At 34.8% G+C, this 57,671-nt stretch carries 42 protein-coding genes (1 of these 42 running past the window's edge); 10 read left to right on the forward strand and 32 right to left on the reverse strand.

The features are described 5' to 3' along the window. The first annotated feature begins 186 nt into the window (after positions 1-186). From ABI657_RS04745 to ABI657_RS04760, 4 genes are all read left to right on the forward strand, one after another. Positions 187-1,479, forward strand: coding sequence for a DASH family cryptochrome (locus ABI657_RS04745; RefSeq protein WP_348096095.1), 1,293 nt, complete (start codon positions 187-189; stop codon positions 1,477-1,479). Positions 1,480-1,958: 479 nt separating this feature from the next. Next, complete coding sequence (locus ABI657_RS04750; protein WP_348096096.1) at positions 1,959-2,936, forward strand: NAD(P)H-binding protein; 978 nt, start codon at positions 1,959-1,961, stop codon at positions 2,934-2,936. 15 nt (positions 2,937-2,951) lie between these two features. Continuing rightward, positions 2,952-3,719, forward strand: a complete 768-nt coding sequence (locus ABI657_RS04755) for a hypothetical protein (protein WP_348096097.1) — start codon at positions 2,952-2,954, stop codon at positions 3,717-3,719. A gap of 5 nt (positions 3,720-3,724) precedes the next feature. Next, positions 3,725-4,645: a helix-turn-helix transcriptional regulator gene (locus ABI657_RS04760; protein WP_348096098.1), complete on the forward strand. Its 921-nt coding sequence runs from the start codon at positions 3,725-3,727 to the stop codon at positions 4,643-4,645. Between the two features lie 301 nt (positions 4,646-4,946). Here ABI657_RS04760 and ABI657_RS04765 read toward each other — a convergent pair whose 3' ends face one another. Then, on the reverse strand, positions 4,947-5,309 hold the full coding sequence (locus ABI657_RS04765; RefSeq protein ID WP_348096099.1) for a helix-turn-helix domain-containing protein: 363 nt from the start codon (positions 5,307-5,309) through the stop codon (positions 4,947-4,949). 99 nt (positions 5,310-5,408) lie between these two features. Between ABI657_RS04765 and ABI657_RS04770 the strand changes: the two genes are divergently transcribed. Next, positions 5,409-6,038, forward strand: a complete 630-nt coding sequence (locus ABI657_RS04770) for a nitroreductase family protein (protein ID WP_348096100.1) — start codon at positions 5,409-5,411, stop codon at positions 6,036-6,038. Positions 6,039-6,280: 242 nt separating this feature from the next. On the opposite strand, the gene ABI657_RS04775 is transcribed toward ABI657_RS04770, so the two are convergent. The 31 genes from ABI657_RS04775 to ABI657_RS04925 form a co-directional block, all read right to left on the reverse strand. After that, positions 6,281-7,207, reverse strand: a complete 927-nt coding sequence (locus ABI657_RS04775; RefSeq protein WP_348096101.1) for a helix-turn-helix transcriptional regulator — start codon at positions 7,205-7,207, stop codon at positions 6,281-6,283. Between the two features lie 12 nt (positions 7,208-7,219). Next, a complete protein-coding gene (locus ABI657_RS04780) occupies positions 7,220-8,140 on the reverse strand; it encodes an NAD(P)H-binding protein (RefSeq protein WP_348096102.1) in 921 nt (306 codons plus the stop codon). 352 nt (positions 8,141-8,492) lie between these two features. Next, on the reverse strand, positions 8,493-9,563 hold the full coding sequence (locus tag ABI657_RS04785) for a DUF2652 domain-containing protein (protein ID WP_348096103.1): 1,071 nt from the start codon (positions 9,561-9,563) through the stop codon (positions 8,493-8,495). A 240-nt stretch (positions 9,564-9,803) separates the two neighbouring features. Beyond that, the gene (gene msrA, locus ABI657_RS04790) at positions 9,804-10,295 is read right to left on the reverse strand and encodes a peptide-methionine (S)-S-oxide reductase MsrA (protein ID WP_348096104.1); all 492 of its coding nucleotides are present in this window, start codon (positions 10,293-10,295) and stop codon (positions 9,804-9,806) included. A gap of 110 nt (positions 10,296-10,405) precedes the next feature. Beyond that, positions 10,406-10,903, reverse strand: a complete 498-nt coding sequence (locus tag ABI657_RS04795) for a peptide-methionine (S)-S-oxide reductase (protein ID WP_348096105.1) — start codon at positions 10,901-10,903, stop codon at positions 10,406-10,408. A gap of 523 nt (positions 10,904-11,426) precedes the next feature. Continuing rightward, on the reverse strand, positions 11,427-12,083 hold the full coding sequence (locus ABI657_RS04800) for a cytochrome P460 family protein (protein WP_348096106.1): 657 nt from the start codon (positions 12,081-12,083) through the stop codon (positions 11,427-11,429). A 201-nt stretch (positions 12,084-12,284) separates the two neighbouring features. Further along, complete coding sequence (locus tag ABI657_RS04805; RefSeq protein ID WP_348096107.1) at positions 12,285-12,821, reverse strand: DUF417 family protein; 537 nt, start codon at positions 12,819-12,821, stop codon at positions 12,285-12,287. Positions 12,822-12,974: 153 nt separating this feature from the next. Next, positions 12,975-13,424 (reverse strand): Rrf2 family transcriptional regulator, encoded by a 450-nt coding sequence (locus tag ABI657_RS04810; protein WP_348096108.1) that lies wholly within the window; start codon positions 13,422-13,424, stop codon positions 12,975-12,977. 70 nt (positions 13,425-13,494) lie between these two features. Beyond that, positions 13,495-13,632, reverse strand: a complete 138-nt coding sequence (locus ABI657_RS04815; RefSeq protein ID WP_348096109.1) for a hypothetical protein — start codon at positions 13,630-13,632, stop codon at positions 13,495-13,497. Between the two features lie 24 nt (positions 13,633-13,656). Continuing rightward, positions 13,657-13,812, reverse strand: coding sequence for a hypothetical protein (locus ABI657_RS04820; RefSeq protein WP_348096110.1), 156 nt, complete (start codon positions 13,810-13,812; stop codon positions 13,657-13,659). Between the two features lie 367 nt (positions 13,813-14,179). Next, positions 14,180-14,635: an IS200/IS605 family transposase gene (tnpA, locus tag ABI657_RS04825; protein ID WP_348096111.1), complete on the reverse strand. Its 456-nt coding sequence runs from the start codon at positions 14,633-14,635 to the stop codon at positions 14,180-14,182. 121 nt (positions 14,636-14,756) lie between these two features. Further along, entirely contained in the window at positions 14,757-16,550 is a 1,794-nt protein-coding gene (locus ABI657_RS04830; protein ID WP_348096112.1) for an NPCBM/NEW2 domain-containing protein, read from the reverse strand. Between the two features lie 103 nt (positions 16,551-16,653). Beyond that, positions 16,654-17,835, reverse strand: coding sequence for an endo-1,4-beta-xylanase (locus ABI657_RS04835; RefSeq protein WP_348096113.1), 1,182 nt, complete (start codon positions 17,833-17,835; stop codon positions 16,654-16,656). A 202-nt stretch (positions 17,836-18,037) separates the two neighbouring features. Then, complete coding sequence (locus ABI657_RS04840; RefSeq protein WP_348096114.1) at positions 18,038-18,406, reverse strand: hypothetical protein; 369 nt, start codon at positions 18,404-18,406, stop codon at positions 18,038-18,040. 106 nt (positions 18,407-18,512) lie between these two features. Next, positions 18,513-18,827 (reverse strand): hypothetical protein, encoded by a 315-nt coding sequence (locus ABI657_RS04845; RefSeq protein ID WP_348096115.1) that lies wholly within the window; start codon positions 18,825-18,827, stop codon positions 18,513-18,515. Between the two features lie 59 nt (positions 18,828-18,886). Next, positions 18,887-21,484, reverse strand: a complete 2,598-nt coding sequence (xyl3A, locus tag ABI657_RS04850; protein ID WP_348096116.1) for a xylan 1,4-beta-xylosidase — start codon at positions 21,482-21,484, stop codon at positions 18,887-18,889. A gap of 38 nt (positions 21,485-21,522) precedes the next feature. Then, positions 21,523-23,448 carry an alpha/beta hydrolase-fold protein gene (locus ABI657_RS04855; protein WP_348096117.1) on the reverse strand — a complete coding sequence of 642 codons (1,926 nt, stop codon included), beginning with the start codon at positions 23,446-23,448 and terminating at the stop codon, positions 21,523-21,525. Positions 23,449-23,486: 38 nt separating this feature from the next. Continuing rightward, positions 23,487-24,656 carry an alpha/beta hydrolase-fold protein gene (locus tag ABI657_RS04860; protein WP_348096118.1) on the reverse strand — a complete coding sequence of 390 codons (1,170 nt, stop codon included), beginning with the start codon at positions 24,654-24,656 and terminating at the stop codon, positions 23,487-23,489. Between the two features lie 116 nt (positions 24,657-24,772). After that, positions 24,773-25,897, reverse strand: coding sequence for an alpha/beta hydrolase-fold protein (locus ABI657_RS04865; RefSeq protein WP_348096119.1), 1,125 nt, complete (start codon positions 25,895-25,897; stop codon positions 24,773-24,775). Positions 25,898-25,914: 17 nt separating this feature from the next. Then, entirely contained in the window at positions 25,915-27,084 is a 1,170-nt protein-coding gene (locus tag ABI657_RS04870; RefSeq protein ID WP_348096120.1) for an alpha/beta hydrolase-fold protein, read from the reverse strand. Between the two features lie 22 nt (positions 27,085-27,106). Further along, entirely contained in the window at positions 27,107-28,402 is a 1,296-nt protein-coding gene (locus ABI657_RS04875; protein ID WP_348096121.1) for a glycosyl hydrolase family 8, read from the reverse strand. A gap of 10 nt (positions 28,403-28,412) precedes the next feature. Next, complete coding sequence (locus tag ABI657_RS04880; protein WP_348096122.1) at positions 28,413-29,978, reverse strand: glycoside hydrolase 43 family protein; 1,566 nt, start codon at positions 29,976-29,978, stop codon at positions 28,413-28,415. A 26-nt stretch (positions 29,979-30,004) separates the two neighbouring features. Then, on the reverse strand, positions 30,005-30,961 hold the full coding sequence (locus ABI657_RS04885) for a glycoside hydrolase family 43 protein (protein WP_348096123.1): 957 nt from the start codon (positions 30,959-30,961) through the stop codon (positions 30,005-30,007). Positions 30,962-31,010: 49 nt separating this feature from the next. After that, entirely contained in the window at positions 31,011-33,605 is a 2,595-nt protein-coding gene (locus ABI657_RS04890; RefSeq protein WP_348096124.1) for a TIM-barrel domain-containing protein, read from the reverse strand. 22 nt (positions 33,606-33,627) lie between these two features. Then, positions 33,628-35,565, reverse strand: a complete 1,938-nt coding sequence (locus ABI657_RS04895; RefSeq protein WP_348096125.1) for a glycoside hydrolase family 97 catalytic domain-containing protein — start codon at positions 35,563-35,565, stop codon at positions 33,628-33,630. A gap of 137 nt (positions 35,566-35,702) precedes the next feature. After that, positions 35,703-36,032, reverse strand: a complete 330-nt coding sequence (locus ABI657_RS04900) for a sialate O-acetylesterase (protein ID WP_348096126.1) — start codon at positions 36,030-36,032, stop codon at positions 35,703-35,705. Continuing rightward, positions 35,975-36,541, reverse strand: coding sequence for a sialate O-acetylesterase (locus ABI657_RS04905; protein ID WP_348096127.1), 567 nt, complete (start codon positions 36,539-36,541; stop codon positions 35,975-35,977). The genes ABI657_RS04900 and ABI657_RS04905 overlap by 58 nt, the downstream gene beginning before the upstream one ends. A gap of 31 nt (positions 36,542-36,572) precedes the next feature. Further along, positions 36,573-39,029: a glycoside hydrolase family 95 protein gene (locus ABI657_RS04910; RefSeq protein WP_348096128.1), complete on the reverse strand. Its 2,457-nt coding sequence runs from the start codon at positions 39,027-39,029 to the stop codon at positions 36,573-36,575. 22 nt (positions 39,030-39,051) lie between these two features. Next, positions 39,052-41,106: a transketolase gene (locus ABI657_RS04915; RefSeq protein ID WP_348096129.1), complete on the reverse strand. Its 2,055-nt coding sequence runs from the start codon at positions 41,104-41,106 to the stop codon at positions 39,052-39,054. Between the two features lie 82 nt (positions 41,107-41,188). Beyond that, complete coding sequence (locus ABI657_RS04920; RefSeq protein ID WP_348096130.1) at positions 41,189-43,108, reverse strand: sialate O-acetylesterase; 1,920 nt, start codon at positions 43,106-43,108, stop codon at positions 41,189-41,191. A gap of 610 nt (positions 43,109-43,718) precedes the next feature. Continuing rightward, on the reverse strand, positions 43,719-45,830 hold the full coding sequence (locus ABI657_RS04925; protein WP_348096131.1) for a thioredoxin domain-containing protein: 2,112 nt from the start codon (positions 45,828-45,830) through the stop codon (positions 43,719-43,721). 279 nt (positions 45,831-46,109) lie between these two features. Between ABI657_RS04925 and ABI657_RS04930 the strand changes: the two genes are divergently transcribed. The 5 genes from ABI657_RS04930 to ABI657_RS04950 form a co-directional block, all read left to right on the forward strand. Further along, positions 46,110-47,600: an MFS transporter gene (locus ABI657_RS04930; protein ID WP_348096132.1), complete on the forward strand. Its 1,491-nt coding sequence runs from the start codon at positions 46,110-46,112 to the stop codon at positions 47,598-47,600. Between the two features lie 408 nt (positions 47,601-48,008). Then, on the forward strand, positions 48,009-52,088 hold the full coding sequence (locus tag ABI657_RS04935) for a two-component regulator propeller domain-containing protein (protein WP_348096133.1): 4,080 nt from the start codon (positions 48,009-48,011) through the stop codon (positions 52,086-52,088). A gap of 561 nt (positions 52,089-52,649) precedes the next feature. Then, a complete protein-coding gene (locus ABI657_RS04940; protein ID WP_348096134.1) occupies positions 52,650-55,709 on the forward strand; it encodes a TonB-dependent receptor in 3,060 nt (1,019 codons plus the stop codon). A gap of 42 nt (positions 55,710-55,751) precedes the next feature. Then, positions 55,752-57,203, forward strand: a complete 1,452-nt coding sequence (locus tag ABI657_RS04945; protein WP_348096135.1) for a RagB/SusD family nutrient uptake outer membrane protein — start codon at positions 55,752-55,754, stop codon at positions 57,201-57,203. Positions 57,204-57,591: 388 nt separating this feature from the next. Further along, positions 57,592-57,671 carry the 5' portion of a hypothetical protein gene (locus tag ABI657_RS04950; RefSeq protein ID WP_348096136.1) on the forward strand. The gene runs 463 nt beyond the window's last position, so only the first 80 of its 543 coding nucleotides appear in the window; its start codon is at positions 57,592-57,594; its stop codon lies off the right edge, out of view.

Genomic DNA, 57,671 nt, shown 5'->3' on the forward strand with positions numbered 1-57,671 from the left:
AAAAAAACAGGAGATAGAGCATGTCCTTTTAACAGCCTGTATTGGAATTTTATGAGAAGCGGGAAGAAAAGCTGGTACAAAATCCAAGAATTGGAATGATGTATAAAGTATGGCATAAAATGAAGCCCGAAGACAAGCTGCAATATTGAAACAGGCTGATTATTATTTAAAAAATATAAATAACTTATGAAAACAGTGGTAGTTTGGTTTAAAACAGATTTACGAATAACAGATAATGAAGCATTATTAAAAGCAGTTTCACAAAATGAAAGTGTTATTCCTGTTTATTGTTTCGACGATTCAGATTTTGCAGTAACAGCCTATGGATTTAAAAAAACAGGCGATTTCAGGGCCCAATTTCTTATGGAATCCTTAATTGATTTGGATACTAATTTAAGAGCATTAGGATCAGGATTGCTTATTTTAAAAGGAAAGCCTGAAATTGAAATTCCAAAAGTAGTGAAACACTACAAAGCTGCTAAAGTGTATGCAAAACGGGAAGTTGCTTTCGAAGAAAAGTGTACTGAAAATTTAGTTCAGTCTGAGCTTTGGAAGCTTCAATGTGAATTTTTAACCTTTAGCACCAGTACTTTGTACCATGCAGAGGACCTGCCTTTTTCAATAAAAAATATACCGGATGTATTTACTGATTTCAGAAAAAAAACCGAAAGAGATTCTACAGTACGCATTGCATATGAAAAACCGGAAAATATAAAGTCGCCTGAAATTCCTGAACTTGATCTGCCAAATCTCCGGCAGCTTGGCTTAAACGAAATAAGCTTGGACTCAAGAGCAGCTTTTGGGTTTATTGGAGGAGAATCGCAGGCCTTAAAGAGGCTAAATTATTATTTTTTTGAATCACAGTCAGTTTTAACCTACAAAGACACCCGCAACGGAATGACAGGTCCTGATTATTCTTCGAAGTTTTCTTCCTGGCTTGCCTTGGGATGTATTTCTCCAAGGTTTATTTATCAGGAACTTAAAAGATATGAATCCCTTTATACTGCCAATGAATCGACCTATTGGCTAGTATTTGAATTGCTTTGGCGCGATTACTTTAGATTTATGATGAAAAAATATCGCAACAGTTTTTTTCAGAAAAACGGACTTAAAAATACCGATTCAGCAGTTGCAAAAATAGATTTTCAGAAGCTCCAAAACTGGATTGAAGGAAAAACAGGTGTAGATTTTATTGACGCCAATATGATCGAACTCAGATTAACTGGCTTTATGAGCAATCGCGGACGCCAGAATGCAGCAAGCTATCTGTGTAACGATCTGGCACTAGACTGGCGCTATGGTGCTGCTTACTTCGAGCAGCAGCTCATAGATTATGATGTGTGCAGCAACTGGGGCAATTGGGCTTATTTGGCCGGAGTAGGGAATGATCCCAGAGGCAGTCGTTATTTCAATATTGAAAGACAGGCAAAAGATTATGATAAAAACAAAGTCTTTAGAAATTTATGGTTAAAAGATTAATAGTAACGCAAACTTTGCATTTGATTACTAAACATTTCATAAAGATGTATTTCCATTCCTAATTTTTAATCAAAAATGTCCTGTAGTGATGTAAAAGTTTTCTATTGTACCAGACTTCTATATACCAGAGAAACTTATAAACCCAGAGTTGGATCGTATCACAATCAACATGAACTCCACGCATTTTCATGATCTCATCAATATCCCTATAGCTTAATGTAAACCTAAGCTTAAAATACACCACTGCAGTGTAATAGTCTTTGGATAGCAATGCACTTTCGCATTCATAAGTTTAAGAATTTAAAAAAGGCAAAGATAAAAGGTATTCCCAAATACGACAGAACCTTAATCTGTAATCATAGAAAAAAATTTGACAATTAAAAAACAACACCTTACATTTTCATAAAACAATAGTAGATTTCGTTAAACCTGTTCCTTGTATGTTGCACATCTTTGTATTACAAATAAATATAGAAAAAATGAAAATTATTATTACAGGTTCACTTGGACATATCAGCAAGCCTCTTGCTATTGCGTTAGTGCAAAAAGGTCATTTAGTTACAGTTATCAGCAGCAACCCTGCAAAACAAAAGGACATCGAGGATTTGGGAGCAATTTCTGCTATTGGCTCAATTGAAGATGTAGATTTTTTAACCCATACTTTTCAAGGTGCTGATGTGGTTTATTGTATGTTGCCTCCCTTCAAATTCAAAGAAGATCCTGATCTAGACGCAAGAGCTGAAGCGTTTAGGCTTGCCAAAAATTACAGTAAAGCTATTGAACAGGCAGGAATAAAACGTGTGATTCATTTAAGCAGTATTGGTGCTCATTTAGAATTTGGAAACGGACTTCTTGCTTTTCATTTTATAGCAGAAAAAGTTTTTAAAGAACTTCCTGATGATGTCATTGTTACTACTATGCGACCTGTGGGATTCTACTACAATTTATACGATTTTTTAGAATCCATACAAGGCAAAGGCTTTTTGGATAGTTTTATCGGAAAAATATTGACTATTAAACATTACGGTTTAAAGGGCTTTTTTCAAGGAAAAAAAGGACTGATTATGTCAAATTATGGTGCTAAAGACAAAATGCCCTGGGTTTCTCCTACTGATATTGCTTCGTCTATTGAAGAAGAAATAACCGCTTCAGGCTCTGTCAGAAAAGTGCGTTATGTGGCAAGTGAGGTTTTAACATGTCAGGAAATAGCATCTATATTGGGAAAAGCAATTGGAAAACCATATTTAAAATGGGAAACAATAAGCGATAAACAAATGCTGAGTGCTTTAAAACAGTTTGGAATACCTTCAACTTTAGCTCAGGACATTACTGAAATGAATGCAAGCATGCACAGCGGATTACTTTTTGAGGATTATTACAAAAATATACCAAATCTGGGCAGGGTAAAGTTTGAAGAATTTGCAAAAGAATTTGCCATCAAATACAATCAACAATAAATTAAAAATAGTAAAATGCTGAATAACTTTTTTGAATATTTTAAAACCAAAAACGAGCTATTGTTTAGCTACTCCATACTTTGTCTTGCTGCAGGCTGTATTTGCTTGATCCTTAGCAAATATAGCAGCCTCCAAGTTACAGGACTAAATGCCTGGACTAAGCCTTTCAAATTTTTTATTTCATTCGGCGTTTTTGCATTTACGATGGCTTTGTATGTTGTGTATTTAGACAATCAAAGACAAGTAACAAATTATTGTTGGAGCTTTATTATATTTTCTTCTATTGAATTGCTGCTCATTACTGTGCAGGCATCTCGTGGCAAAAAATCACATTATAATATAGATACACCATTCGATAGAGTTATTTTTGCGTTAATGGGATTGTCATTGATTGTAGTCTTAATTCATACTATTTTTATTATCACATTATTTTTTACTCAAAGCCAATTTGATGCAAGTGATGAAATGATTTTGGCTTTTAAATTAAGCTTAATAATGATGGTCCTATTTATGTTGCAGGGATTTGTAATGATAAAGCTTTTTAAACATACCGTTGGTGCAGAAGATAATACACCAGGTATACCGGTTTTAAATTGGAGTAAAAATTATGGTGATTTGAGAGTGGCACATTTTTTTGGAATGCATGCCTTACAAATCATTCCATTGCTTACTTTTATTTTAGCAAACACTAAAAGAGATGTTTATTTAATCAGCTTGCTCTATTTTGTTTTTGTTACCTTCACTTTATTTCAGGCCTTTCAGGGAAAACCGTTTATTAGATAAATATTATGGAAAAAACTACACCTTATAGAATTAAAACAATCATTGAATACCATAGTATTTTAGGCATACCGAAACCACAACACCCATTAATTAGCCTAATTAGCCTGGATAATTTTAAGCCGGTTACAAGTGATAAAAAAATTAGCGTTGTATTTGATTTTTATATGGTTTCCTTAAAAAGAAATTTCACAGGAAATATCAATTATTTATATGGTCAGGAACCCTATGATTTTAATGAAGGTATTTTATTTTTTATTGCTCCAAATCAAGTTTTTTCATTTGATGCCGATGATGATTTTACAAGTACAGGGTGGATGCTGCTTATACACCCGGACTTTTTATGGAATACAGCCTTAGCAAAAAATATTGTACAGTACGATTACTTTAGGTATTGGGTAAATGAAGCGTTGCATCTTTCAGAAAAAGAAGAAACCATTGTTGAAAACCTGATTCAAAATATAGAGCTAGAATACCATGCCAACCTTGATAAATTTAGCGAAACCATAATAATTACGCAAATTGAAACGCTCTTAACTTACGCTGACCGTTTTTACAACCGTCAGTTCCTTACACGAAAAAAAATAAACCATCAAATTTTAAATCGTTTGGAAGATATTCTTATTGACTATTTCAACAACGATGATTTGCTTACAAAGGGAATACCGACTGTACAATTTATTGCAGAAAAATTAGCTGTTTCGCCAAATTATTTAAGTGGCCTGCTCAAAGTATTAACAGGTAAAAGTACGCAGGAACATATTCAGGATAAATTAATAGACAAAGCAAAAGAAAAACTATCGACTACAAACTTGTCAATGAGTGAAATTGCCTATCAATTAGGCTTTGAATATCCGCAGACATTCGGTAATTTATTTAAAAAGAAAACTAATCTTTCACCTTTGGAGTTTAGACAATCTTTTAACTAAAAATACTCGTAACAATATCAGCTGCACCCTTAACGGCGACTTATCTACAATGGTATGCCCAAAATTGACTTTTACATCAAAATTCCTTTTTTCAATTTGACATTCTTTTAACCACCCTGAAGGGGATATCGAACCTCAAATTATTGTTTATTATTATCTATTTGGGATTTAAAAAAAATCGCCCTTTATGAATCATAAATATCAACCAGTAAGCTTAGCAAACATCCATTTAACTAATTAAAATTCAATAATTTGAAGCAAACACAAAAGAAAAAAATCTTAAGATTGATAAAATTCTGACTCATTCCTTTTTCATTCCTGAGATAATACGCTGCCTGTGAATAAATCCCCATTCAGCGATTGTATTGGTAAGTTCTTTAAGCGATTCACCGTATTGTGTAATCCTGTATTCTACCGCAACAGGCGCGGTACTTAAAACTATACGCTCAATCAATTCATTTATTTCCAGATCTTTCAATTCGCGGCTAAGCACTTTTCCGGAAATGCCCTTAACCTCTTTCAGTAGTTCGGAATAACGCATCGGCTTATAGCACAAACAAGCAATGATAGACATTTTCCATTTTCCATTTAAAATGTCCATCGTATCACTAATGGCCAATATTTTATGGCTGCAATCTTTTATTGGGTCGAAGTTCTGTTCCATATCATTTACGTGGTTACCTATTTGTCACTATAACTTTTTGTCACTTAGTGACAAATGTACATATATCAATTGTAGCTTTGCAATTAAAATATATAAAAAATGGAATTAATCAAAAATTTACAATGGCGCTACGCTGTTAAGAAATACTCTGAAGAATTGGTCAGTGAAGATAAGATTGACCAGATTATCGAAGCCATCAACCTCACCGCTTCTTCCTGCGGGATACAGCCTTATCGCCTGATTGTGGTGAAAAATCCTGAAATACGACAAAAATTAGCGGAGGGGTCATTCAATATACAGATCCAGGCTTCTTCTCATTTGCTGGTTTTTGCTGCATTTAACAAAATAACCAACGAATACATAGCAGATTATGTGGCCATGATGGAAGAACAACGGAATTTGGGAAACGGAGCTCTCAATGACTATAGAGATCTTCTGACTTCTTTTTTTTCCACCCAAAGTCCCGAGCAAAACGCAGTCTGGTCTAGTAAACAAGCCTATATTGGGTTAGGAACTGCCTTAATCGCAGCTGCTGAACTTAAAGTAGATGCTACTCCTATGGAAGGATTTGATCCGAACGTATTTGATGATGTTTTAGCCTTGTCAGAAAAAGGTCTTCATGCTTCTGTGATTATTTCTTTAGGATATCGAGATGCTTCTAATGATTATCTCGCTTCTGCACTAAAAGTCCGTTTGCCAATTAATGAATTTTCGAGCAGGATAGATTAATACCAAAATATTCATCATTTTTATAGTTTTCAAAAAATTCCAAAACAGATATCAATTGTTCTATTGAACTCTTACACTCAAAAAACTTCCAAAAACTCCAAAGCTACTTGCTTTGGAGTTTTTTATAAATTGAAATTCAGAATCTTGCAATTCTATTTCAGAGACCAGAACATGCTGATAGCTTATTATAAATTGAACCTTAAGAGTAATAGTTATTTAAAATAATTATCCCGTAAATAACCTTAATTAAAAGAGTGTCGGAATGCTAAAGGGGATTGATTGGTCTTGCTTTTAAATAATTTACTAAAAGATTGAGAGTGCTCAAAACCTAATTGAAATGCTATTTCACTAACCGAGTAGTTTGTAATCGACAGCATTTCCTTTGCTTTTTCAATTAGTTTTTCATGTATGTGCTGTTGTGTGGTTAATCCCGTCATAGATTTTAGCATTCCGCCCAAGTAATCGGAAGAGACATGAAGCTGCTCGGCAAGATAACTAACTGAAGGAAGGCCTTTTTGCGTATTATCCAATCCGTCAAAATAGTCTGTAAGCAATTCATTAAGACGGTCTGCTATTTGGTGGTTAGTGATTCTCCGTGTCATAAATTGACGCTGATAAAACCTTTCGGAATAACTAAGAAGGGATTCAATCTGCGTTATTATAATATCATGACTGAACTTATCCATATTATTATAATATTCTCGCTGAATATTTTGAATAATTTGAGTCAGTATCAATTCTTCTTTATCTGAAAGAAACAATGCTTCGTTCACGGAATAACCAAAAAAATCAAATTTTCTTATTTTTTGGGTCAGCGAAGTATTCCAAAGCAAATCAGGATGAATAAGGAGCATCCAGCCCGACTGTTCAGCACTGCTGTATTTTTCAGGATTTAAACTGGATATCTGGCCGGGTGCCATAAAACTTAAGACACCATTGTCAAAATCATATTCCTGCTGGCCATATTTAAATTTTACAGACCCCTTAAAATTCTTCTTTAGTGCTATACTGTAAAATCCGTAAACAATTGATTCCGGCAGATTTACCGGAATCTGTTTAAAAGGCTTTATCTCAATTACACTGATCAATGGATGCTCAGGGTTATCTAGGTTTAGCAGCTTGTGAAACTCATTGATTGATTTAATCTGATAAGGATTTCTTCTTTCCATCGGATAATTAACTTAGTTTTTAAAATATATTTTGAGCGCGCGTTCAACACTTTGTTTATAAGAAAGTGTAGGACGGCTTAATAATTGGCGTATGTCTGAAGGGTTTCCTACCATATCGGAGCCTAATCCATCAAGTACTCCTTTAATTGCTCCCTTTGGCGACTTGGAAATTACCTGTATAAGTGGTGCAAAAAAACGCAGCAATGCAAATGGAATATGAATTTTTGAGGGGTGCGTGCGACCGAGTACATCTGCAGCCATATCAATTAGCTGGTCCGAGGTAAGTACATCATCACTGCCCACCTCATAACATTTTCCATACGCCTGTGGTTTATCTTGTACTCCAGCAAGATAGTAGGTAAGATCATCAATAGCAATACATCGAAATTTATTTCGTCCATTTCCAAGAACAAAAGATACGCTTTTTTGGGCGTTTGCCAATACCATATTAAATCCTTGTCCGCCGATGCCGACAATCATGCCTGGCTGTATGACTGTTACATCAAGTCCGCTATTCAATAAAAACTGTTGCGTTTTCCATCTTCCTGATGTCCATGCGTCCTTGTTAGCTTCTGAAATACCTAATGATGTCAAATAGATAATCCGATTTACTCCATGCGCTTTACAAGCTTGGACTATATTTTGCAAGCCATTTAACTCTATGTCCATAAATTCCTTTCCTGAAGTATCGCCATGCTGGGGGGCAAGGGTGTGAATGCAGATATAAACGGTATCAATTGACACCAGAGCCTGATTAATAGATTTAAAATCTGAGATATCCCCTTTAATGATCTCGCAACCCTCATCAGCAAGATATTTAATTTTATCAGGACTTCGCGCCAGGCACCGCACTTTAAAGCTGTCAGCTAATAATTGTCTCGTTAAATAACTCCCTACAAATCCTGATGCACCGATAACTAAAACATTTTTCATAATATAGTGGTTTAAGATTGTAAAGGTCATCTTATATGTAAAAGCAACTGTAGCCAAAAACGGTCTTGTTGTAGCCAAAATCTAGTAGCGATATAAAATCAATGAATGAAAATGCCAATAGTACTTTAAATATGGTTTGTTTTTCTATTTATCTAGGAATTTATCGCAAACCAATATCCTTTCCTCATTGCCGCCACCGTAGGCATGAACCACTAATTGTACTGAAATCTAAAGCATTCTTTAACAGCAATAATTTCAACAACCCAGGTATACTTCCATGTCTTACCGGTTCCATGGGCTGTTAATCCATTTCCATAATGTAATTTTTTACGTGATTAGTTTAATGATGCAATTAAAAGTTATACGCCTTAAGCGAGCGAAGCATATTTTCAGCATGCAGGCCTGCTTTTTTACGTACCCAATTATTAATCCACCCACCAATAAGTGGAAAGTGTGAATAATGTACTTCTACACGAATATGGGTATCATTACCTCTAGATTCCAGAATAATGTAATAGAGCATTTTGCGGACAACCTTCGCGTTGCGTATTTGCTGGGCATAGACTATCTTATCCGGCCAGGGGTTAGATACAGTTTCAATTTTAAGATTGTGGGAATCAAGAACGCAGACATGCCTTGTGCCAACCCGGTTGAGTTGCTCTGTTATGGAAAGCACCTTCTTTACTTCTTGATCCCAATCGGGAAGCAGTGAAATATTGATAAGAAGTTTATGAAGCTTTTCTGCAGTATGGTTCAGCAATTTCTCGCGCACAACAGGATCAGCCATGACTAATGGTTTATTTAGATGTTTAGGAGGCTGTAATTTTGAGCGTAGCGGGGACAGCGGATGAAACGTATAGGCCAGGTTTCCCAGATCTTCATAGTACGAGTGATCATGGAAGGTATCCAGCCAGGTGGGATCGCAAGTCGATTTGAATTCATTGTAGGCATTGAACTCTGATGTCAGCATCAGGTACTCCTGGTGCGGAATAGAATTTTTTAACAGCCTGTGCAGGCGGATGAGCTCAATGCCGAATGGCTTGCGGAATCTGCGTACTTTTAGCAGTTCTATTGGACCGGCATGAGCAATCACTTTAATGGTAAGATTTTCAGCGGTGGCACATGCCCCGCAACGACATACCCTTGACTCCCGATATCGAGACAGGTGGTTATGAAAAGCCAGAAAAAAACTCTCGGCAAGCTGCAGCAGCGCAGCGCGGGATGCCATACGTCCATATCGGTAGAATAGTACGGCATCCCCTTCTATCTCAGCCACTGTCAAATGTAAAGAATCAGCAGCAATCACAGACTCCAGTAATTCTGCAACGATATGCCGGCTATGGCTGATCTCAGTCTCGTTGACAAAACGGGTAAATCCGCTGATATCTGCAATGACAAGCAGGGAGGGTTTAACTTCTGGCATATTTAATTTTTTGTTTACATATCCTATCTGAAATAGGCGATTACGAGTGTCCCGCCCATAATAACAGCTGCGCTTGTCTTTTGGCACAAAGAAAGCCGCTGCCTAAGCAGCATCATAGAGAGTAGTATCTTAGCCTCCGGTCCCAAATGTGGCTAGAACATTTACTATGCCTAAAACTCCACTTCTTAATGTATTATTGTGCTATGAAAACTCTATTAGAGAGATGAAATATGTGTCAACTTACAGGTAAGTTCCGAAGCGCTCAAAATGGCAACTATAACCTCCTGGATTCTTAATCAGGTAATCCTGATGGTACTCTTCCGCTGGCCAGAACTTTGTAAATGGCTCGAGGGTAGTAACGACCTTCGAAGGCCAACGCTCCGAATCATTGACAATACCTATAACCTCCAAGGCAACTTCTGTCTCTTGTTCATTTTGTATAAATAATGCCGAGCGGTAACTTGCACCTCTGTCATTGCCCTGCCTGTCAACAGTTGTCGGGTCATGTAACGTGAAAAAATAATCCAGCAGTTCCTTATAAGAGGTAATATCTGCGTCATAAGTAATCTCGATACCTTCGGCATGACCGGGATGATTCTTGTAGGTTGGGTTATCATTTTGCCCTCCCAAATAGCCGACTTCCGTATCCGTAACTCCCGGGCGTAATCTGAAGAGGTCTTCCATGCCCCAGAAACAGCCACCTGCCACATATGCTTTTCGTATATTTTCCATGATATTAAATTTTAATGTGTTTTTAAAAATAATGAATCATTCGTTGATTTTCATTGTTTTGCTTTTGTTTTAATTTGCAATGATGCAAAGATTAAAATCCTTCGCTGCAATTAAAAATCTTCTCTGACCCTAACTGCAAACCTGCTCCTCAGTAAATTGAGTTTTGGAGTGATATAAAGCTGACAGAAAGGTCCGCCTTTGTTTTTACTGTAATAGTTCAGCTGATTTTCTGCATTTAGCCTAAATTCCTGCAAAGACAATATTTTAGTGATATAATGGGTTTTGTTTTCAATTGAAAGGCGTAACAAGCTATCCTGAAGGCCTGCGATGTCCTTATCTTCAAAATAATATAGGGCCGAGCGGTACTTGGTCCTCATACTGTGCTCATTGCCGCTGCTGTGGGTCAGCAGGTGTACCTCGATAAGTACTTCATAGGAAATAATATTATTGTCGAAATATACGATAACACCTTCAGAGAAATCATTATAGGGAGCACTGGAGGAAATCCATCCTTGTTCCACTTTGATTACACCATGGAGTGACTGAAAGATAGCTTCGGTACACCAGTGGCAGCCACCTCCAAAACCCAATTTACATATATTTTCCATAGACCTTCCTTTGTGCTTGACAGATGCTATCCTAATTGGACTGGCTCAGCTCAGCTATTAGCTAGTAATAATACAAACTTACAATAATAGCTATTATTGAGGCTATAAGTGCTATCCCAGCCAGGACGACAGAATAAAGCGTCAACGTATTATTAAACGATGAATTGTTATAAGAGACAAGTTTTAGGCAGGCGTCGCCCTTCATTACGAAATTGCATTCCAGGTGGCTGTCCAGCTCATCGTATTCTATAGGTCCATGATCGTTCAGGGCATGATGGAAGGTATCGTAAAACCACGTCTTGACAGCTACCTCAATGTAATAATTGCCAAAATCGTACCCCTTTTGCTCCAGTTTCTCCCGAAGCCTTACAAAAGACAGGCCACTTTCAACATTAGCACTGCCTATTTTTAAAATATCCAAATAGAGTGAGTCGTAAGCTCTCATAATAAGTTGTACAATATTATTTGTGATTGGTTTTACTGCTTAAAAGGTGTATCACCTTTTGCAAGCGACTGAAAGAAGTTATTTAATGACTGGTTTTGGACTTACCACCGGGCTTTTATATTTATAGTACGGTACCAGGCCTTCACGCGTATTCTCATTCTCAGGATTTCCATCACCATAGCCTTTTGCGGCAAGGATAACAGGATAATATTGATAGAATACGTCTCCGTCAATGGCATGCTGAACATGGCATGACGCACACTGGTTGCCTAATGGAGGTGAATTTTCATTTAACTTATTTTTTTTGAAATCCGCATAGCCGAAATAGTTCCATCCCTCGTGCATATCTGGAAAACGTTTGCTATCTTTTACAGCAGCTGCGAGTTCAAAATGCGCGCCCTGGAAAAAACCATTTCCTACAGATGAAATCGTATCGCCAGAACGCAATAGTTCTTTTACGAGAATTGTACCTTCTTTCCATGTTCCGTGTTTTTTCCAATATGCATAGCCAACAGGATCTATATAAACGTTTTGGAAATCAGGAAATACAGCTTTAGGGTCATGTGATTTTGGGGTAGTAGCTGTTCCTGCAAAAACCCATGACCTATAGTTTATGGGGCGGATCAGATTGTTGTCGGCATCAAATTCGGCGTAAACTGTCTCATTTTTAACTTGTTCACTTTGCCCGCTCTTAGTTTTTGTATCCTGACAGGAATAGAGTGTGACCGTTAGCATGCTAAACATTAAAAGCAGCACAACGGATTGGTTTGGATTGATTTTCATAAGTATATTTTTGTATTAATAATGGTAATCATAATGGTCACTGCTGGTCGGAAAATCATATTATAAAACATTGGAACAGATTCAACACTGGAATGACGCTAGTACATGATTAAAGGATTCGTTAAAAAACCTTAAGAGTACGGATAGGGCTTTTTAGCGCTGTTCTTTTTTCTTATTGTAAGCAATAAGCGCGTCAGCTGCCGTCCAGATTGCACTGCCAAGAAGCACGATATCCTTTAAGATGAAACCTCCGTCAGTCGGTACAGGAAGACCTTCCTCGATTGTCCACATTCCCGGTGTTGAAATCAGAAAAGAAAGACTGGTGATAAACATAAGAACTGCACCAAGACTGCCATATGCAGAGAGTTTTGGCTGCCATGGCTTTATGGCTATCAGAACAGCAATCACAATTTCAACAGCACCAATTACTGCAGACACCTGTCCAACACTTAATAAATTGTACAGCCATGACATAAACGGACTGTTTGCGACAAGGGGCTGTATTGCCTGTGCTTCAAAGGCATAAAATTTAAAAATCCCAAAGCTTAATAGCAGTACAACCAGCGAATATCGGGTAGCTATTGTACCAACTATGGCAAGCTGATCTGTAGTCATACTGGAAAAAATAGTTTTGAAAATGTTGTCAGTTTTAAAGGATGCCCCTTGGTAAACGAATGATAAATTTTTCATGATACTTAAATTTAATAATTAATAAAACTTTATTTGTTACATTTAAAGATTTGCTTTTTTAATTGTGAGGCTAATTAAATATACAATATAAAACTTTTAAAGTTTCATTTAAATAGCTGATTTATGTTTGTTTTTTCTTTAATCTGTTTTTATTTACAGGATAATATCTCCGAATTGATTTTCTGAATCAAGGATATGTTTAAGTTTCGTATAAAGATCTCCTATAGTTTGCTTCTCAAGAACAGGGCGCATTGCAAGTTCAGCCGCGTTGAAATGTACATCTACCAATTTAGATAAGTTCCTACTTACAGGGCACTCGGGGTTTACCTTAGGCTTATTGAAAAGCTCACGGTCGCTCACAGCAAGATAAATTTCCCATAGTGAGATCTTTTCCACACTTTTGATAAGATGAAAACCGCCCTGTTTTCCAGCCACGCTCTCCATTATACCGGCAGTACGCAATGCTGTGGCTATGCGTCGTATTACAACGGGATTGGTATCAACACTCTCCCCAATTTCTTTGGAAGAAAGGATTGCCTCTCCCCTAAAATGTAGGTAAAGACAGATATGAATGGCAGTGGTATATTTAGCATCAGCTTTCATCGTTCTTATTTTTTTACAAATGTAACTAATAAAGTTTCATTTAACCAAATATTTTGCAATATTTTTTTAATTATTTCATTATTATATAGTCGAAAAATTTCCCTGAACGCTCAATCAGACCTTTATAATCCCCAAATCCACCACAAACAGCTAGTTTAATGGTTGGATCAACTTTACGCATGGCAGTCGTAAATTCTCTTACGCACACTTCGTAGTTTTCAACTCCAAAATCCTAAATTTCGTTATCAATTTCCCAATACTTAACGTTGTAAGACACATAGGTTTCTCCTTTTTTGATAGAAAATGTTCCTTGCTGCACTCCAGATAGTTCTGAACAAGCAGTTATTTTCTGAGAATATTTCATGTTTACAGCATTTCCTTTTACCATTTGGAAGCTGCCATTTCCAAACGATTTCCATTGTGGTGCTACTGATGGATTTTAAACCACTTCGGGCATACCAGTTATATAAACCTGAAATCTGTCAATAGAAGAAACTTGAATGTTTTGGGCTGATCAATCTGTCCTGGTTTTACAGCAGCACTTGCCTGATAATCAATTTAATTAGAATGTGTATTAAATATTTTTTTTAAACAAAATTTCAAAAATTGAATTAGAATTATAATCCTTTTTCAAAAACAAAACACTAAAAACAATCAGATAAAAATATTAAGATGACGAAAATTATATTTATAAAGAATAATGGTTTTGTTATCATAAAATGAATTACCCCGAGGCAGAGCCTCGAGGTATCGTGTTACTCAAAAGACAACCGTAGCTGATTTTTGTTAAACGATTTGTATACAATCTTCTCTTCTCCTTGATTTTGAATGTATTTTTGAATCACATCCTCATTACCATACTGACCAACCGTATTTACATAATATCCACTCGTCCAAAAATTACCACCCCATAACTTACTTTTAACTTCTGGATGCAATCGAAAAATCTCTTTGGTAGTAATACTCTTTACAGTCCTAACAATAATTTCAGCGGAAATCTTTGGTACACTTTGTATCAAAAAATGTACGTGATTTTCATCTGCTCCTATTTCAACAAAATGAATTTCATACCGTTCTGAAATATTTCTGCAAACTTCAACCAAACTCATTTCGACTGCCTCTGATAAAACATTTCTTCGATATTTTATCGGACAAACCAAATGATAAAGCAACAAGCTTTTATTATGCCGTTTGAAAATATGTTCACTCATCAAACAAATATACTAATCTTTGCGTATGACCCCGAGGCAGAGCCTCGAGGAATTCTTTTGATTAAAAAAAAACAACCTATTTGTAAATATATAAATACTAGTCCTTACATATTATCCTATTTTATTTAGTTGGTGTCAAACTATATAGCCCTGCACCGTGCTGCATTATTTTGCAGCTGAAATTGTTTTCAAAAGTTCCTAAGTCTTTATGATTCCATAAATCTTTGACCTTCACTTTACCTTTTATGCCAATTGCTTCAAAATCAACTTTTACATCATTATTTTCAGGAAAATCAACTCCTCCTTTATCTACTAAAACACCAAAGACAACAGAACCTTTTTCCTGGGTAACAAAACCTGTAGCAGAAAAAGTATCATAGCCTTCTGGCAATTCATATATAATAATGGATTCAGCATGGGCTCCAATTCCCTCCACAGTTTTATCATTAACAATAAGAGGCTGATTATCACAAGCTCTATTTACATGAACTTCACCCCAGCCAGAAGTAGCGTTTATCCATTTTAAACTGGTCAGCTTTAAATCGCCTTTTGGTCCATGAAGTATAGGATCTACCCAAGCCACATGATCCCAATCGGAACCATTGCCACCATCTTTTACAAATAGAACAAGTCTCTTTCCATCTTTTACAGAAACCTCAACTTTTTGGGAACTTCCTTTACCAGCAATTACCGGACTGGCATAATCCGCATTATTGAAATCGATATTTTCTCCTTTACTTTGTGCATTAAAAAGTGCTACATACTTATCTTTACTATTGGGTACATCGGCAGTCCAGACAATTAGGTTTGTATCCCGCGACACTTGACGATTATTGGTACTTTGCTGGTTTACTTTTAACATCTCAGGATTTGTAAGCATCTCTTTGGTAAAGTCATCCAGCTTTGTCATGTCACCTCCAAAAATAAGTGGCGAACGCCCAATTGCCCAAAGGCTCATAAGTGTATATTGCTCGTTTTTGGTGAAATTGGTAGGACGTTTGAAGTCAACAATACCTATAGGCAGCATATCAGCGTCTGGGAAATGCCCGGGACCTCTGAATGGTGTCCAAACGTCCAATCTCTCAAACATTGCTTTTAGTAATCCCCATCTGTCCCAAAAATCATCAGTGATGCGCCACATGTTGGCATTATTCATAACATGTTCTCCTTTGGCTACTGGTGTAGCTCCTGGTGACAAACTCAACAGAATAGGGCGACCTGTTTTATCAATAGCATTACGGATCGCTTCAATCTCCGCTTTTTGAATATCATTATAGGGACGAGAAATATCATCTACCTTAATATAATCAACGCCCCAATCAGCATACATATTTATTATGGAGTTGTAATACGCCTGACCCTCTGGTTTAACAGCATCAACACCATACATATCTGGATTCCATGGACAAGTTGAATTGGTTAATGCAATATCCTTAGCTTTAACAGTTGTACCAAAAACAGGAGTATTCTTTTCTACCGCCTGACGGGGAATTCCCCTCATAATATGGATTCCAAATTTTAGTCCTTTCGAATGCACATAATCAGCAAGCGGTTTAAAACCTTTACCATCAGATGCTGACGGAAACTTTTTGAGTCCAGGTGTCAGACGACCATATTCATCCATAGTAAGAATTGCTTTAGGATCATAAGCATGTCCTTTAGCTTCGGGTTCGTACCACTGAATATCTACGGTAAGGTATTTATATCCACTTGGCAGAAGATTTTTTGCCATTGCATCAGCTTGTTCCTTTATTTGTTGTTCGGTTACAGTTGTGCCAAAGCAATCCCAGCTGTTCCATCCAAGAGGAGGAGTAGTTGCCCAAGTATGGTATTTTTTGTTTGTCTGTGAATGAATAGCTGAAGTTCCAATTATCATAAACACAACAAACAAGGAGAATTGTTTTTTTAAATTCATTTTTTATTTTTTTCAATATGATTGTTAAAGCAGTATTTTTATTAACCTTCTGTATTTAAGGTAATTTTAAACCTTAGTTGAACCTGCTCTTATAAAACTGCATTTATTTAATATTGCTTGCATCAATGACTGCATTGTAGGCTGCCTTAAGATTCAACTCTCCATCAAACAAAAGTGCATCCTGCCCCCTACGCCATGACCTAGTATCGCTCAAGCCCCAGAAAGTTACACGGTCAATCACATCTGAGTGACGCATGAAAATTTCGAACAGCTTTTTATATATGTCAGCCTGTTTCTGATAGTTCTCTGCCGGTATTTTTTTATCTCCTTGGTTTACACCCATGGCACCACTATTATCACCTGTTGCAGTAACATCTAGTTCGGTAATAGAAACCCTTAGACCCAAAGATGCATAGTTCTCAATTGCTTTTTCAACGTCAGCAAGATTAGTGTCCAAGTGCCAATGTCCCTGAATTCCCACACCGGTAATTGGAGCACCTTCTGCGATGAGTCGCTTGAGCAGTAACATAGAACTTGCGTGTTTCCCTTTGTTTTCTACAGCGCCCTGTTCGATATTATAATCGTTGTAATATAACTGCGCTTTAGGATCTGCTTCATGTGCCCATTTAAAAGCCATTGTAATAACTTCGGGGCCAACGTATTTATACCAACTAAAAGTTCGAAGATTTTCTGTTTTGCCGTCACCGCCGTCGGCAATCGATTCATTAAATACATCCCAGCCAACAACACGTCCTTTGTATCTTCCAGCCACAGTCATAATATGTTTCTTCAGACGTTCCAAAACGACTTCTTTGCTCGCCAGCGGGCCTGTAATTTCACCTCTATTGCGGCGTGGATTATTAGTACCACTTACTGGCGCAACAGGAGCTACAGTAGGAGTTACAGTTGGAATTGCTGGGGTAACTGTTTCTCCGGCCACTGGATTTTTTTCCTGAAAGAACCATTGTGGCGTCTGGCCATGCCATGCTAAAGTATGTCCCCAAACCTTTAAACCATTCTTCTCACACCAATCAACCATTGCATCCGTGGTTAAGAAGTTGTATGTATCCTCAGTAGGATGAATTGGCTGTGGTTTCATACAATTTTCTGGAGTAACAATGTCGTATTGCGTTCTAATACTTGTCTGATAAGCCTCGGAATTCGATCTCAAATCATCAGCACATCCTATCAGGAATTTCCCTGAAAATGCTTGTTTTAAGGTTTTTTGAGGTGAAGAATTGCTATTTTCCTGAGCAAAAACACTAACAGTCAGTACTCCACTCAAGATAAAGCTTGCAATCCATTTTTTATTAATCATAATTTTATTTTTAGGTTTATAAAATAAGTCTGTTTATGCTTTGGTTGATTTAAATTTTTCCTGCCGCATTTGAATTTTTAAAAGACACAAATCAAATAAATTCAGGTTTGTTTTGTGTTTATTCAGCAACAGAACCTATATAACTAACTCCATTGCAATCAGATGAAAATTATTTAACCGGAGATAAAACAAGAGTCATATCACTTCCATTGACTACGAAAAAAAGTTCAATCGATTTAGCCTTTGTTTTATCGGCATCGTTTCCTTTTATTTTGCCTGTAATTTTGGTTGGATTGCCCATAATGTCAAGAGAAAAAGAAATGTCTTCTCCTTTAATTACCCCGTTGGATATTGGAGAATCACTACCGTCTGGACCTTTTGACGAACCTGTTAATTTTTCACCTTCAACTTTAAAGGTATAATTGATTTCAAATTGGTCCATAACCGTTCCTTTCCAGTTTCCGGTAATATCCTGAGCATAACCGAATGAAACAAATACCATTACCATAAATAAAGTTGTTACTGTTTTCTTGATCATAATAGTTAAATTTTAATGTTAATAACTGGATTAATTGAAGTGATAAAATTTATTCATATTGTATGTTTTTTTTATTGTTTACCATTGACAATTAATGCATCTATTGCTACTGGTCCATTTCCTTATTAATAATTTCAATACTATGTTTGCCTGCTGCAAGTCCGTTTACTTTATAGACTAGCTGTTGCGATTTGCGTGAACCTTTAATGGATAAATCCGTCATGCCATGAATCTTCCCATCAATCTTAACCTCGATTTTTCCAGCATTTACTTCCTTTGGAGCCATAACCGAAATGCTTTTGCCATTAAATGAACTTTTCCATATGTCACCAGATTTATTACTAATGGTAAGATCATTATTAATCTCCACTACCCAAATTGGAAATGCGAGACCATCCAACGGCAACAGCTCCTGGATCATGATCATTTATCCAGCCTTTGTCATGTGTAATGCGCAACACACGAAAGTTTTAAGTATATTTATTGAATTGTGACATTAGTTCTTTTTAAATCTTTTGCATCTGAACTATTTCCATAATAAAGCTCATATTCACCAGAGGTTACAGCCATTGCCATAGTTTTAGCATCATAAAACTCAAATGAAGCCGCTGGCAGATCAATCGTTACATTTTGCTTTTCGCCAGCTTTTAAATTAATTCTTTTAAAAGCTTTCAATGTTTTTAAAGGTGCATCAGCAGTGTCATCTAATTTTCGAACATACACCTGTACAATCTCTGTTCCGTCACGTTTGCTAGTATTCTTTATCGGAAAGGTTAGTTGCGTATTTTCATTAGATTTTATCTTTGTCTTGCTTAAATTAGCTACACCAATGTTGAATTTAGAATAACTCAGACCAAAACCAAACGGAAATAAAACATCTGTTGTATAGCGGTAGGTACGTCCTTTTAGTGAATAATCTTCAAAGTCACCTAACTTATCGGAGTTTTTATAAAATGAAATGGGAAGTTTACCTGCCGGATTATAATCTCCAAAAAGAACATCAGCAACTGCCTGACCTCCTGATTCCCCAGGATACCATGCCTGTAGAATGGCATCACAGCTTGCCGTTTCTGGTGTTAAGGCAATTGCTGACCCGGAACAATTTATGAAAATTACTTTTTTACCTGCCGCTTTAAGTTCTTTTAAACATTTTCTCTGAACAGCTGGAAGCTCAATATTAGTTCGGTCGCCACCTTTAAAACCAGGATAAGAAACAGGCATTTCTTCTCCTTCAAGCAGTGTCGAAAGTCCACCGGCAAAAATTACGGTATCTATTCCTTTTAATTTTTCAATTAAAGCTCCGAAATTTATATCAAATTCTTTTCCAAAATCAAATTCAAGATTTGCCTGCCAGTTGTTTGATTGGGCGAAAAGAATTTCGATTTTATATTTTTTACCTGCTTCAACAACAAAAGGAAAATTACTCGGAATAGTACGCCAATTGGTATATTTAGCAATAGATTTTCCATCAACTTTTAATTCAAAAGCTCCTGTAGCACCTGTCTTAAATACAAGCGTATCATTTGTTTTGGCAGTAAATTCAGTTTCATATTTTCCTGAAAATCCTTCAAGTTTAACTCCGGAAGCAAATTCGTGCTGACCAGCAGTTGTCATTTTTATAGGGTTCACAATTTGCTGAGATATAACACTAGCGCCTTCTCTATTTGGATTATTCCAATAGGTAACTTTCATTCCTTTTTTGCCTTCAAATGAAATTTGGTCAAAATAACTTTGATTTACTTTATCCTCGACTAAATCACAGGCTTTATCATAAAATATTTTGTCGGCTGTAATTTTGGATTCAATTCCAGCCTTAATAGTAATTGTTTTATTTGGAGTTCCGTTATAATTTCCCCAAAGCATTGGTTCGTTGCTGGCATTTGGACCGATTAAAGCAATTTTACCTGCAGCTTTATTCAATGGAAGTATATTGTTTTTATTTTGCAAAAGCGTCATTGACTTTTGAGCCATTTCAAGTGCTAGTTGCTGGTGTTCTTTACTGTTAAGAACTGATGGTGGAATTTGAGCCCAAGGCACGATAGCATCATCATCCATTTCGCCTAAATCAAAACGGCCTACTAAAACACGAAGCAGACTTTTATCAATATCCGATTCTTTGATTAAGTCTTTTGCAACAGCATTTGGCAATTCTTTAAAAGGATATTTTTCCCAAACACATTCTACATCTGTTCCTGCGAGTACTGCTTTTGAAGCAGCGTGAACCGCATCTGACGAAACTTTATGAGTGGTATAGAAATCAGTAACCGCACCACAATCTGAAACAACCAAATATTTATAACCCCACTCATCACGAAGAATACGCTGCAAAAGTTTAGTATTACTACAACAAGGTTCATCGTCTAAACGCTGATATGCACACATTACCTGACGTACATCTGCCTCCTGCACCAATGATTTAAATGCAGGCAAATAGGTTTCATACAATTCTCTTGGATTTACATTATTTAAATTCAGCTCATGTCTGCTCCATTCAGGTCCTGAATGGACAGCATAATGTTTGGCACAGGCTAAAAGCTTACGGTATTTTGCATCTGCCGGACCCTGTAATCCCTTGACAACAGAAACACCCATTCTGGAAGTAAGATATGGATCTTCTCCATAAGTTTCCTGACCACGGCCCCAGCGGGGATCCCTAAAAATATTGACATTTGGCGTCCAAACCGAAAGACTCAAAAAACGTTTGTTCTCATTTCCATCTTTAATCCATTGGTTGTATTTTGCTCTGGCTTCATCAGAAACAGCATCAAAAACATGATACAGTAATTCGTCATCAAATGAAGCTGCCATCCCAATAGGTTCTGGGAAAACGGTAACATTATCATTATTGGCATACCCATGTAACGCTTCACTCCACCAATTGAATTTTTTAATTCCAAGTCTTGGTATCGCATCCGATTGATCGCACATTAGAACTGCTTTTTCTTCGAGTGTTAATCGTGAAATTAAATCCTTGGCACGTTTTTCTGAACTAAGAGACGGATCCTTGTAAGGATATTGTTGTGCGTTTATACTAAAAAAAGTAAATAAACTGATAACAAATAGACAATTGATTTTCATAATTTTCTTTTGAAATTATTTGAAATAAAATGAGCTTTCTACTTAAATAATAATGGTGTATACATAAACAAATCATGTCTCCAAACTGGCCAGCTGTGTCCTCCGGGATATTCACTGTACTTGTATTTAATTCCAATTTGGTCAAATTTACCCATCATTATTTTACAATTTTCAAAAGCAATATCTTCCTTACCGCCCATTGAAATCCAAAATAGTTTAATATTTGAATTAATAGCGGCCGTATTATTTTTCATAAATTCATATTGAGGATCTGATAAAGTGGTGTTGTTTGCCCACCAGCCTGAACTAAATACACCAATGCTGGAAAACATATCCGAGTTTTTAATTCCGGCATAAAGGGTTTGTAATCCGCCCATAGACAAACCAGCCAAAGCCCGGTTTTTAGCATCAGTTGCTACTTTAAAATTACTTTCTACAAAAGGTATTGCGCCTTTTTTTAATTCATTTTCAAAAGCTTTTAATGCATTTTCGTTAAAACCTCCTACTCCACCAGTATTTCCCATATTACCATCAAGCATAGCAATTACCATTGGTTTTGATTTATTTTCTGCTATCAGATTGTCTAAAATTAAGTTAGCCTTGCCTTGGGTAGCCCATCCTCTCTGGTCTTCGCCTCCTCCATGCAACAAGTATAAAACTGGATATTTTTCATTGGAATTATCATATCCCGGCGGCGTATAAACATACATTTCACGCCATGAATTAGTTGCTTTTGAAAAATATTTTTTTATCGTAATGTCACCATGCTGCACATTATTTAAAACATAAAAATCTCCTTCTTTATTTGGAATTTCTATTCCACTTGCCATACGTCCCATACCATAGAAACTTTCGCTTGAAGGATCTGCAACAGCTACACCATCAATAAGCAACGAATAATAATTAAATCCTTTATTTACAGCATCAGTAGTTACGTTCCAAATTCCCTCCGTGTCTTTTGACATGTCATACTTCTTACCTAGATCGATTTGCACTTTTGCAGCTTCTGGTGCCTTAACTTTAAAAACTACTCTATTGTCAGGTAATATTTGAGGATATTTAGCATTTCTAATATTCGTTTCTGCAGGAGATCCTAAAATAGTATATTTTGAAAAAGTTGTAGGATCTACTGCCTTAAACAAGAACTGGGAGAACATATATAAACCGTTTTTCCACACTTTAAAATCATGAACACCCGGCTCAATGTAATAGATATGAGGCACATCGTTTTTATACAAATAATCATGAGTACGTTTGCTATTATAAATAAGCCCGTCATCATCTCCGCATGAAATCCAAAGCAGTTTTAATTTCTTTTTTGCTTCTTCAGGATTAGGAACCAAGTCTTGAGGTGCCTTCGTATTTGGAGCTGATGAAAATCCGCCTACCCATGCAAATTTATCTAAATTTCCTAATCCAAAATTTAAAGACTGACCACCGCCCATAGATAAACCTGCAATAGCACGGTGTTCTCTATCCTTAAGAGTTGGGTATTTCTTTTCGATGAACGGAATCAAATCATTTAATAAATCTTTTTCGAAAGCAGCAAATGCCTGCACCTTATCCGGTGCCATTATATTTCCTGAAGCGCTGTCATCCTTCATGGCCCTGCCGTTTGGCATTACAATAATCATAGGCTCGACTTTACCTTCTGAATAAAGATTGTCTAATATCACTTGTGGACTGCCTCCATTTAACCATTCTTTTTCATCACCCCCTATCCCGTGCAGCAAATACAAAACCGGATACTTTTTATTTTTGCTAAATCCCGGAGGAGTATAGACAGTTACTTTTCTGGTAGAACCAACAGTTTTAGAATTATATTCCAAACTCTCTACTTTGCCATTTGGGATTCCTGCACGTATCTGATCAAACCCTTTTGGACCTTCTTTTTCTATTTTTTGAGCCAATAAACTGCTGGTCATAATAACCATGGCAAAAATTGACAAGAGATTTTTTTTCATCTTAAATATTATTTTATTTAATTATTGAATGATATGGATTATTTAAACAACAAGCTTGCATATTGGTTTAAGGATCTTCTCCAGGTTAACCACTCGTGTGCAGTTGCCTGAGATTCATAAAACGTATACTTAATTCCTTGCTTATCTAACATTTTCCTGAAAGCACCTACAGAACCAGGAAAAGGATTTGGTTCCTTTGTACCTAATCCGAGCCATAAAACTTTAAGCTGTTTATTAATTGTTTTTGCATCATTAAACTTACCTCCTAAAAATTTTGCCGGATCAATTTCATCTGAACTTGGATAATTGGAAGTACCGCTAAATCCTCCGTAATAAGCAAACTTATCCAGATGGTTCATTACAATTCTCATTGTTTGATTTGCTCCCATAGAAAGTCCGGAAATTGCTCTTTGTTCTCGATTGGCCATAGTACGAAACTTAGTGTCAATCATAGGAATAACTTCCGTAATTAGTACCTCTTCAAAAACAGATTCCTGAGGTTCTTTTTTATCTGAAGCTGTATTGATTTGTGGTTTATACGCATATCCATTATCCATTACAATAATCATTGGAACCGCTTGTTTTGAAGCAATCAAATTATCTAAAATTAAATTTGCTTTACCCTGAACGGCCCAGCCGGTTTCATCTTCAAAACTTCCATGCTGAAGATAAAGAACCGGATATCGTGTTTTTATATTCTCATTATATCCCGGAGGTGTATATATAAAACAGCGTCTGAATGAATTTGTTATTTTAGAAAAGTATATATTTTCACTAACAAGACCGTGAGGCACTTCTTTCAATGCGAAAAAATCCTGATCAACTGACGGAATCTCTATTCCACTGCCTAAACGACCAGCGCCATAGAAATATAAACTTCCCGGATCAGGAACGGAAGCTCCGTCAATATTGAGCTGATAATAATGAAATCCCTCATCCTGAGGATTGGATACTCCTGTCCAAATACCTTTTTCGTCTTTTACCATATCGTATTTAGTGCCGCCAAGATCAAGCTGTACTTTATTGGCCTGAGGGGCTGAAATTCTTGCCCGAACCCTCGCCTGTGAATTTACCTGCGGATATTGCTGCCCTGGCTGATTAACAGATGATGGCTTAAAATCTTCGACTATTTGCTGTTTTTCCTGACCTTTTACTGACTGAAAAAACATACCGGAAATTATAATACTTATGCTAAGAAATCTTTTCATATTTAGTTTTTTAAAGTTGCTTTTTTGCCAATTCATTTGCTAAAAAACATATCAGGTAAATTTTATAACAGACTTATTTTCTCCTCAGAAAAGTGCTAATTATCTATCTAAAATTATTAGTTTTTAAATAAAAGTGGCGCAAATTCTCTAAAGCTACGACGCCAGGTTTGAAATTCATGGGCAGTTCCTTCTGAAATGTAGGAAACAGCATTAAAACCGGCATTTTTAAGTTTTGAAGTTGCTTCTTTGATAGCTTCAGGACGCTCTTTGCTTCCACAGCTTAAAAAGATAAGTTTTGCTTTTGATTTATCCTTTATATCCTCAGGGCTGTATGTTCCGCCGCTAAGAAGCGCATAATGAGAGAAAACGTCAGGTTTGTTAAGTGTGATTGTTTTTGTTTCCATACCGCCCATAGACAAACCTGCCATAGCACGATTGGCGGGATTAGCTGCAGTACGGAAATTGGAATCAACATACGGAATTAATTCATCAACCAGAACAGTCTGAAAAGGTTCAATTTTGAAACTTGACATGCCTCCAAATTTAATTTCATTTGTCATACCGTAAGTCATTACAATAATGAAAGGTTTTATTTTGCCTTCTGCGATCATATTATCCATAATTAAATTGACACGTCCCTGATTGCTCCACGCAGTTTCATCCTCTCCCCATCCATGCTGCAAATACAAAACAGGATATTTCGCTGACTTATCTTTATGATAACCAGGCGGTGTGTACACAAAAGCTCTTCTTGATGTATTGGTACTTTTTGAAGGAAAAAGGATTTGCTGTACATTGCCATGCGGAACCTCTTTTAACGCATAAAAATCTTTATCATGAGCTGGTACTTCTATACCGCTTTCCCAGCGGGTAGAACCATAAAAATTCAATGCACCGGGATCGTTAAATACACCTCCGTCAACTGTCACATGATAATAATGAAACCCTTCATCCATTGGTCCTGCAGTTGTACCTCTCCAAAAACCGTCCTGCTCCTTTACCAATTCAGTTCCTCCTTTTGCTCCTCCTAATCCTAAACTGACTACAACAGATTTAGCATCTGGAGCCTTTATTTGAAATCTTCCATAACCTTGAGAATTCACCTGAGGATATTCCTGTCCAGGCTGATTAACAGAAGATGGCTTAAAATCTTCAGCAATCGCAGTTGGACTTGTTTGTGCAAAACCCGCAGTGCCAGATAAAATTACTATCAATAACACTATAATTGAATATTGTTTCATGGTTTATATTTTTTTAATTATTTGAATATAAGAGGAGCAAATTCATTTAAACTTCTCCTCCAGCTTTGCCATTCGTGTGCTGTTGAAGGAGAAATATAAAAATGAGTCTTTAAACCTTCTTTTTGTAAACTTTCTGTATTTGCCTTTGGATCTCCACCGAAACCTTCTCTTCGGTTGTCAAGTTCATGACTGCCATAACTCACAAATAAAAGTTTTGTTTTTTCCTTAAATTGAGGAGCATTCTTAATATCATCCGCATTAATACTTCCTCCACTGAACATTCCAACATAAGCAAAAATATCAGGATTGGCCAGGGTTATAACACGAGTTTGCATACCCCCCATAGATAATCCTGCCATAGCACGGTGTGATTGTTTGGCAACGGTGCGATATGTGGCATCAATCATTGGAATAATTTCACCAATTAAAGTTTTAGAAAATTGATCTGCCCATCCTTTTGGAGGCCACTCTCCTTTTTCACGCTGTTCCTGGGTTACTGCAGCAGATTGAACTGGTCGGGTCCAGGTTCCGTTATCCATTACGATAATAAAAGGTGTTGCTTTTCCTTCTGCAATTAAATTGTCCATGATAAGATTAGCGTGACCCTGGCTTGACCAACCCGTTTCATTTTCGCCACCGCCATGTTGTAAGTACAAAACTGGATAGCGTTTATTGCTTCCGTCATATCCTGGCGGAGTATAAACAAAACAACGACGCATCGTATTGTTGATTTTAGAAAAATAAATATGTTCTCTAACCTGACCATGAGCTACATTTTTAAGTGCATAAAAATCCTGGTCTTTGGCAGGAACTTCAATTCCGCTACCCCAACGGCTCGCTCCATAATAATACATGCTGCCGGGATCCGGAACATCAGCGCCATCAATATTTAACTGATAATAATGAAATCCTTCATCCTGAGGTGCTGATTCTCCTGTCCATACTCCTTTGGAATCTTTTACAAGATCATATTTTTTGCCTCCAATATCCAGCTTAACACTTTTTGCCTCAGGAGCAGTAATTTGTACTCTTAACATTCCTTGTGAATTTACCTGCGGATATTGCTTTCCTTCCTGTGTGGTAGCCGAAATTTTAAAATCATCCACTACAGTAGCATTCACTTGTGCTATAGAAACTTCTATTGTTGCTATAGACAATACAATAATAACTAAAGATTTATAGTTCATTTTTTTAAAGTTTAGGTTCAAATTAATTTACTTGCGGAGTTATAATTTTATAGTTTCCACTAAGATGCATCATACTGAATAAATACATTAGACCATCGTAGTATGGGTCGAAATAACCATCTTCATAAGGTTCAAGTTTAGCATTCCAAACAGCATGAACAAAGTCCATATTTCCTTTCTCGTGATTCACTAAAGATGCAGTAGCAGCCGTTGCTACCAAACCAATAGAATGTCTCAGTTTTTTTATCGGACCTGCCTGAAGTATCCACTCAGGAGTAGAACCATCCAGATTAAATTGATCTTCATAAGTATCTAATCCCTTGGATCTAAGAAAATTTTGAAATCTTTTGGCATAATCTTCCTGCCATTTTTTATCTTTTCCATACCAGGTATAATCCATAGCAATATTCATAGGAACACGCCATGAATCATAACGAAATGCCGCCGGCATCCATGGTGTAGAATGCGGTTCACCACTAAACTCAGTATAATCTGCATTTAAACCTGTTACAGGGTGGCAGGCTTTATGTAAAAAATTACGGGAAACCTCAGCACATTCTTTATAAAACTGCTCGTGTCCATCTTTCGCATAAACAGCCCATATTTCATAAAATGCCGGAAGATGATAAGAAGGATCTGTCCATTTATATCCTCCGCCTTCAGGCACGAAAGATATTTGCTTATGTTCCGTATTTATAAGATTATAGATATTACCAGTGCCATCTTTTTTCCACATGGCATCTAATATTCTTTTTGCTTCGCTGTAATAATTTATTCCTGTATCATTACCCCATTTATTAGAGGCAAAAAGCAAACTGGTGATATAATACAATTCCCCATCTGAAGCAGAACCAGGCGAATTTTGTTTTTTGGTTTCGGGATTTACACTCCAGGCAAAATAACCTTCTCTTGGTCCGTCCTGATGCTGCATGTATTTGGCAGACCATCTCCAGATACGATCAAAAACTTCTTTTTTATTAAGTTGAACGGCAATCATCATCCCATAGGACATACCTTCGGTGCGTGCATCTTTATTTTTTACATCAGAAACGTATCCTAAACCATCACCGTCTTCAAAATACACCCGGTTTGGTCCCTCGAAAACATCATAATAAGCCTTGGCTAATTTCTTGTCTATATCAGTTTGACTATAACCTGCTTCCTTAAAAAGGTTACGATATTGAGGTGCTTTTAATTCAGATTTTTCTGTTTTCTTTTTATTTTGACTACTAGCCAAAAGAGGAATAGCAAACATGAAAATCAGTGTGAAAAATCGCAATCTGATCAGGCATTTACTTTTAAAATTTTTATTTATCATGTTTGTTTTTTTAATATTTTATTCTAAACCAATCAAAATCAGCATATCCGCCTACATTTTTTGTAGCATAATTAAACAAGCCAAAACGATATCCCATAAAATGTGGAAGTGTATATTTCATTTTTAAGGTTTCACCAATTGGAGTCCAGATTTTTCCATCCAGACTATAATAGAAGTTCGCTTCATCTTTTTTATTGGTGAAATCACAATCAATCCTGAAATAAACCTGGTTTTGATTTAAAGCAATTCGCTGTACTTCATTAGCTTTATCTTTGTTAGAATTTACCATCACTATTGATTTTTGGCCATTTTCGACTTTCACGCCTACTAATCCATAGTCTTTTTGTAAAGCACTTAATCCGGCAAAATCGCCTTCTTTCATGTTTGAAACATCCAGTAAAACAGAGCCTGAGCTTGTAGGTCCAATAGTGCGTTGTGTAAGTGTATTTCTTGCTGAAACAAAATCAGTATCGAGTCTTCCGGTTTTAAGGCGTAAAAATCCTTTTCTTTCTTTTAATGACCAAAGTGTATTATCCGGATTGTGATTCCATTGCCAGGCTAAAGGAAGTGTCTCTTTCCCTTTCTTGCGATTAAATTCATCAGAATCAACCAAATTTGGAATTAGACTTTTATTGGCAGGCAGGTCTATTTGTTCCGGAACTTTACCATTTTCACCTAATATTGGCCAGCCATTTTCCCATTTTACAGGAACGAGGTAGGGAATTCGGCCTACAGCACCAAAATCACGAAAAAGGTAGGAGAACCAGCGTCCGTCAGGTGTGTCAATAAGTCCACCCTGAGCAACGCCTAAATCCTGCAGACCTACTTTTCCTTCCCATGGTCCATTGATATTGTCCGCTCTGTGAATAACTACAGTCCGCATTCCTCCTTGTGGCCAACAAATATTAAATAAATAATATTTCCCATTTACTTTAAATAACTGTGACCCTTCTGCCCCTAACATAATGTTGTCTCCAGCTGGTTTACTGGCATTTTCTATAATAACTTTTTCAGCAGAACCTTCCCTTATTCCCGTGAGATCGTCATTTAATTCTACTAATTTAATTTTGCCGGCCCCATAAATTAAATACGCTTTTCCATTGTCATCAAAAAATAAGGAATGGTCATGATAGGATGGTTTAAAAGAAACTCTTTGCCAATTTCCTTTTTCTATATCTTCTGTTTTGAAAATATATGTTTCTCCTGTTGTTCCGGAAAAAGTTGTCACATAATACATACCGTTATGGAAACGTAAACAGCTTGCCCAGGAACCTCTTCCATAGGTGCTTTTTCCTTCAGTCAAATTTAACTCCGGGGTATCAGCCAATCTATCATAGGCATAATTAATCAGTTTCCAGTTAACCAGATCGGTCGATTTCATAATAGGCAGTCCGGGACTCATGTGCATTGTTGTGCTGCTCATATAATAATTTTTACCCACCCTTATAATTGAAGGATCCGGAACATCAGCAAAAATAATTGGATTTTTAGCTTGTTTATCCTGTTGTGCAACTACATTATTGAGGCTAATGCCAAAAAGTACAATCGCTAATACTAAAATGATTTTATTTTTCATTGAAATAGTTAATTATGAAAATTGAATTACTTAATTTTTGCTACCCCTTCAGTGGTTTGTACTATCTTTTTGATAGTTCCATCAGGGTTATAATACATATAATCTACACAAACAGCACGTCTGTAACTTCCTCCCGTAGGTAAAGTTCCATTATGGTAAAAGAAGTAAGATTTGCCTTTATAATCAACAATACCAGGATGTGTTGTAAAACTGTTTGTTACACTCCCTTGTAGTTGACCCTGATGTTTCCAAGGACCAGTTGGACTGTCTGAAGTACAGTATTCTATAGTTTCTGCCTTCTCTCCTCTACTGGCATATACTAAATAATATATTCCTTTTCGTTTGTATACCCAGGGTCCTTCAATATAATTTTCAGGTTTAAAAGTATTGATAGCGCCATCGATTTCCGTCATGCTCGATTTAAGTTTGACCCATTTACAACTTCCATTGCCCCAGTACATATAAGCTTGTCCATCATCATCAACAAAAACTGTAGGATCTATATCATCCCACGAATGCTTATTATCTGTAGTCATTTCATTAATAACTAACGCTTTCCCGATTGCATCTTTAAACGGACCTACAGGTGAGTCAGAAACAGCTACACCAATTGCGGCACCACCTTTGCTTACGCCATCATCCTTGTGAAAAGTAGAAACAAACCAGTAAAATTTTCCATTTCTTTCAATACACTGAGCTGCATATGCGTCTCCTGTAGCCCAAGGAAAAGTACCTGGAGAAAGCAATGCTCCGTGGTCTTTCCACGTCGCCATGTTAGTTGTAGAAAACACATGCCAGTCGGCCATCTTGTAATTAGTGTCTTCTGTAGTTGCTACGTCGTGTCCTGTATATAAATAGAGAGTGCCCTTATGTACAATTGGGGAAGGATCTGCAGTAAAAATATGGGTGATGATAGGATTTTGTGCTGTTATTTTAATCGATACACAACAAAATATCAGTAGAATCTTAATATTAGATTTCATGTTATAGTTTTTTTGGTTATAATGGTTATTTGTTTTTTCTCAATTTATCTTACTTCTTTACCTGAACTTGCTTACCCGTATATTTTATTATTTTGGCAGCATTATTATTCTGTTGTCCTGATATCCATATAATATTCATCGTATATTCTGCTGTCTGACCATTATAGTTGCCACTTTGTTTTCTTATAGTCAGAGTTTGGTTCTTTTCATTCCATGTTATCGGAATTTCTATATATTTTCCTTTTTCGTAATTGTAATTATCTCCTTCATCATTATAGTAAATAAAACTTCCATCTTTTCCCGTATACACACGAATTTCAAGTTCATCCTGCTTAACCTGCGTATTCTGAATTACATTTCCCATAGCCACAATCGAACCTTCTTTTACAAAAACCGGTATTTTGTCCAATGGTGCTGGTGATGCGATAGTTTGTCCTCCTTCAAATCTTTTGCCGGTCCAGAAATCGTACCACGCATTTTGCTTTGGCAAGTAAACATTCCACTGCGTTACATCAGGAGCAGTAACAGGGGCTATCAAAAATGCTTTACCAAACATATATTGATAAGCCTGACTTACAGCAGTTTTATCATCATTAAAATCCATGATTAATGGACGCATCAAAGTGGAATTGTTCTTAGATATCTGCCAGGCTTCTGAATAGATATAAGGCAATAATTGATATCGAAGGTTCATCATAGAACGCATATTATTCTCTACCTTTTCTCCATATTTCCAGGGTTCCGTTTCTGTTTGATAGCCATGGATACGGAATATCGGATTAAAAACTGCCCATTGAAACCAACGAGTCAGTATTTGATGATATTTTTCATCTTTATACTGTCCTGATCCCGGACGGAAAAACCCACCAATATCGGTAGTCCAATAAGGCATTCCTGTAACATTATAATTTAAACCTGCAACGATTTGACGTTTATAAGTATCCCAGTCCCAGCCTATATCACCCGACCAATTGATTGTACCATAACGCTGCTGCCCTAAAAATGCAGAACGGGTAAGAATCGTTACCCTTTTTTCAGGATTGGTATTTCTTTGACCTTCATAAACTGCTTTACTAACAAATAGTGGATATGTTAATCTATAAAAATCGCCTAATCCAAAATAAGTTTGTTTGCCTCTTAACGCATCATTTTCTGGCTCAGTTGCATCCATCCACCAAGAGTCTACTCCAAGTGAAAATAAATTTTTATCAAGTGCGTTCCAATGTGTTTTTTGTGCTTCCGGGTTATAAATATCTACCCACGGACTATTAGGAATAAATAAGTTTTTCGATACATATTCTTTACCAATTTCTGATTCCTTATTCAAATTTTCCCAAACCGAAACAGAAAAGTGGGCATTTAAATCATGAATTTCTTTTATAAACTTTTCAGGTTCAGGATAATGAGTTTCATCAAATTTAGGCACGCCCCAACCATATTTTCCCCAATATTGCCAGTCTTGTACAATGACATCTACAGGCAGGTTACGTTTTCTGAATTCTTTAATTGTTGAAACCAAATGTTCTCCTGAAGTATATCGTTCACGACACTGCCAGAATCCAAAGGCCCATTTCGGCAACATAGGTACATTCCCGGTAAGGTTACGGTAATTCGCTATAATTTCATCTGTATCTTTTCCTGCAAAAACAACATAATCAAGCGATTTGGCATTAGGAGAATTAAAAACAGTTTCGTCATTAGAAAGTTTCAAACTAAGAGAGGGTGTATTACTTGCTTTGCAAACCACTTTTACAGTGTGATCACCTGCTTTTAACTCAACCAATTTACTCACCGCCGGAGGCAGCCATAAATTAGATTGATTGATTACATCTGTACCGTCAATTAAAACTAAATGCCGGCTATCCATGTCTCCAAGATCCAGCATTAATGAATATTCTCCGTCTTTAGCTATTGAGAAATTGCCGGAATATACAGATTGTTGTTGCGAAACTTTTTGTGTCCCTGAGGTCGTGCTTACTTCAACTTCGCGTTTTTCACCTTCATTTATAGTATTTTTAACTAAAGTAATATTTTGATTGGTCGGGTTGAAATAAGTGAGACCATACTGATGCCATAACAAACCATACCCTTTATTAGATACCAAAAATGGAATAGCGATCTGTGTATTGACCTGGATTAATTTTCGGGTTGTATTTTTTAGATTATAAAAACCATCCTGAAACTGTCCTAATCCAAACAAATATTCATCTTTAGGAGATTCAAAGCCTTGTTCTGCAACAAAACAAGATTCGCCCATAATACTAGCAGGTTTTAATATTCTTGAATTTGCTTTTTCTTTTAGAAAAACTTTATCGGATTTATCACTATATTCAATAACCCCTGTCTTTTTATTTAAGGTAACTGTTATTCCTTTTGTGCTAAGTTTTAAATTATCTAAAGATTCTTTTAATTTAAACTTTGGAACTTTGTATTTGTTTATAAAAACAAACTCCTGTGCTTCTTTTACATTTCCTATTTGATACTGTATTCGTATTGATTTTTCAGTAAGAGGGATTATGTTTAGCACACCATTAGATAATTCAACAGATAATTTATCTTTACTTAAAGTATGCTTTTTATACTCTTGTGCACTAATTGAAGTGAACAAAAAGCTTAAAAGTAAAATGTATACAGTCTTTTGCATTTTTATATATTTAAATTATCAGTTATTCTATTGGAATTAATGAAATCGCAAAGCCTCCACGGCGAAGTAATTTTATATCAATTGTTGAATTTTTATTTACAGCCATTACTTTTGAATCAAAGGTCTTATCGTGTTTGCCATCAGCAATTAAAACGGCGCGATAAATTATTCCTTCCTTTAAAAATTCCAGTCTAATTTTTTTCGTTATTTCTTTACGCTCAGAAGCAGAAATTCCTCCAATATACCAGCTAGTTCCTTTTTGGCGTGCTATCGTTACATCCTGACCTGGATATCCATCAATAAGTTTTGTATTATCCCAGGTTGTTGGTACTTCTTTCAAAAAAGTTTTTGCTTCATCGGGTAATTCGTAATATCCTTCCGGTCTGTCTGCCAAATGTTGCAATGGAGATTCAAAAATTACCGCAAGAGCCAGCTCGTGTCCATAAGAAGTAAGATGTGGATATTGAGAATTAGTAAAAGTAACAGGAGTATAATCCATTGCTCCTACTACATTTCTTGTAAAAGGCAAAATTGTATTATGTTCTGGTGCTGTAGTCGAAAATTCAGGACCGTTGTTATACCATTCTGCACCGCGAACTGCTTCATAAGTCATTAAGTTAGGATAGGTGCGTGACCAGCCACGTGGTACGATACAACCATGAAAATACACCATCATTTCAAATTCTGCTGCATCTTCTAAAATATCAAGATAGTATTGAATCATATCTTGTTTTTCACTTTCAAAAAAATCTACTTTAACTCCTGCTACACCTAATTTTTTGAGTTTTGTAAATTCTTCTACTCTGTTTTTATGAGTAAGCATCCTGTCTTTTGGCGTAGAAGATACCCAAGTATGATTTCCTCCTGAATTGTACCACATTAATGGTTTTATTCCTTTTGAATGTATGTATTTTAAAGCATCTTCCAGATTTCCACCATTAGACATAGAATCCCATTCCCAGTCTAAAAGCGTGTAAGGCCAATTCATTTTTACAGCTAAATCGGCAAATTCACATACAGTTTTATAATCTTTAGTTCCATGATTACTTGACCAGTAATTCCAGGATACTTTGCCTGGCTTTATCCATTGTGTATTTTTAAAAAGAGTTGGAGTTGATACATCTTCAACCAGAGTACTTTCTACAATATCAGATAAACTGCCAATCGTAATTACTCTCCATGGTGATTGCCATGGAAGTGAAATACGAGGTTTTGATTCACCTGTTCCTCTGGCGTCTTTTGGATCTGGAAAAGTAAGTTTATAACTATTGATATCAGTTGTATTGCTTAATTTTGTACCACAGTAAGTACGATCTAAATCAGCTTCATGTAACAGAAACCAAGAGGATTGATCAGACGAATTAAACAATGCCGGATAACACCACTCTTGCTGAATTATCTTATCATTATTCGAAACATCATACAAACCCTCATTCGCAGCATTCCATTTTTCCAGCCATCTTTTACTTTCTTTTGGAATCTGGTAAGCTGTAAATTCATCATTAATACTATAAGAGCCTTGCTTTTCTGGAAATTCATATCGAAATGTAATTCCATCATTATACGCTCTGACAATAAGATTCAATTTTGCTTTACTCGGATTTTCAAAAGAAACAATAACTTCATTGGCTGCATTTTCACGTACTGATTTTTTACCGAAAGGAAGTTCATAATGCTCCTTTATCAGTTTGGGTTTCGTGGCTTTTAAAAAAAGAAGTTCTTTAAAAAAATCCTGATCACTTCTTGAAAGTCCTAAATCTACTTTTGGGAGTATTTCAGATGTACTTTTATCCGTTTGGTAAGATACTTTCAAATACCATTGTCCTTTTTTATTTGCATCAATACTATGAAGAGATCCCACAATTTTTTTATTGGGCGACTTTACAACTATTTGTTGCGCAGATGCATAGCAAAAGCTCAAAATAACAGAAGCAACTAATACTATTTTTAATTTAATCATTTTTAAGTTCAATTAATTTTGATATATCCTGCCTGCCCCGCATTTGAGTCGTTACTTGATCTAAAATACCATACTCATAAGGCACTCGCCTTGCTTTCGTGATAAATTCTGCAGTACAATTAATATGGATTTGTAAACTACTTTTTCTTATTTAAGATTTCGAGCATCTTTGTCGCATATCGCTTTCCTAATAATCTGTATCCTTCCGCTGAAAAATGCAGATTATCATCGCCATCAGGACAACCGCTGGATGATATGACATAGGAATTTGCAATTGTTTGGGGTAAAGTGGCAATTATAGTATTCATGCTGGCGCAGACACCACCCTGATCGGCGTGTACAACTTCTCCTGCCAGTAATGGCGTCGTTGAGGCATTAAGCTTGAGATCTTTTAACAAGTTATCATAAACTACTTTAACCTTTTTTGTCCATAGCGTATCATTTGTATTTGATTCTCCCTGATGCAATAATATTCCTTTAATAACGCCGTCTTTTGAGCAATTTTCGCCATTTCTATCAACGTCCCATACGGGTTTCCTTCGTAAGGAGCAGCAAATGATTTTAACCAATCAGGAGCTGTACTAAGATAAGTTTGATAATTATCCTTATCAAAAAGTTCTATCTTACAACCTCCAACTGCTACATTTATTACGCCAATTGTTACATCTTTAGGCAAATTTGCAATCATTTCTTTACCGAAATAATCGGCAGGACTTAAACCGGAATTACATCTGTTTAATGGCGGTACAGCAGTATACCATTGCCCTTTTTTTCTTTTAAGATTATCGCAATCAATTGCCTGCAAAACTTTAAAACGTTCATTCGAAACTGTATCCTGAGCTTCAAACTTAGCAAACCCTTCCATATTGGACTGGCCTATACACAGATAAATATGAAACTTAGGATTTTGGGCATATGTATTTATTCCAAAAAGCAGTACTGCAAAAGCAAACAACAGATTCAATTTTTTTATCATTTTTATCATTTTTAAAATTTTAAAAAATTATTTATTTACTTATAAATGTGTAAACATTCCCTTTTTTTGTTGGAATATCAACCAATACGGTAGGTTTAAGTTCCAGTGGTTTTATAGTAGATTTCTCCGAGATAATGGCAGCTGCCGTTTCTTCAACAAAATAAAAAGGATTCGGATTTTCTCCTTTTGCAACTTCCAGCTTGCCCGATTTTAGTATCAGATTATTTGGCAAGCGCAGTCTTAAATTCCCACCCAATGCCGATTTAACAACTAACTTGATAAGTTGAGCGTTTTTCCATTTCATTTCTACAATTTCGAATCCGCCTCTGGCTCGAATTCCTTCAACACTGCCTTCTGGCCAAACATCTGGTAATGCGGGAAGAAGATGAATAGCTCCATCAGAACTTTGCACAAGCATTTCGGTTATGCCTGAAGTACATCCAAAATTTCCATCAATTTGAAAAGGAGGATGTGCATCAAAAAGATTATTATAAGTTCCGCCCCCTTCACGATTGACTCCCAAAGGCGTGAGTTGATTTTTTATAAGAGAGTAAGCATGATTTCCATCTTGAAGTTTTGCCCACCAGTTTATTTTCCAGCCCATACTCCATCCCGTTGAAACATCGCCACGCTGAAGCAAAGTATTCTTGGAAGCAGCAAATAATTCAGGAGTTTTATAAGCTGATATCTGATTGGAAGGAAATAACCCGTATAAATGAGAAACATGGCGATGGTTATCTTTAGGATCATCAATATCGTCAAGCCATTCCTGAAGCTGATTGTGTTTACCAACATGCATTGGAGCAAGCCTGCTTCGAAATTGTTTTAAAGTGTCTATTAGAGCAGCATCTTCTTTTAAAATTTCTGCTGCCTTGATTGTAGTAGTAAAAACATCATAAACAATTTGATTGTCCATAGTTGTTCCTGCATCGAGCGATGAACCATTATGAGCTTGAGGAGCATTTTCAGGTGAATTGCCCGGATTTACAACCAGCCACTTATATTTAGGATGTTCTACAAGAAAGTCTACGTAAAATAATGCTGCACCTTTTAATATCGGATAAGAAGCTGTTAAAAATTCTTTGTCACCAGTATAGAGATAGTGTTCCCATAAATGCTGGCTTGTCCATCCGCCACCGGCTGTCCATAATCCCCAGGCAGCAGCATCTATTGATCCAGTTACACGCCAAATATCGGTATTATGATGTGCCATCCATCCTCTTGTACCATACATGATTTTCGCCGTTTCTTGTCCGGTAACTGATAACTCTTTTACCATCTTTAAAAAAGGTTCGTGCAATTCTGACAAATTGGTTTTCTCTGCCGGCCAATAATTCATTTCAGCATTTATGTTGATTGTATATTTGCTGTCCCACGCCGGTTTAAGACTATTATTCCAAATACCCTGAAGATTAGCAGGCTGTCCTCCTGGCTGCGAAGATGATATCAGCAAATACCTGCCATACTGATAATATAATGCTACAAATTGAGGATCATTTGTATTCCTGAAATTTTTCAATCGCACATCCGTTGGTAAATTAGCCTCCGGAGTAACTCCTAAATCTAACTTAACCCGATTAAAATATTTCTGATAAGCTGCAATATGTGATTTTTTGATAGACTTATAGGATTTGCCATACGATTTGTTCATATAATCAGCCGCACGTTTCACTTCATCACCACTTACATCCTTATAATTATTAAAATTAGTCGCTATGGATATAAAAATAGTAACTGCATTTGCGTCTTTTACAATAAGTGAATCGTTTGTCTGTTCTAATCTTCCGCCATCCAATTTAATTCGGGTAATCCCTTTAAAGTTAATTAAACTTTTTACTCCTTCATGATCGCTTGTACGACCAGTAATTTCAAGATCTTTTGATGCATTTACTGTAAAATTCTTTTCCTTGTGAGGAGAAGTGTAACTAGCAGTAAAAGAAATTTTGTCTTTTTTATTGGCTGATATATGAATTATAATAACCCTTTCAGAAAATGAAACAAAAGCCTCCCGGGTATAAGTCACACCGTCAACATCATAGCTGGTTTTTGCAATTGCGTTTTGTATATCAAGTTCCCGTCTGTAATTAGCATATTTTTCATGACCTGCAAAATTCAAATTAAGATTTCCTACAGGCTGAAACATTTGACCATGTGATTTTTTTGTTGTAAAAGTCTGATTGGCTAATTTTTCCGCATCCTTATGTTTTCCTTCAAAAATCATTTTCCTGATTTCAGGCAAAGATGCTAAAGCATCCGGATTATTATTTTCATTAGGTCCGCCGCTCCAAACGGTATTCTCATTCAACTGTATAATTTCATTTTCAACATTTCCATACACCATTGCACCTAAAAAGCCATTGCCAATTGGCAGGGCATTTTCCCAAGTCTTCCCTGAGGGTTCTGTATACCAAAGCTTAAGATTCTTATTATCCTGAGAGAAACTAATAAGGAATAAAAAGAATGAGAATATTGAAAATATTTTTTTCATATTTATTTGAATTTCGATTTTATTAAAGCTGACTCTTAAAATTATTCTCTTTTAAATATTTGATAATTTCTTCCGAAGCATTTTTACTGGTAAATCCAAATTTTTCGTCCAGAACCGAAGCCGGAGCTGAATACCCAAAATGATCAAGACCAAATACTCTTCCATTGTTTCCAGCCAGACTTTCCAAATTAACAGGCAGACCAGCTGTGAGCCCGAAAACCAGTCCGTCTTTTGGAATTACGCTTTGCTGGTATTCTTTTGATTGAGATCTGAAAAGTCCTTCAGAAATTATTGATGCTACATTTATTTTAATTTGCATGGTTTTTTCGATTTCAGATGCAGCTTCAATAAGAGTGGCTACTTCTGATCCATTTGCGATTAATGTAATATCAGGATTTTGAACGGATTTGACCAGATACCCTCCTTTTTTAGACTGAAGAGCATCCTCAAACCTAGAACCTCCACTGGTTGGAAGATCTTTAATATCCTGTCTGGAAAAAATCAAACCTGTTGGTGTTTTTTTGTTTTCCAATGCCATTTGCCAAGCTACAGAAGTTTCAACAGCATCAGCAGGTCGTAAAGCCAATAAGCTTTTATCACCTGAATGATTTTTTATTTTCTCCAGCAATCTGATTTGTGCTTCCTGTTCTATAGGCTGGTGTGTAGGGCCATCTTCTCCAACCCGGAAAGAATCATGTGTCCAGACATATTTTACAGGCAATTCCTGAATAGCTGCCAGACGTATTGCTGGTTTCATATAGTCCGAAAACACAAAAAATGTAGCTACTACAGGAATGACACCCCCATGAAGCGCAATACCGTTGGCAATTGCTGCCATTGTTAATTCGGCAACACCAGCTTGTAAAAAACCACCGCTAAAATCATCCTTTTTCAGTACAGATGATTTTTTTAGGAAACCATCCGTTTTGTCGCTATTGGATAAATCCGCAGAAGAAACAATCATGTTTTCAACATTTTCTGCCAGATATCCCAAAACAGCTGCAGAAGCATCACGCGTTGCTGCATTTGCTTTTTGAATTATACTGCTAAAATCCAAATCTGGCAAATCACCTGCAAAAAACTGATTAATCTTTTGCGCTAATGCTGTATTTTTTGCTTCCCAATTTGAAAAATTTGCTTTTCTGTTTGCTGCCTCTTCTGCTTTTTTAGTTAAGACGGTAGCATAATGTGCTGCAACATCATCATAAATTGAAAATGAATCTTCCGGATTTGCCCCCAGATTAAGCAGTGTTGATTTAAAACACGCTTTTGTTCCTCCAATAGGTTTTCCGTGCAATTCACATTGCCCTTCATACATTGCTCCATCAGCCGTAACACAACCTTTGCCCATTATAGTCCTTCCGATAATCAGTGTTGGCCTTTCCAATTCGGCATTGGCGGCATTCAGTGCTGAGCGAATATGAGTATGACTATGTCCATCAATGGTAATAACTTTCCAACCCCATGATTCATATTTCATTGCAGTATTCTCCGTTGTTACTTCATCTGTCATTGAGGAAAGCTGCACATCATTTGAATCATAGAACATAATAAAATTGTTAAGTCCCAAATGTCCTGCAATTCTACCTGCTCCTTGTGAAATCTCTTCCTGAACACCACCATCTGTTATGAAACCATAAATTTTATGATCAAATAAATTATCAAATCTGGCAGATAAAAATTTAGCAGCGATTGCAGCTCCAACACCCATTGCATGCCCCTGCCCTAATGGTCCTGAGGTGTTTTCAATTCCTCTTTTTACATCAATTTCGGGATGGCCAGGTGTTACTGAACCCCATTGTCTGAAATTTTGAAGATCTGTTTTTTCATAGTTTCCCAATAAATAATATTGTGCATACATTAACGCTGAAAGGTGACCGGCATCCATAAAGAAACGATCCCTAAAGATCCAATTCATATCAGTTGGATCATACTTTAAATATTCTGTATATAAAATATGCATAAAATCAGCGCCTCCCATGGAACCTCCCGGATGCCCTGAATTTGCTTTTTCTACCATAGAAATGGCTAATGCACGTATATTATCTGCTGCTAATTGGTCAATTTTATTATTCATTTTAATGATTTGTTTTGTATTATATGATTGATGATAAGCATATCAATTATGATGTGTTATTTTAAACCATGATATTGATTATTTATAATTTAAGATTCGATTCAAAAGGTGAAGCGGGTAAATTTTCTTTATTGTAGAAATTGGCTCCTTCCGGATTATCTGCCCATGCATACCGAACTTTGGCTGGACTTGGTACAGCATCATTCCATACTATAATTTTATCGCCTTCTATAGTTGCATTTGCCCATACAAAATTTCCATCACTACCAGCAATTGCAAATCCTTTTAGTGTACCACTATCCTTCGCTATCAAACCTGTTCCAACATCGGTAAAACTTAAAATTAATTTGTTCTCTTTTTTTTCCATTGACTTAAACAAAGGCCCGGAAGCAACTAAATTTTTCTCACCATAAGCTATTTTTCTTGCTTGTAAGGCGAGTCTTTTTCCAACGTCATATTTATTTAAAGGATGAATGTCATTCCATTCTCCTAAATCTACTGTTACAGCCAAACCAGTTTTGGGAACTGTAAGTAGATTTTTTTGTTGTTGTCTCAATTGAGCCCAATTGCTTTCTCCCGGATTAGGTTTCACTTCCATAAAATTGGCTAGCTGAACAAGTAAAAAAGGTAATTTATCCTGTTTCCATTGTGTCCTCCAATTTGCTATTAAAGTTTCCATCAACGCTGAATATTCTAATGGTTTCCCGGTACTCGATTCACCCTGATACCAAAGAACACCTTTAATTGAATAGTTCTTTAAAGGTGCAATCATGGCATTATAAAGCCCTACCGGTTTCCATCTCACAAAAGTTTGGGATGGCAATGGCGACATTTTGGCTCCCAGTTCATATTTCCATATTCCTTTTAGATCAAGAGTATCGTTTGCTATTATTAATTCGTAAGGCTTATCTGTAACAAAGCCGCCTTTACCTGAATTATTTATGATACGAACAGTAATTTGATTTTTGCCTTCTTTTAAAATATTCGTATTAAAAGAATAAATTCGTGGAGGATATTGGTAAGAAGTAGTACCAATAAAATGACCATTTACGTACACAGAATCGGCATCTACAATTCTTCCTAATATTAATTTGGCATTTTCTGCCTTAATTGCTGATAATGAAAATTCTTTTTTGAACCAGACAGCACCATTTGTATAGCCTAACTCATTATCTGCCCAATAACCGGGAACATTCATATTTTTCCATGAAGTATCATCTAATGTTGCTTTTGACCAATTGTTTTTTAATCCAATATCCGTATTATTAAGTAAATGATACCAATCTTTATTGACTTTTCTATCATTATTATCAATTTCACTTTCCAGTTTTCCATCTTTGAATTTCAAATATTCCTGATAATATTCCGGAAATTTTCTAACGCTTTCCTCACTTATCCAAGCCTCTGCAGGAGAACCGCCTAGTGCACTATTAATTAATCCAATCGGAATTTTATACTTATCATATATTTCTAATGCAAAGAAATAAGCAACACCCGAAAATTGCAAAACATTGACAGGATTTGCAGCAATCCATTCACCTGATGAAAAGTCTTCTTTTTCATTTGCAAAGTAATATTGATCCGGAACTAAAAATTGCCTGATGTTTGCATTATCTGCCTTCGAAATGTCATCTTTGTATTTATCTTTCAATCTATTCATAGGAAGCTCCATATTAGATTGTCCTGAACAGACCCAAACATCTCCAAAAAGAATATTCTTTACTACAATAGTATTCGATGCCTTAAAAATCATTTCATACGGACCGCCTGCTTTTTGAGATGGAAGTACGATCATCCACTTCCCATCCTGATTGGTAAGTGTTTTATATTTCTTATGATTGAACTCAAGTTCAATTTTTTCATTTGAGGAAGCCCAACCCCAAATCCTAACCTTAGTATCTCTTTGAAGGATCATACCATCACTAATTAAACGAGGCAGTTTTATTTGCGAGTTTACGCATACTCCAATCAATAGCGTAATTATTATTATTATTTTCTTCATGTAATCCGATTAATAAGATATGATTCTAAAATAATTAAAAAAAGCCGAAAGGGATTAAGCTTACGGCCTTAATTTAAAAACTAACACTAACATAGTCACAAACTAATTATTAACACACTTAAAACCAATATTAACGTAAAAAACCAACTCAATATAAATAAAAGCGTTTACATAAATTACATCTCAATAGACAAGCTGCTTTCTCAGTAGTAACTATTCCTATCGGAATTCTATTGTAAATTATTCACCCATTTATTCTGACGTTAAGTCAGCATAATGTTTGATATTAAATTTTATAAAAACTTTGTTTATTGAAATCGAATTAATTATTGTTTTAACAATAAGTGTATTTATTACAAATATAATAAAAACAATTAAAAACACAACCGGTTGTTTGTGTTTTTTTTGCGAGATAGTAAAATAAAATAGAGTAAAAAAACATTATATTTATTTTAAATATTAAAAAAATAAAATAAAAATGATTCTTTAGTTCTTTAATTTTAAAGATTAAGAGAATAATTAAGTAAAAAATATTCAACAAATAAATTTGAATATAAACTTGTTACTGTTTAATAAAGTTTGATTGAAATAATTATCTGAGATTCTAAAATCAATTATTTTTTATTTTAGAAACAGCAATAAAAACATCTGTTTCAGGCATCTTACAAGCTTTATCAATGCAAACATAAATATATGTTTCATTTTCTGTAAAGCGATTTTCTAAAATAGGAAGCTTACTTTCTTGAGTTGCACCTGCAATTAGGATATTAGGAAGATAATAACTCTGCAACTGACTCGCTTTTACAGCAGCATCTTTTCCGGAAACAGCAACTTCAAAATAATTATCAGTATAATTTAGCATCAAATTCAGCCAATTGTAATATTCTGTTGGTGATTCCAATGCGTCATTTTTTACATTATTTAGCATTTTTTGGGCATTTTTCGAATAAGTATTATTAGAATAATAATGACCTAGTAAAAATAAATTATGAGCAAGAATTGAATTGGAAGCTGGAATTACATTGTCAGCGATTTCCATTTTTCTTGCAATTAAATTCGTTGAAGTATTTGAAGTAAAGAAAAACATATTTGATTTCTTATCCCAAAAATGAGTAATGGTATAATCTGTTAACTTCTTAGCCGTATTGAGCCACTTTTCATCTAGTGTAATTTGATAAAGCGCAATAAAAGCATCTATAACTGTAGCATAATCCTCTGAAAAACCAAAAATACTGCTTTTACCTTCTTTGTAGCTGTGATTTAAACTTCCGTCTTTTTGTAGTTGATTATTTAGAATAAAGTTGGCATTTCTTAAAGCAATTTCCTTGTAATGCGGATTTTTGAATGCTCGATAAGCATTAACATAACCCTTTAGCATCAAAGCATTCCAGGAAGTTAATGTTTTATTGTCTAAATGAGGTCCGGATCTCTTGCTTCTTACAGTTAAAAGTATTTGTTTCCAGTTTTTAATTTTGGAATCTAGTTCTTTCAGTGTCAATTTATTTTTGAGAGCAAAATCTTTATTGGATTGGTTTTTAAATAAAATATAGTTTTTATTTTCCCATAGACCATTTTCATTAATATTAAAATACTCTTGAAAAAGAGAGTAATCAGATTTTAACACCGCTTGTAATTCTTCCTTCTTCCATGCATAATAAACACCTTCTTCCAGTTTTTTTTCTTTGTTTTTGCTATCGGCGTCCAAAGAAGAATAAAAAGCTCCATTTGAGGCCATTAATTCTTTTTCTATAAAACTCAGGGTTTCATATACAGTTTTTTTATACAACTCATTTCTGGTAACCAAATAAGCATCAGAATACAAACTTACTAATTGTGCATTATCGTAAAGCATCTTTTCAAAATGTGGGATATGCCATTCAGGATCTACCGAATATCTCGAAAAACCTCCACCAATGTGGTCATAAATTCCACCATCAGCCATTTTTGTCAGTGTCGTCTGTACATATTTTTGAATTAATTTGTCGTTATTCTGAATACAATAACGAAGCAGAAAGCTCAAGGAGCCAGGCATTGGAAATTTGTTTTCTCCCAGTAAGCCCCCCTCTTTATAATCTAATTGGCCCTGCCACAATTTTACTGCATCTGAAACATCTGATTTCTTAAAATTTATTTCATTTGTATTGACTGTAATCAACTGTGATTTTTGAATTCCATCAACTAATTTATCCGCATATTCACTCGCCTTTTTAGGATTTTCTTTATATAAATCAGAGAGATCTGTTAAAGCTTTTATCCATTCCTCCTTAGTAAAATAAGTCCCGCCAAAAATAGGACGCCCGTCTGGCATTGCAATACAGTTTAATGGCCATCCGCCTTTTCCTGTCATCAATTGCACTGCATTCATATATATATGATCAATATCCGGACGCTCTTCTCTATCTACTTTTATACTTATGAAATTATCATTCATTAATTTTGCAACTTCTTCATTTTCAAAACTTTCCTGCTCCATAACATGACACCAATGGCAAGCAGAATATCCTACAGAAATAATAATAAGTTTATTTTCTGCTTTTGCTTTATCTAAAGTTTCTTTGTTCCATGCTTTCCAATCTACTGGATTATGTGCATGCTGCAAAAGATACGGACTAGTTTCATTGATTAAATCATTCGTGAATTTATGATTTTCTTGATCATTATGTTTAGTGTTACAGCTTGTAAAAAAAAAAGTGATAATTAATAAAAGATATAGAATACGCATATAAAAGATAGAATAACTATGGTGGTTTTTTGATTTTTTTAAATTGCAACGCTAAAATAGCAATTTATATTTAATAGATTTACGGAAACTAAATAATGCTTCAAATATGCTATTAAAAGCTTCAAAAATGACAATCTTATTTCAACTTTCAAACTATTTTTATGTTTCGCATTTTGTTAAAATGAGATCAACTAAAACGTTTTAGTTTTTGATAAAAAATGATATTAAAAACATTCCAATCTAAACGATGGGTAAGCAAAAAAAAGCAACCCGTATATTATGAGTAATACATCGCAAAAGCTTTCAGTTCTAGAAAAAATAGGTTACGGTTTAGGTGATTTTGCTGCAAATTTGATTTTTCAGACTTTGCTGACTTTTTTAGCTTTTTTTTACACTGATGTTTACAAAATCCCGGCAGGAACAGCTAGTATTATCATTTTTATTGGTGGTTTTATTGGTGCTTTCTTTAATATTATTATGGGAGTCATTGCTGATCGTACTCAAACACGATGGGGAAAGTTCAGACCTTGGATATTATGGACCGCTTTGCCTTTTGGAATTGCAGCTGTACTTTCTTTTTTGACTCCGGATTTTGGAGCAACAGGAAAGATAATATATACATTGTTAACTTACTTTTTTTTAGTTTTAATTTATTCTGCAAACAATTTGCCATATGTTGCCTTAAGTGGTGTTTTGACTGGTGACATGAAAGAAAGAAATAGTCTGTCCTCCTATCGTTTTGTAGCTGTAATGATAGCGCAATTTATAATTCAGTCACTTTTATTGCCCTTGGTTTTAATTTTAGGACATGGCGATAAAGCCGTTGGTTTTAAAAATACAATGCTAGTATTTGCGGTTGTAGGAGTTATTTGTTTACTAATTACCTTTTTTACCACAAAAGAAAGAATCATACCTGCAAAAAGTCAGGAATCATCCGTTAAGCAAGATTTTATTGATTTGTCTAAAAACGGACCTTGGCTAGTTATGCTGCTGGTTACTATTTTGGTATTTATAACTTTGTCATTAAAAGGGGGAATGTATGTTTTTTATTTTAAATATTATTTAGATCCTGTTGCACAAACTGCTTTTTTGAATAACATTGGTTTTACCACATTTATTGATAAGCTGAATAATTCATTAATAGAAATGGGATTTGTAGATTTTCAGTGGCCAAATGATGCACCAACTTCAGCATTTAGTCTTTTTAATGCCGGGGGTATCATTTTTATGATTTTTGGAATTATGTTTTCAAAATCACTCGCAGATTCCTTTGGCAAAAGAAATATTTACATCACTTTTATTTTTTTATCTGCAATTAGCTTATTGATTTTTAATTTTTACAGCAGAACAGCTATTCTAATGGTTTTTCTGACCCAATTAATACATGGATTTATTTACGGAATAACAATACCATTATTATGGGCTATGATAGCTGATGTTGCTGATTACAGCGAATGGAAAAATAATCGAAGAGCAACTGCAACTGTTTTTTCAGCAATGATTTTCGGACTAAAAATAGGAATAAGTATAGGAGGTGCATTAGGAGCTGCTTTTTTATCCAACTATGGTTATGTTGCTGAAGAAATTAATCAGGTACCAGCAGCTGTAGAGGGCATTAAACTTTCTGTAAGTATATATCCTGGCTTTATATTTATTATAAGCGCAGTTTTATTATGCTTTTACGTAATAGATAAAAAAATGGAAATTCAAATTGAAAAAGACCTAAAGGAAGGAAGACAGACTAAAACTGTTTTATCAGAAATAAAATAAATTTAATATAATATTTTTATACTTTTTAAATTATTTTATAATTCTTTAAGTTCTACTGCATATTTTTAAAATTCATACCGATAGTAGACAAATGCTTTATTTACCTTAATTATATCCAAATTCTTCCAAATCCAAATTTATATTGGCAAACTACAAAAACACAATTTAGCCAAAATCATTATTCATGACTTTAAACGCCTGTAGAATAAAAACCTGTTTCTAATTGTCAAGTAATCACCAAAATATACTAGTATTTTAAGTTTGAAATAGCTAATATTGTATTCGTACAATAAAAACAATTGGTTCTCAATTAAAAAGTATATATTTAATTTATTTTCTAATCATTTTATAATGTCCCAAAAAAGTTGTTTTAGAGTCATTGTCATCTTATTTTTTATACTTAATAAAATGTTTTCTCAAAACACATTTGAAAACTATCAATTTCGTTTATTGGATAATGAAACTTCAAAAAGTGGCATTTATACTATTACACAGGATCAGTTTGGCATTATGTGGATTGGAACAAATGGGGCTGGATTATATAAATACGATGGAACAAATTATGTAGCATATGAGCAAAACTCAAATCTAAATAATTCTATTAATAGTAATCTTATTTATACAACTTACGTAGATCTCCGCAACCGGTTGTGGATAGGTACTGATGAGGGATTGTGCCTTTATAATCGAAATCTAAATACTTTTGAAAATATTGATATTCAAAAAAAAATCAGAAAGGAAACTGTCATTTCTGTGAAAAGCATTATTGAGGATAATAATGGCAATCTTTTTTTGGGAACATTTAATAGTGGTTTATTGAAACTAAATATTAAGTCAGGAAAAATCACTCAGTTCAGGTCAGATATTTCAAATAAAACAAATTATCTTATAAATTGCTTATCAAAAGATAAAAAAGGAACTATTTATCTAGGAACTAATTTAGGTTTGCAGGTAGTTGATCCAATAAAAAATATAATTAAAAAAGTAAACATTGGCAAAGATAATCAGGCAATATCCGGAACCATTGTTTCAATGTTTTTTGACAGCAACCAAAACTTATGGATTGGCAATGGATATAAAGGACTTGTTAAGGTAAATTTATATTCTAAAATCAAACAGGCTGTTTCTTATCCTATTACCCAAAAAAGAATTATGTCAATACTGGCATCAGATAGTAAAACAATTCTTTGCGCAACAGAAAATGATGGGTTAATTATTGTAAATGATCAAGGGGTAGTTCAAAAAAAATATGTAAACAGTAAATATAATGTTCGTAGTTTAAGTTCAAATTCTGTATGGTCGTTATTTTTAGATAAAGAAAATAGAATTTGGCTGGGCTACTACAACAAAGGCTTAGGTATTTTTGATAAAATAAATAGTAAAGTAAGTGTTTTAGAGAGTTTGACCGGTAATTCGCAATCATTACAAACCAATTGTGTAACAGGTATTGCAAAAGACAATCAGGGTAATCTATGGATTTCAATGGAAGGCGGCGGGGTCGATGTGTACAATACCAAAACTAAAATCTTCAAACATATTACCAAATCTGACACTAGTTTGTATTCTGGATTAACCAATGATAATATCACCAAAGTATTTATTGATAAAAAACAGAATATTTGGCTATCAAGCTGGAATGAGGGGATTTTTGTTTTAAAAAAAGGAAGCAAAAGCTTTATTAATTACAATACAAAAAACACTCCTAATTTAGCTTCTGACAATATAATGAGTATTGCTGAAGATTCCAGGGGCATTATTTGGATTGGTACATTTTCGAAAGGATTACACTATTACACACCTTCCAATGGTCAATTTCATCATTGTAATTCTAAACCATTTTATGCAAATGGACTAATGAATGCAGATATCAGAAAAGTGATGGTAGATTCAGATGATGCAGTTTGGGTAGGTTCAACAACTGGTTTATTCAAGGTTAATACAAATGATTTTGTTTCTTTTTCTGTGATTTCTTTTCGAGACAAAATGTCTGAAAAACTTAAAAATCATAAAAGTACGCATACTATTAATACATTATACGAAACTAAAAATAAGGAAATTTGGATTGGCACTGATGGTGCTGGATTATTTTCGTACAACAAAAAAGCTGATAGCCTAAAATGGTATATAAATTTTAAAGGACTTCATGAAAAATCAATCTCATCCATTGTAGAGTCTAATGATGGAAGTATTTGGATAAGTGGAAAAAAGGGAATCACAAAACTGGATATAAAAAACAAAAACACTGTTAATTACTCTACATATGATGGCTTACTGGGAAATGATTTTAATAATAATTCTGTTCTTAAAGATGAAAATGGGCTGCTATATTTTGGTGGTTATGAAGGCTTAAACTACTTTAATCCACGTAATTTAATCAAAAGTAAAAAACAGCTTCCAATTTACTTTACTGATCTAAAGCTTTTTAATAAATCAGTAGGGCCACTTGAAAAAAACTCACCATTAATAAAAGTTATATCGCAAACAAAAAAAATAATCCTAAAACATGATCAATCTGTATTTACAATTGATTTTATTGCCATTAATTATTCTTTTCCTGCTCAAAATGAATTTGCTTATTATTTAGAAGGATTTGAGGATTCGTGGAATTATGTTGGCAATAAACCCTCAGCAACTTATACAAACCTAGCGCCGGGTAACTATATCTTCAAGGTGAAAGCCGCCGAAAAGAATGGCGTTTGGAGTCAAAATCCATTAGAATTAAAAATTGAAATTTTACCACCCTGGTGGAAAACGCCTTTTGCCTATTTATTTTATTCCCTATTGCTATTAGCAGCGATTTATTTCGCTAACCAATACTATCAAAATCGTTTTAAACAAAAACAAATGATAGAATTTGAACAGAAAAAAGCGCTTCAAATTGAAAAATTAAATAATAAAAAATTACAATTCTTTACCAATATCTCGCATGAGTTCAGAACTCCGCTTACTTTAATTTTAAATCCTTTAGCAGATATAATCAAGAATAGTAGCCTGGAGTTACCCGATGGTGTATTAAATAAATTGCAGACTATTCAAAAAAGCTCAGACAGACTCTCAAGGTTAATTAATGAGTTGATGGATTTTAATCAGCTACAATTTAATAAAATGACCCTGCAATTACAATTAATAGAGATAGTTAATTTTACCAGGGAGATTGTCAGTTATTTTGATGAAGAAGCTTTCAGTCGCAGAATTCAGTTACAATTTGAATCTAATAAACCATCATTAAAAGACTGGATTGATCCTAAAATGTTCGAGAAAATTATTTTTAATGTAATTTCTAATGCTTTCAAGGTTACCCCTGATAATGGTAAAATAATGATAAAAATAGCAGTTAATGAAGAGCTAAAACATTTTCCTTTGATAAATTCCTCAGTTACCCATCCTTCTTTTGAAATTGCTGTTGAAGACACGGGTACTGGTTTAGATAAAAAAGACATTAAAAGAATTTTTGACCGCTTCTATCAGGTAAATAATTTAAATAAGGCCTATTATGGAAGTACAGGAATAGGGTTGGAAGTTGTTCGTGGATTTGTAGAATTACATAAAGGAATAATCGAGGTAGAAAGTGAATTGGGAGTTGGTACCACTTTTAAGCTAATGTTTCCTATTGGAAAAGAGTTTTTTAATAAGAATGAAATACTTCTTAAGGAATTTAAAAGAGAGAAAAAAATAAGTTTTACGCCAATTGTTGAAAGAGATGAAATTCAATTACAAGACACTGAAGAGAAACAAGATCGAATTTATACCATTTTGATTGTTGAAGACAATGTAGAATTACGAAATTATTTAAAAAATGAACTGAAAAAAGACTACAAAGTAATAGTAGCAGAGAATGGTCAGGTTGGTTTAGAACTAGCTCTCCAGAAGTTACCGGATTTGATTTTAACTGATGTAATTATGCCTGTTATGAGTGGTCTGGAATTATGTAAAAATATTAAAGCAGATTTAAAAACCAGCCATATCCCATTAATGATGTTGTCTGCAAAGGCATTAATTAAGGATAAATTAGAAGGTATTGATTCTGGTGCAGATATGTATTTGAGTAAACCTTTTGATATGGATATTTTAAGATCCAGTCTGGTACAATTAATCAACAGCAGGCAAATTATGTTCAATAAATTCTATAATGGAATTAGTCCGAAAGCAAAAGAAAAAACAACCAGCTTAGACAATGAATTTATAAAAAATATTCTGAATTACATTAATGAAAATATCAGCGAATCTGAGTTAAGTGTCGAGGTTTTGGCTTCGAAGGTATTTTTGAGCAGAAGCCAGCTGTATAGGAAAATTAAAACCCTAACAGGCGTATCGGTAAATGAATTTATACGTAATGTCCGTTTAGAAAAAGCTAAAGAATTAATTGAATTGGGTAATGATAATATAACTGAAATTAGTTTTAAAGTTGGCTTTAGTTCTCCATCCTATTTTACAAAATGCTATAAAGAAAAATACGGATATTTACCAACACATAATAACAAACAATAACTTCTACTTGTCTAAAAATATTTATTATTAAAGACGGCTTGTGTCGTCTTTTTTGTTTAACAGATAAAAATCAGCATATATTTAAGTTTTTAAGCCCTATTATTTATCTTAAAAATATTGATAAAAAAACTAGTATATTATTCAATAATTAATCTTATTTAAATTCATAAGTAATTATTAATTATGCATAAATAGTGTTTTATTTTTCTTTATATTAAAAAAATAATACTACATTATTACCAATACCTTATTTATATTTTTTAGTTTTAAATTAGCATAAAATACCGCATTTACTAGTTTTTTACCTCTTATGCTACAAAAGTGATAGTTTTTGCATCATTTGTAGTATGTGAAATTTATGTTAACACTATATTTTTGGATTTAACATTATCAACCTCTTAGAAATAATTATTAACATTTTAAAAAACGATTTTATAATGAAATGAAACCACACTTTATTTTTATTAAAACCTTTTTCTAATCAAAATACCAATCAGGATTCGGAATATAAAATCTTATATATTATTAGATTTTAAGTTAAAGGAAATATAATTATGATAAATGAAAAAATTACAACCAAACAATTATTTTAAACTAAACAAAAACCAATTAACTATGATGTTAAAATTAAAATTTGCAATAATCGCATTGCTAATAGTTAGCAGTCAAAATGTGATGGCACAATCAAAGACCATACAGGGTGTGGTTACCGATTCAGCAGGATTTCCTTTGCCTGGTGCTAGTATTAATGTACAAGGATCAAAAAATAGCGCGTCAACAGATTTTGATGGTAAATACTCTTTAAAAGGGGTTAACGCTACAGATAAAATAACATATTCCTATGTTGGCTTGACATCACAAACGATAACCGTTGGAGGTCAGAGTACAATTGATGTTAAATTAGCAGAATCTACACAAACCTTAAATGAAGTTGTAGTAGCTTATGGTACTCAGAAGAGAGCTAAAGTAACCGGTGCAATTTCAGTAGTTAATGCAAAAGATATCGTTGCAGTACCAATTACTAATGCAGAGTCTGCTTTACAGGGTAGAGCTGCTGGAGTTAGTGTAGTAAATGGTGCCCCGGGAACGAACCCAAGTGTTGTTATTCGTGGCTTAGCTACCATGAATGGTAGTGACCCTCTATACGTTGTTGATGGTGTGCTAGTAGGCAACTTATCAGGTCTTAGCCCTAATGACATTGAATCAATGTCAGTTTTAAAAGATGCCTCTACAACAGCCTTATATGGCGCAAGAGCATTTAATGGAGTTGTTATGGTAACAACAAAAAAAGGAAAAAAAGGACCTGGTCAATTGACATTTAGTACTTATGTAGGTTCTCAAACAGTTACTAAAAGGTATGATGTTTTAAATCGCGAACAATACCTTAAGTTTGCTGGTGATCAAGGTCTTAATTTAAATGCCAGAGCTGCTCAGTTTGGCAATACAGATACCAATTGGCAGGATGAAATTTTTAGAACTGGACTTATGCAGGATTATAATCTTAGTTTCTCAAGTGGCACAGAAACTTCTACAAACCGCTATTCTGCCGGATATTTAAAACAAGAAGGAACTCTTATTGGTACAGGTTATGAACGTTATTCTTTCAGGGCTAATAATACACAAAGTATTGGTAAATTAACCGTAGGAAGTAATATTGGTGTAACATTTAGCGAACGTGATCCAGAGCGTGCTTCCGGAGGTAGAACATTGTTAGAGCATGCCGTTAAAATGGCTCCTTATTTACCTGTTTACAATGCAAATAACAAAGGAGGTTATCAAGGTAGTGAAGGAAGTGATTTACAAGACGCTGAAAATCCAGTACGTGTTGCCAAACATGGTTATCAAAAAATTAATGGCGTTTCTATTATAGGAAATATCTTTGCTGAATTAGAAATTATTAAAGGATTAAAATACAGATCTCAAGTTTCTTTAGATTACTACGCCAGTAGAGATCATACTTTTGTTCCTAGTTTTTCAGATGGTACGGCTAATCAAGCTTACTCTCAAACTACAAATAATGAATCTCAGGGTCAAACTATTGTATTTGATAATGGTTTAACGTATAAAACTACTATTGCTGACAAACATAATATTGAAGTATTGGGACTTATAACTAAAGTTGACAGTAAAAACAGAAATGTAAATGCTGGAAGCCGTAATGCCATTTCAGATGAAATAGACGTGTTATCACTTAATGCAGCAAATTTAGGTTCTGGTAGTAGTGAAACTAATACTTTGGGATATGTAGCTCGTATTAACTATGATTATGATGATCGATACCTGCTTGCTGTTTCAGGACGTAGAGACGGTTCTTCCAGATTTGGAGCTAATAAACGTTTTGGTAATTTCTATTCTGTTGCTTTAGGCTGGAATATAGCTAAAGAAAATTTTATGGCTAATTCTATTTTTAGCACATTAAAACTTAGAGGTACATTGGGTACTACAGGTAATGACAGAATTAATGACTACAGATATAGTTCAAGTTTAAACAATACCTTTAATTATCCAATCGATGCAGCAAATGGTGTAGGAACTACTGCAGGTAGTATTGCTAATCCAGATTTGCAATGGGAGTCTAAAAAGGATAGAAACATAGGTTTGGATTTTGGCTTATTTGATGAAAAATTTACAGGTTCTTTTGAATATTTTAACAACAAAAGTTCTGATGTGCTTTATAACGTTCCAATTCCTGCTTCTGTTGGTGCTATAGGAGGTGTTCAAACACAAAATATTGCAGACATAAATGTAAAAGGATATGAAGTAACATTAGGTTATAATGACAGAAAAGGAGATTTTACCTGGTCTGCTACAGCTAATTTTGGTGTGACCAAAAATGAAGTAGTTCATTTAGCGCCAGGTGCACAAAGTCAGGTATACGGACCGTCAGGAAGAGCAGGAATCGAAAATTTTTCCAGAATAGAAGTGGGCCAGCCATTATTCTATTTCTGGGGTTATGAAACTGCTGGGATTTATCAAAACCAGGCTGAGGTTGATGCCTATCTTCTTCCTGGTCAAACAGTTTACAAACCAGGTGATATAAAATTTGTAGATCGCAATGGAGACAAGATAATTTCTTCAGAGGATAAAACAAATATTGGAAGTCAATATCCTGATTTTACTTATGGTCTAAACCTAACAGCAGCCTATAAAAAATTCGACTTTAACTGTTTTATAACAGGAGTTAGTGGAAATGATATATTTAACGCAAATGTTTTTGACTTAAATGGTATGTCACGTTTATTTAATTCTGGTACAGAGGTTTTGGATAGAGCTATAATAGGTTCAAATGGTGAAGTAAGCAACCCATCTGCAACGTTGCCTAGATATGGTGGTGCAAGTCAAAACTACGCACAGGCGAGCCAACGTTATATTGAAGATGGTTCTTTTACAAGATTGAAAAATGTAACTTTAGGATATACATTGTCTGGAGATACATTTAACAACCATTTTTCAAATATAAGATTCTACGTAAGTGGACAAAACCTTATAACTATTACTAACTATTCTGGTTTAGATCCTGAAGTTGCTCGCGCTGATGGAAGTCCTAGTTCAAATGGAATTGATTTAGGCAGGTATCCACAACCAAAATCAGTAATTTTCGGTCTTGAAGTTGCATTTTAATAAATAAAAATGATGAGAAAAATAAAATATATAGTTATAGTAGTGTCTGGAATTTTAGCAATAAATTCATGTGACACAAAGGATTTAGAACTAACTAATCCAAATGAGTTATCTCCTGAAACATTTTTTAAAACTCCTGCTCAGGTTCAGTCTTCGGTAAATGCAACCTATGCAAATTTACAAGTATTAGGCCTTTATGCACGACATAGCTTTTTTGCTTTAGATCTAATGGGACATGATGCCGAAGCTAATTCACAATTAGAAGGAAACAAAGTACCTTTTACTAATTTTAGTTTTGATGGAGGTAGTGATATTATTCAGATGTATTGGGAAGCCTGCTTTTTAGGAATTTCTAAAGCTAATTTTGTATTACAAAATGAAGAAAAAATTCAAGCGCTGCCTAACACAGAGTTATCACAAGAACAAAAAAATAAATTTTTAGCTGAAGCTCATTTTATGAGAGCCTACTATTATTTTTTATTAGTACCTCGTTTTGGTGATTTACCTATTTACACAAAACAAACGATAATTGGTGCTGCAAGAAGCCCTAAAGAAGAAGTGTATAAATTAATTACGGATGATTTTGATTTTGCCTCAAAAAATCTATTAAGTAAATCTGTAGAACAAAAAGGAAGAGCTACTAAAGAAGCTGCTTTTGCTTATTTAGGAAAAGCGCTATTGTATCAAAAGAAATATGATGAAGCACTAACTGCCTTTAACAATGTGACAGGGTTTACTTTGGAAAATAATTTCTTCAATAACTTTAGAGATGATACTGAACATGGTCCAGAATCAATTTTTGAGGTTGAATTTGATGAAAAGTTAGGAACAGGTAATAAATGGGATGGCAATTCTGGAATTGAAGGAACAGGCTATGCTGAAACTACACTTAGAGGTCAGGAATATGGTATGGCTGCCAAAGATTGGTTTAATGTTTATCCAAATGAGGATTTAGTAAAAGCTTATGAGCCAGGCGATAAACGCTATAAAGCTACGTTCATTTTTCCAGGTGATGTATATGGTGGAGGTTTTGTTATGCCCGCAGCGGAAAGACAAGGGAGAAAAGCTGGATGGTATAAATATCAGAACTATTATCAACGAGAATTTGAAGTAAATGATTCAAGCATTAACTTTAAAGTGATGCGTTACTCTGATGTACTCCTTATGAAAGCTGAATGCGAAAATCAAAGAGCCGGAGGCGTACAGTCAACAGCTATTGGTTACATTAATGAAGTTCGTTTCAGAGCAAACGTACCATTATTAGCAACAAATCTTTCAAAAGATGATGTTTTTAATGCTATTGTGCATGAACGTCAGGTTGAATTTGCAGGTGAGCAACTTCGTTTTGATGACCTTATAAGATGGGATAAAGCAGGTACTGAACTTGTTAAGTATGGTTTTCAAGTTGGTAAAAGCGAGTTATGGCCAATACCAAATAGAGAGACAACTTCTAATCCAAATATCAAACCAAGTGATAATAACCCTGGTTACTAGATTAAAATTTTGTTAGTTTGAGTTAGTATTGAAAAACAGCGCATTTAATATGCGCTGTTTATCAATATATCTCATTTTTAAAACCTTTTTTAGCACTTATATTCAAAATACTGATATAACAATCTAATGTATTAAAAATTTATTTATATGGACTGTATCAACAAAAATAAGGCAATAATATAACCAAAAAGAGAGTCCTTTAAAATACAATGACTCTGCTTTTGATTAGGATTAAGCATATACTTATTTTAATAATGATATTATTCCAATTATTATTTATTTTATCAGAGATTATAAAATCAAAAAATGAATAGCTTAATAGAACGTAGTAAAACAAACACTAAATTTAAATTACTATAATAAAGAAGTATAGAATCGTTCATTCAATATGAAAAAAATTGCATCACTTTTTTTAATCGTAACATTGTTATACAATGTTTTAGGATTTTATCTCATGTTTGCTGAACA

It is taken from the genome of Flavobacterium sp., assembly GCF_039930565.1.
In the GTDB taxonomy this organism is placed as follows: Bacteria; Bacteroidota; Bacteroidia; order Flavobacteriales; family Flavobacteriaceae; genus Flavobacterium.

Excerpts from the sequence above, each read along its gene's own strand:
- ABI657_RS04895 (WP_348096125.1), bottom strand. The coding sequence starts at position 35,565 with ATGATTAAATTAAAAATAGTATTAGTTGCTTCTGTTATTTTGAGCTTT.
- ABI657_RS04755 (WP_348096097.1), top strand. The coding sequence starts at position 2,952 with ATGCTGAATAACTTTTTTGAATATTTTAAAACCAAAAACGAGCTATTG.
- ABI657_RS04880 (WP_348096122.1), bottom strand. The coding sequence starts at position 29,978 with ATGAAAAATAAAATCATTTTAGTATTAGCGATTGTACTTTTTGGCATT.
- xyl3A (WP_348096116.1), bottom strand. The coding sequence starts at position 21,484 with ATGAAAATCAATTGTCTATTTGTTATCAGTTTATTTACTTTTTTTAGT.
- ABI657_RS04760 (WP_348096098.1), top strand. The coding sequence starts at position 3,725 with ATGGAAAAAACTACACCTTATAGAATTAAAACAATCATTGAATACCAT.
- ABI657_RS04905 (WP_348096127.1), bottom strand. The coding sequence starts at position 36,541 with ATGATAAAAAAATTGAATCTGTTGTTTGCTTTTGCAGTACTGCTTTTT.
- ABI657_RS04810 (WP_348096108.1), bottom strand. The coding sequence starts at position 13,424 with ATGAAAGCTGATGCTAAATATACCACTGCCATTCATATCTGTCTTTAC.
- ABI657_RS04775 (WP_348096101.1), bottom strand. The coding sequence starts at position 7,207 with ATGGAAAGAAGAAATCCTTATCAGATTAAATCAATCAATGAGTTTCAC.
- ABI657_RS04875 (WP_348096121.1), bottom strand. The coding sequence starts at position 28,402 with ATGATAAATAAAAATTTTAAAAGTAAATGCCTGATCAGATTGCGATTT.
- ABI657_RS04915 (WP_348096129.1), bottom strand. The coding sequence starts at position 41,106 with ATGAATAATAAAATTGACCAATTAGCAGCAGATAATATACGTGCATTA.
- ABI657_RS04750 (WP_348096096.1), top strand. The coding sequence starts at position 1,959 with ATGAAAATTATTATTACAGGTTCACTTGGACATATCAGCAAGCCTCTT.
- ABI657_RS04820 (WP_348096110.1), bottom strand. The coding sequence starts at position 13,812 with ATGGTAAAAGGAAATGCTGTAAACATGAAATATTCTCAGAAAATAACT.
- ABI657_RS04860 (WP_348096118.1), bottom strand. The coding sequence starts at position 24,656 with ATGAAAAGATTTCTTAGCATAAGTATTATAATTTCCGGTATGTTTTTT.
- ABI657_RS04910 (WP_348096128.1), bottom strand. The coding sequence starts at position 39,029 with ATGAAAAAAATATTTTCAATATTCTCATTCTTTTTATTCCTTATTAGT.
- tnpA (WP_348096111.1), bottom strand. The coding sequence starts at position 14,635 with ATGAGTGAACATATTTTCAAACGGCATAATAAAAGCTTGTTGCTTTAT.
- ABI657_RS04805 (WP_348096107.1), bottom strand. The coding sequence starts at position 12,821 with ATGAAAAATTTATCATTCGTTTACCAAGGGGCATCCTTTAAAACTGAC.
- ABI657_RS04840 (WP_348096114.1), bottom strand. The coding sequence starts at position 18,406 with ATGATCAAGAAAACAGTAACAACTTTATTTATGGTAATGGTATTTGTT.
- ABI657_RS04940 (WP_348096134.1), top strand. The coding sequence starts at position 52,650 with ATGAAAAAATTACAACCAAACAATTATTTTAAACTAAACAAAAACCAA.
- ABI657_RS04855 (WP_348096117.1), bottom strand. The coding sequence starts at position 23,448 with ATGAAAAAAAATCTCTTGTCAATTTTTGCCATGGTTATTATGACCAGC.
- ABI657_RS04890 (WP_348096124.1), bottom strand. The coding sequence starts at position 33,605 with ATGCAAAAGACTGTATACATTTTACTTTTAAGCTTTTTGTTCACTTCA.
- ABI657_RS04845 (WP_348096115.1), bottom strand. The coding sequence starts at position 18,827 with ATGATCCAGGAGCTGTTGCCGTTGGATGGTCTCGCATTTCCAATTTGG.
- ABI657_RS04830 (WP_348096112.1), bottom strand. The coding sequence starts at position 16,550 with ATGAATTTAAAAAAACAATTCTCCTTGTTTGTTGTGTTTATGATAATT.
- ABI657_RS04925 (WP_348096131.1), bottom strand. The coding sequence starts at position 45,830 with ATGCGTATTCTATATCTTTTATTAATTATCACTTTTTTTTTTACAAGC.
- ABI657_RS04800 (WP_348096106.1), bottom strand. The coding sequence starts at position 12,083 with ATGCTAACGGTCACACTCTATTCCTGTCAGGATACAAAAACTAAGAGC.
- ABI657_RS04745 (WP_348096095.1), top strand. The coding sequence starts at position 187 with ATGAAAACAGTGGTAGTTTGGTTTAAAACAGATTTACGAATAACAGAT.
- ABI657_RS04930 (WP_348096132.1), top strand. The coding sequence starts at position 46,110 with ATGAGTAATACATCGCAAAAGCTTTCAGTTCTAGAAAAAATAGGTTAC.
- ABI657_RS04770 (WP_348096100.1), top strand. The coding sequence starts at position 5,409 with ATGGAATTAATCAAAAATTTACAATGGCGCTACGCTGTTAAGAAATAC.
- ABI657_RS04780 (WP_348096102.1), bottom strand. The coding sequence starts at position 8,140 with ATGAAAAATGTTTTAGTTATCGGTGCATCAGGATTTGTAGGGAGTTAT.
- ABI657_RS04865 (WP_348096119.1), bottom strand. The coding sequence starts at position 25,897 with ATGAAACAATATTCAATTATAGTGTTATTGATAGTAATTTTATCTGGC.
- ABI657_RS04765 (WP_348096099.1), bottom strand. The coding sequence starts at position 5,309 with ATGGAACAGAACTTCGACCCAATAAAAGATTGCAGCCATAAAATATTG.
- ABI657_RS04785 (WP_348096103.1), bottom strand. The coding sequence starts at position 9,563 with ATGCCAGAAGTTAAACCCTCCCTGCTTGTCATTGCAGATATCAGCGGA.
- ABI657_RS04920 (WP_348096130.1), bottom strand. The coding sequence starts at position 43,108 with ATGAAGAAAATAATAATAATAATTACGCTATTGATTGGAGTATGCGTA.
- msrA (WP_348096104.1), bottom strand. The coding sequence starts at position 10,295 with ATGGAAAATATACGAAAAGCATATGTGGCAGGTGGCTGTTTCTGGGGC.
- ABI657_RS04885 (WP_348096123.1), bottom strand. The coding sequence starts at position 30,961 with ATGAAATCTAATATTAAGATTCTACTGATATTTTGTTGTGTATCGATT.
- ABI657_RS04870 (WP_348096120.1), bottom strand. The coding sequence starts at position 27,084 with ATGAACTATAAATCTTTAGTTATTATTGTATTGTCTATAGCAACAATA.
- ABI657_RS04795 (WP_348096105.1), bottom strand. The coding sequence starts at position 10,903 with ATGGAAAATATATGTAAATTGGGTTTTGGAGGTGGCTGCCACTGGTGT.
- ABI657_RS04935 (WP_348096133.1), top strand. The coding sequence starts at position 48,009 with ATGTTTTCTCAAAACACATTTGAAAACTATCAATTTCGTTTATTGGAT.